This window comes from Bradyrhizobium sp. Ken51, assembly GCF_055807435.1.
The window spans coordinates 1-55514 of record NZ_JBVVPB010000007.1 but is presented as its reverse complement, the minus strand read 5'-3'; the positions used below and the strand labels follow the sequence as shown (position 1 = coordinate 55514).

57 protein-coding genes and 1 tRNA gene (1 of these 58 running past the window's edge) are annotated in these 55514 nt (G+C 64.2%); 31 read left to right on the top strand and 27 right to left on the bottom strand.

Annotated features, from left to right (window positions below; genetic code table 11):
• The 8 genes from dnaK to AC0L27_RS14280 form a co-directional block, all read left to right on the top strand.
• On the top strand, nt 1-1585 hold the 3' portion of the coding sequence (gene dnaK, locus AC0L27_RS14315) for a molecular chaperone DnaK (protein WP_007604023.1). Its footprint begins 317 nt before the window's first position; the window shows 1585 of its 1902 coding nt (coding positions 318-1902); its start codon lies off the left edge, out of view; it ends in the stop codon at nt 1583-1585.
• 260 nt (nt 1586-1845) lie between these two features.
• On the top strand, nt 1846-2979 hold the full coding sequence (dnaJ, locus tag AC0L27_RS14310) for a molecular chaperone DnaJ (RefSeq protein WP_275168930.1): 1134 nt from the start codon (nt 1846-1848) through the stop codon (nt 2977-2979).
• An 88-nt stretch (nt 2980-3067) separates the two neighbouring features.
• Nucleotides 3068-3667, top strand: a complete 600-nt coding sequence (locus AC0L27_RS14305) for a class I SAM-dependent methyltransferase (protein ID WP_007598495.1) — start codon at nt 3068-3070, stop codon at nt 3665-3667.
• 57 nt (nt 3668-3724) lie between these two features.
• The gene (locus AC0L27_RS14300) at nt 3725-4303 is read left to right on the top strand and encodes an NADPH-dependent FMN reductase (protein ID WP_354205585.1); all 579 of its coding nucleotides are present in this window, start codon (nt 3725-3727) and stop codon (nt 4301-4303) included.
• A gap of 6 nt (nt 4304-4309) precedes the next feature.
• Nucleotides 4310-5020 carry an orotidine-5'-phosphate decarboxylase gene (gene pyrF, locus AC0L27_RS14295; RefSeq protein WP_473319485.1) on the top strand — a complete coding sequence of 237 codons (711 nt, stop codon included), beginning with the start codon at nt 4310-4312 and terminating at the stop codon, nt 5018-5020.
• Between the two features lie 21 nt (nt 5021-5041).
• Nucleotides 5042-5353, top strand: a complete 312-nt coding sequence (locus tag AC0L27_RS14290) for a DUF1330 domain-containing protein (RefSeq protein WP_354205589.1) — start codon at nt 5042-5044, stop codon at nt 5351-5353.
• A 294-nt stretch (nt 5354-5647) separates the two neighbouring features.
• Nucleotides 5648-6463: a 4-hydroxy-tetrahydrodipicolinate reductase gene (gene dapB / locus AC0L27_RS14285; protein ID WP_275168924.1), complete on the top strand. Its 816-nt coding sequence runs from the start codon at nt 5648-5650 to the stop codon at nt 6461-6463.
• A gap of 19 nt (nt 6464-6482) precedes the next feature.
• Nucleotides 6483-7106, top strand: a complete 624-nt coding sequence (locus tag AC0L27_RS14280; RefSeq protein ID WP_354205592.1) for a 2,3-bisphosphoglycerate-dependent phosphoglycerate mutase — start codon at nt 6483-6485, stop codon at nt 7104-7106.
• Between the two features lie 184 nt (nt 7107-7290).
• Here the strand turns inward: AC0L27_RS14280 and AC0L27_RS14275 are convergent, their stop codons facing one another.
• Both AC0L27_RS14275 and AC0L27_RS14270 read right to left on the bottom strand, forming a co-directional pair.
• Complete coding sequence (locus AC0L27_RS14275; RefSeq protein ID WP_354064251.1) at nt 7291-8187, bottom strand: bifunctional helix-turn-helix domain-containing protein/methylated-DNA--[protein]-cysteine S-methyltransferase; 897 nt, start codon at nt 8185-8187, stop codon at nt 7291-7293.
• A 56-nt stretch (nt 8188-8243) separates the two neighbouring features.
• A complete protein-coding gene (locus tag AC0L27_RS14270; RefSeq protein WP_354205594.1) occupies nt 8244-8777 on the bottom strand; it encodes a DUF2244 domain-containing protein in 534 nt (177 codons plus the stop codon).
• Nucleotides 8778-8799: 22 nt separating this feature from the next.
• On the opposite strand from AC0L27_RS14270, the gene nth reads away from it, so the two are divergent.
• Genes nth through AC0L27_RS14255 form a run of 3 tightly spaced genes read left to right on the top strand, consistent with a single transcriptional unit; the run spans nt 8800 to nt 12338 of the window.
• Nucleotides 8800-9552, top strand: coding sequence for an endonuclease III (gene nth, locus AC0L27_RS14265; RefSeq protein WP_354205596.1), 753 nt, complete (start codon nt 8800-8802; stop codon nt 9550-9552).
• A gap of 34 nt (nt 9553-9586) precedes the next feature.
• Nucleotides 9587-10723 carry an HlyD family secretion protein gene (locus AC0L27_RS14260; protein WP_354205598.1) on the top strand — a complete coding sequence of 379 codons (1137 nt, stop codon included), beginning with the start codon at nt 9587-9589 and terminating at the stop codon, nt 10721-10723.
• The gene (locus AC0L27_RS14255; protein ID WP_473319482.1) at nt 10710-12338 is read left to right on the top strand and encodes an MFS transporter; all 1629 of its coding nucleotides are present in this window, start codon (nt 10710-10712) and stop codon (nt 12336-12338) included. The genes AC0L27_RS14260 and AC0L27_RS14255 overlap by 14 nt, the downstream gene beginning before the upstream one ends.
• 74 nt (nt 12339-12412) lie before the next feature.
• Here AC0L27_RS14255 and AC0L27_RS14250 read toward each other — a convergent pair whose 3' ends face one another.
• A complete protein-coding gene (locus AC0L27_RS14250) occupies nt 12413-13153 on the bottom strand; it encodes a sulfate transporter family protein (RefSeq protein WP_354205602.1) in 741 nt (246 codons plus the stop codon).
• 194 nt (nt 13154-13347) lie between these two features.
• On the opposite strand from AC0L27_RS14250, the gene AC0L27_RS14245 reads away from it, so the two are divergent.
• Complete coding sequence (locus AC0L27_RS14245) at nt 13348-14541, top strand: CaiB/BaiF CoA transferase family protein (RefSeq protein ID WP_354064263.1); 1194 nt, start codon at nt 13348-13350, stop codon at nt 14539-14541.
• Nucleotides 14538-15482, top strand: a complete 945-nt coding sequence (locus AC0L27_RS14240) for a hydroxymethylglutaryl-CoA lyase (RefSeq protein WP_473319480.1) — start codon at nt 14538-14540, stop codon at nt 15480-15482. Before AC0L27_RS14245 ends, AC0L27_RS14240 begins: the two co-directional genes overlap by 4 nt.
• Nucleotides 15483-15527: 45 nt before the next feature.
• Here AC0L27_RS14240 and nikR read toward each other — a convergent pair whose 3' ends face one another.
• Together nikR and AC0L27_RS14230 are read right to left on the bottom strand one after the other, a co-directional pair.
• The gene (gene nikR / locus AC0L27_RS14235; RefSeq protein WP_354064267.1) at nt 15528-15974 is read right to left on the bottom strand and encodes a nickel-responsive transcriptional regulator NikR; all 447 of its coding nucleotides are present in this window, start codon (nt 15972-15974) and stop codon (nt 15528-15530) included.
• 51 nt (nt 15975-16025) lie between these two features.
• Complete coding sequence (locus tag AC0L27_RS14230) at nt 16026-18461, bottom strand: heavy metal translocating P-type ATPase (protein WP_473319478.1); 2436 nt, start codon at nt 18459-18461, stop codon at nt 16026-16028.
• Between the two features lie 50 nt (nt 18462-18511).
• On the opposite strand from AC0L27_RS14230, the gene AC0L27_RS14225 reads away from it, so the two are divergent.
• A complete protein-coding gene (locus tag AC0L27_RS14225; protein ID WP_354064271.1) occupies nt 18512-18787 on the top strand; it encodes a metal-sensitive transcriptional regulator in 276 nt (91 codons plus the stop codon).
• A 100-nt stretch (nt 18788-18887) separates the two neighbouring features.
• On the opposite strand, the gene AC0L27_RS14220 is transcribed toward AC0L27_RS14225, so the two are convergent.
• Complete coding sequence (locus AC0L27_RS14220; RefSeq protein WP_354064273.1) at nt 18888-19856, bottom strand: C40 family peptidase; 969 nt, start codon at nt 19854-19856, stop codon at nt 18888-18890.
• Between the two features lie 192 nt (nt 19857-20048).
• On the opposite strand from AC0L27_RS14220, the gene AC0L27_RS14215 reads away from it, so the two are divergent.
• Entirely contained in the window at nt 20049-21437 is a 1389-nt protein-coding gene (locus AC0L27_RS14215) for a flavin monoamine oxidase family protein (protein ID WP_354205611.1), read from the top strand.
• 139 nt (nt 21438-21576) lie between these two features.
• On the opposite strand, the gene AC0L27_RS14210 is transcribed toward AC0L27_RS14215, so the two are convergent.
• The 4 genes from AC0L27_RS14210 to pheS all read right to left on the bottom strand — a co-directional run bounded on the left by AC0L27_RS14210 (nt 21577) and on the right by pheS (nt 26408).
• On the bottom strand, nt 21577-22347 hold the full coding sequence (locus AC0L27_RS14210) for a sulfite exporter TauE/SafE family protein (RefSeq protein ID WP_354205613.1): 771 nt from the start codon (nt 22345-22347) through the stop codon (nt 21577-21579).
• 23 nt (nt 22348-22370) lie between these two features.
• Nucleotides 22371-24779, bottom strand: a complete 2409-nt coding sequence (pheT, locus tag AC0L27_RS14205) for a phenylalanine--tRNA ligase subunit beta (protein ID WP_354205615.1) — start codon at nt 24777-24779, stop codon at nt 22371-22373.
• A gap of 82 nt (nt 24780-24861) precedes the next feature.
• Nucleotides 24862-25245 carry an endonuclease domain-containing protein gene (locus tag AC0L27_RS14200; protein WP_354205617.1) on the bottom strand — a complete coding sequence of 128 codons (384 nt, stop codon included), beginning with the start codon at nt 25243-25245 and terminating at the stop codon, nt 24862-24864.
• 80 nt (nt 25246-25325) lie between these two features.
• Nucleotides 25326-26408, bottom strand: a complete 1083-nt coding sequence (gene pheS / locus AC0L27_RS14195; protein ID WP_354064281.1) for a phenylalanine--tRNA ligase subunit alpha — start codon at nt 26406-26408, stop codon at nt 25326-25328.
• Nucleotides 26409-26559: 151 nt separating this feature from the next.
• Between pheS and AC0L27_RS14190 the strand changes: the two genes are divergently transcribed.
• Nucleotides 26560-26970, top strand: coding sequence for a hypothetical protein (locus AC0L27_RS14190; protein WP_275168894.1), 411 nt, complete (start codon nt 26560-26562; stop codon nt 26968-26970).
• 3 nt (nt 26971-26973) lie between these two features.
• Here AC0L27_RS14190 and rplT read toward each other — a convergent pair whose 3' ends face one another.
• Both rplT and rpmI read right to left on the bottom strand, forming a co-directional pair.
• Nucleotides 26974-27333: a 50S ribosomal protein L20 gene (gene rplT, locus AC0L27_RS14185; RefSeq protein WP_007598538.1), complete on the bottom strand. Its 360-nt coding sequence runs from the start codon at nt 27331-27333 to the stop codon at nt 26974-26976.
• A gap of 81 nt (nt 27334-27414) precedes the next feature.
• Nucleotides 27415-27615 (bottom strand): 50S ribosomal protein L35, encoded by a 201-nt coding sequence (gene rpmI, locus AC0L27_RS14180; protein ID WP_007598540.1) that lies wholly within the window; start codon nt 27613-27615, stop codon nt 27415-27417.
• 269 nt (nt 27616-27884) lie between these two features.
• Between rpmI and AC0L27_RS14175 the strand changes: the two genes are divergently transcribed.
• Nucleotides 27885-28289 carry a hypothetical protein gene (locus tag AC0L27_RS14175; RefSeq protein ID WP_275168893.1) on the top strand — a complete coding sequence of 135 codons (405 nt, stop codon included), beginning with the start codon at nt 27885-27887 and terminating at the stop codon, nt 28287-28289.
• Nucleotides 28290-28381: 92 nt separating this feature from the next.
• Here AC0L27_RS14175 and infC read toward each other — a convergent pair whose 3' ends face one another.
• The gene (gene infC / locus AC0L27_RS14170; RefSeq protein ID WP_085349942.1) at nt 28382-28921 is read right to left on the bottom strand and encodes a translation initiation factor IF-3; all 540 of its coding nucleotides are present in this window, start codon (nt 28919-28921) and stop codon (nt 28382-28384) included.
• 247 nt (nt 28922-29168) lie between these two features.
• On the opposite strand from infC, the gene AC0L27_RS14165 reads away from it, so the two are divergent.
• Both AC0L27_RS14165 and AC0L27_RS14160 read left to right on the top strand, forming a co-directional pair.
• A complete protein-coding gene (locus tag AC0L27_RS14165) occupies nt 29169-29981 on the top strand; it encodes an alpha/beta hydrolase (RefSeq protein WP_354205621.1) in 813 nt (270 codons plus the stop codon).
• A 149-nt stretch (nt 29982-30130) separates the two neighbouring features.
• Nucleotides 30131-30598, top strand: a complete 468-nt coding sequence (locus tag AC0L27_RS14160; protein WP_354205623.1) for a nuclear transport factor 2 family protein — start codon at nt 30131-30133, stop codon at nt 30596-30598.
• A gap of 18 nt (nt 30599-30616) precedes the next feature.
• Here AC0L27_RS14160 and AC0L27_RS14155 read toward each other — a convergent pair whose 3' ends face one another.
• From AC0L27_RS14155 to AC0L27_RS14145, 3 genes are all read right to left on the bottom strand, one after another.
• Nucleotides 30617-31414 carry an acyl-CoA thioesterase domain-containing protein gene (locus AC0L27_RS14155; protein WP_354205625.1) on the bottom strand — a complete coding sequence of 266 codons (798 nt, stop codon included), beginning with the start codon at nt 31412-31414 and terminating at the stop codon, nt 30617-30619.
• A 261-nt stretch (nt 31415-31675) separates the two neighbouring features.
• Complete coding sequence (gene queG / locus AC0L27_RS14150; RefSeq protein ID WP_354205627.1) at nt 31676-32812, bottom strand: tRNA epoxyqueuosine(34) reductase QueG; 1137 nt, start codon at nt 32810-32812, stop codon at nt 31676-31678.
• A gap of 111 nt (nt 32813-32923) precedes the next feature.
• Nucleotides 32924-33616 (bottom strand): glutathione S-transferase family protein, encoded by a 693-nt coding sequence (locus AC0L27_RS14145; protein ID WP_007598553.1) that lies wholly within the window; start codon nt 33614-33616, stop codon nt 32924-32926.
• Between the two features lie 169 nt (nt 33617-33785).
• On the opposite strand from AC0L27_RS14145, the gene AC0L27_RS14140 reads away from it, so the two are divergent.
• On the top strand, nt 33786-34592 hold the full coding sequence (locus tag AC0L27_RS14140) for an undecaprenyl-diphosphate phosphatase (RefSeq protein WP_027566187.1): 807 nt from the start codon (nt 33786-33788) through the stop codon (nt 34590-34592).
• Between the two features lie 69 nt (nt 34593-34661).
• Here the strand turns inward: AC0L27_RS14140 and AC0L27_RS14135 are convergent, their stop codons facing one another.
• Nucleotides 34662-35627 (bottom strand): complex I NDUFA9 subunit family protein, encoded by a 966-nt coding sequence (locus AC0L27_RS14135; protein ID WP_354205629.1) that lies wholly within the window; start codon nt 35625-35627, stop codon nt 34662-34664.
• A 163-nt stretch (nt 35628-35790) separates the two neighbouring features.
• Between AC0L27_RS14135 and AC0L27_RS14130 the strand changes: the two genes are divergently transcribed.
• Nucleotides 35791-35877 (top strand) — tRNA-Leu (locus AC0L27_RS14130).
• 221 nt (nt 35878-36098) lie between these two features.
• Here AC0L27_RS14130 and AC0L27_RS14125 read toward each other — a convergent pair.
• Nucleotides 36099-36560: a lysozyme inhibitor LprI family protein gene (locus AC0L27_RS14125; protein WP_354205651.1), complete on the bottom strand. Its 462-nt coding sequence runs from the start codon at nt 36558-36560 to the stop codon at nt 36099-36101.
• A 636-nt stretch (nt 36561-37196) separates the two neighbouring features.
• Between AC0L27_RS14125 and AC0L27_RS14120 the strand changes: the two genes are divergently transcribed.
• The 9 genes from AC0L27_RS14120 (at nt 37197) to ptsN (ending at nt 46916) form a co-directional block, all read left to right on the top strand.
• Complete coding sequence (locus AC0L27_RS14120; RefSeq protein WP_354205653.1) at nt 37197-38720, top strand: hypothetical protein; 1524 nt, start codon at nt 37197-37199, stop codon at nt 38718-38720.
• Nucleotides 38717-40237, top strand: coding sequence for a glycosyltransferase family protein (locus AC0L27_RS14115; RefSeq protein ID WP_473319469.1), 1521 nt, complete (start codon nt 38717-38719; stop codon nt 40235-40237). The genes AC0L27_RS14120 and AC0L27_RS14115 overlap by 4 nt, the downstream gene beginning before the upstream one ends.
• A 119-nt stretch (nt 40238-40356) precedes the next feature.
• The gene (locus AC0L27_RS14110; RefSeq protein WP_275168874.1) at nt 40357-40971 is read left to right on the top strand and encodes a ribonuclease D; all 615 of its coding nucleotides are present in this window, start codon (nt 40357-40359) and stop codon (nt 40969-40971) included.
• Nucleotides 40972-41115: 144 nt separating this feature from the next.
• Nucleotides 41116-41844 carry an LPS export ABC transporter periplasmic protein LptC gene (gene lptC, locus AC0L27_RS14105; protein WP_354205657.1) on the top strand — a complete coding sequence of 243 codons (729 nt, stop codon included), beginning with the start codon at nt 41116-41118 and terminating at the stop codon, nt 41842-41844.
• A gap of 5 nt (nt 41845-41849) precedes the next feature.
• Complete coding sequence (locus AC0L27_RS14100; protein WP_354064307.1) at nt 41850-42560, top strand: LptA/OstA family protein; 711 nt, start codon at nt 41850-41852, stop codon at nt 42558-42560.
• A gap of 256 nt (nt 42561-42816) precedes the next feature.
• On the top strand, nt 42817-43815 hold the full coding sequence (gene lptB / locus AC0L27_RS14095; protein ID WP_354064309.1) for an LPS export ABC transporter ATP-binding protein: 999 nt from the start codon (nt 42817-42819) through the stop codon (nt 43813-43815).
• 91 nt (nt 43816-43906) lie between these two features.
• Entirely contained in the window at nt 43907-45520 is a 1614-nt protein-coding gene (gene rpoN, locus AC0L27_RS14090; RefSeq protein ID WP_354064311.1) for an RNA polymerase factor sigma-54, read from the top strand.
• An 81-nt stretch (nt 45521-45601) separates the two neighbouring features.
• Nucleotides 45602-46216, top strand: a complete 615-nt coding sequence (gene hpf, locus AC0L27_RS14085) for a ribosome hibernation-promoting factor, HPF/YfiA family (RefSeq protein WP_275168865.1) — start codon at nt 45602-45604, stop codon at nt 46214-46216.
• 238 nt (nt 46217-46454) lie between these two features.
• Nucleotides 46455-46916, top strand: a complete 462-nt coding sequence (ptsN, locus tag AC0L27_RS14080) for a PTS IIA-like nitrogen regulatory protein PtsN (RefSeq protein WP_027514736.1) — start codon at nt 46455-46457, stop codon at nt 46914-46916.
• 232 nt (nt 46917-47148) lie between these two features.
• On the opposite strand, the gene AC0L27_RS14075 is transcribed toward ptsN, so the two are convergent.
• The 8 genes from AC0L27_RS14075 to AC0L27_RS14040 all read right to left on the bottom strand — a co-directional run bounded on the left by AC0L27_RS14075 (nt 47149) and on the right by AC0L27_RS14040 (nt 54479).
• Nucleotides 47149-47421, bottom strand: coding sequence for a BQ00720 family protein (locus tag AC0L27_RS14075; protein ID WP_007598581.1), 273 nt, complete (start codon nt 47419-47421; stop codon nt 47149-47151).
• A gap of 51 nt (nt 47422-47472) precedes the next feature.
• Nucleotides 47473-47898: an Hsp20 family protein gene (locus tag AC0L27_RS14070; protein WP_007598583.1), complete on the bottom strand. Its 426-nt coding sequence runs from the start codon at nt 47896-47898 to the stop codon at nt 47473-47475.
• Between the two features lie 341 nt (nt 47899-48239).
• A complete protein-coding gene (locus AC0L27_RS14065; RefSeq protein WP_354205660.1) occupies nt 48240-49328 on the bottom strand; it encodes a sn-glycerol-3-phosphate import ATP-binding protein UgpC in 1089 nt (362 codons plus the stop codon).
• A gap of 5 nt (nt 49329-49333) precedes the next feature.
• Nucleotides 49334-50182, bottom strand: coding sequence for a sn-glycerol-3-phosphate ABC transporter permease UgpE (ugpE, locus tag AC0L27_RS14060; RefSeq protein ID WP_354205662.1), 849 nt, complete (start codon nt 50180-50182; stop codon nt 49334-49336).
• Complete coding sequence (ugpA, locus tag AC0L27_RS14055) at nt 50182-51063, bottom strand: sn-glycerol-3-phosphate ABC transporter permease UgpA (protein ID WP_354200327.1); 882 nt, start codon at nt 51061-51063, stop codon at nt 50182-50184. The genes ugpE and ugpA overlap by 1 nt, the downstream gene beginning before the upstream one ends.
• Before the next feature lie 47 nt (nt 51064-51110).
• Nucleotides 51111-52427 (bottom strand): sn-glycerol-3-phosphate ABC transporter substrate-binding protein UgpB, encoded by a 1317-nt coding sequence (ugpB, locus tag AC0L27_RS14050; RefSeq protein ID WP_354205664.1) that lies wholly within the window; start codon nt 52425-52427, stop codon nt 51111-51113.
• A gap of 232 nt (nt 52428-52659) precedes the next feature.
• Complete coding sequence (locus AC0L27_RS14045) at nt 52660-53877, bottom strand: CaiB/BaiF CoA transferase family protein (protein ID WP_354205666.1); 1218 nt, start codon at nt 53875-53877, stop codon at nt 52660-52662.
• Between the two features lie 176 nt (nt 53878-54053).
• Complete coding sequence (locus AC0L27_RS14040) at nt 54054-54479, bottom strand: organic hydroperoxide resistance protein (RefSeq protein ID WP_007598424.1); 426 nt, start codon at nt 54477-54479, stop codon at nt 54054-54056.
• A 153-nt stretch (nt 54480-54632) separates the two neighbouring features.
• On the opposite strand from AC0L27_RS14040, the gene AC0L27_RS14035 reads away from it, so the two are divergent.
• On the top strand, nt 54633-55094 hold the full coding sequence (locus AC0L27_RS14035; RefSeq protein ID WP_275168854.1) for a MarR family winged helix-turn-helix transcriptional regulator: 462 nt from the start codon (nt 54633-54635) through the stop codon (nt 55092-55094).
• A 2-nt stretch (nt 55095-55096) separates the two neighbouring features.
• On the opposite strand, the gene AC0L27_RS14030 is transcribed toward AC0L27_RS14035, so the two are convergent.
• Complete coding sequence (locus AC0L27_RS14030) at nt 55097-55318, bottom strand: GIY-YIG nuclease family protein (RefSeq protein ID WP_354206423.1); 222 nt, start codon at nt 55316-55318, stop codon at nt 55097-55099.
• Nucleotides 55319-55514: the final 196 nt, after the last annotated feature.

Below are 55514 nucleotides of genomic sequence, written 5' to 3'. Positions count from 1 at the left end.
CGGCCAGACCTACTCGCCCTCGCAGGTCTCGGCGTTCATCTTGCAGAAGATGAAGGAGACCGCGGAAGCCCATCTCGGCCAGAAGGTCGACCAGGCCGTCATCACCGTGCCCGCCTACTTCAACGACGCCCAGCGCCAGGCGACCAAGGACGCCGGCAAGATCGCGGGCCTTGAAGTGCTGCGCATCATCAACGAGCCGACCGCGGCCGCGCTCGCCTATGGCCTCGACAAGACCAAGGCCGGCACGATCGCCGTGTACGATCTCGGCGGCGGCACGTTCGATATCTCGATTCTCGAAATCGGCGACGGCGTGTTCGAGGTGAAGTCGACCAACGGCGACACCTTCCTCGGCGGCGAAGACTTCGACATGCGCCTAGTCGGCTATCTCGCCGACGAATTCCAGAAGGAGCAGGGCATCAACCTGCGCAACGACAAGCTCGCGTTGCAGCGCCTGAAGGAAGCCGCCGAAAAGGCCAAGATCGAGCTGTCGTCGACGACGCAGACCGAGATCAACCTGCCCTTCATCACCGCGGACCAGACCGGCCCGAAGCATCTGACGATGAAGCTCACCCGCGCCAAGTTCGAGGCGCTGGTCGATGACCTCGTTCAGAAGACCGTCGAGCCCTGCCGCAAGGCGCTGAAGGATGCCGGCCTCACCGCCGCCGAGATCGGCGAAGTGGTGCTGGTTGGTGGCATGTCGCGCATGCCGAAGGTCCAGGAAGTCGTGAAGCAGCTGTTCGGCAAGGAGCCGCACAAGGGCGTCAACCCCGACGAAGTCGTGGCGATCGGCGCCGCGATCCAGGCCGGCGTGCTTCAGGGCGACGTCAAGGACGTGCTGCTGCTCGACGTGACCCCGCTGTCGCTGGGCATCGAGACGCTAGGTGGCGTGTTCACCCGCATCATCGACCGCAACACCACGATCCCGACCAAGAAGAGCCAGGTGTTCTCGACCGCCGAGGACAGCCAGAACGCGGTCACCATCCGCGTCTTCCAGGGCGAGCGTGAAATGGCGGCCGACAACAAGATGCTCGGCCAGTTCGACCTGATGGGCATTCCGCCGGCTCCGCGCGGCATGCCGCAGATCGAGGTGACCTTCGACATCGACGCCAACGGCATCGTCAACGTCTCGGCCAAGGACAAGGCCACGTCCAAGGAGCAGCAGATCCGCATCCAGGCCTCCGGCGGTCTCTCGGAAGCCGACATCGAGAAGATGGTCAAGGACGCCGAGGCCAATGCCGAGGCGGACAAGAAGCGCCGCGAGGCCGTGACTGCCAAGAACGACGCGGACGGACTGGTGCATTCGACCGAGAAGGCACTGGCCGAGCACGGTTCGAAGGTCGCCGAGACCGAGCGCCGCGCCATCGAGGATGCCGTCAGCGACCTCAAGGAAGCGCTGAAGGGCGACGATGCCGAAGCGATCAAGGCCAAGACCCAAACGCTGGCCCAGGCCTCGATGAAGCTCGGCGAGGCCATGTACAAGCAGCAGGCCGAGGCCGACGCCAAGAAGGATGCGGCCAAGGACGACGTCGTCGACGCGGAATTTACCGAAGTCGACGACGACAAGAACAACAAGAAGTCCGCCTGAACCCTGCGAGGGTGATGATGCGGACGGCTTGGACCCCACACGCGCCAACGGCCTCCTCCCTCGCGGGGGAGGCCATCGTGTCGGGCTCGACGAGCCAAGGCACTGATAAAATCGGCGCCGTTACGATCGATCAATTCCCAGCCGTTATTCTGAACACTGCCGTGCAATCCTCTGCCGCGAGGCGGAAGGGTGCTTATATCGCTGCATGGCGACGTTGCTTCGCTCCGACTTGAATCGCGATCGGATAGACCGAGCTCATCATGTCCACGTCCACCAAGCGCTGCTACTACGAAACCCTCGAAGTCGAACGCGATGCCGACGATTCCGTCCTGAAATCGTCGTTCCGCAAGCTGGCGATGAAGTTTCACCCCGACCGCAATCCCGGGGACGACACTAGCGAAGTCAAGTTCAAGGAAATCAACGAGGCCTACGAGGTCCTGAAAGACAGGGACAAGCGCGCGGCCTATGACCGTTACGGCCATGCCGCCTTCGAGCAGGGCGGTGGTGGCGGCGCTGGTTTCGGCGCGGGCTTCGCCTCCTCCTTTTCCGACATTTTCGAAGATTTGTTCGGCATGGCTGGACAGCGCGGCGGCCGTGGCGGCCGAGAGCGCGGCGCCGACCTGCGCTACAACATGGAAATCACGCTCGAGGAAGCTTTTGGCGGCAAGACCGCGCAGATCGAGATCCCGGTCTCGGTCACGTGCGAAGCCTGTTCGGGCATCGGGGCCAAGGCCGGCACCAAGCCGAAGACCTGCTCGACCTGCGGCGGCGCCGGACGCGTACGGCAGTCGCAGGGCTTCTTCACGCTGGAGCGCACATGCCCGGGCTGCCAAGGGCGCGGCCAGATGATCGAGGACGCTTGCCCGTCCTGCTCGGGTCAGGGGCGCGTCACCCGGGAACGGACGCTGTCGGTCAACATTCCCCCGGGCGTCGAGGACGGCACCAGGATCAGGCTCGCTGGCGAGGGCGAGGCCGGGGTCCGCGGCGGCCCGCCCGGCGACCTCTACATCTTCCTGTCGCTGGCCCAGCACCAGTTCTTCCAGCGCGACGGCGCCGATCTGCATTGTCGTGTGCCGATCTCGATGGTGACGGCGGCGCTTGGCGGCGAATTCGAGGTGCCGACCATCGAGAAGGGCAAGACCAAGGTGAAGGTCCCAGCAGGGACCCAGTCCAGCCGCCGATTCCGCATCGCATCAAAAGGCATGCCGGTGCTGCGCTCGCGCCAGATGGGCGACATGTACGTTCAGGTCGTGGTCGAGACCCCGCAGAACCTCACCAAGAAGCAGCAGGAATTGCTGGCCGAGTTCGACAAGCTCTCCTCCGGCAACACCCAGCCGGAATCCGAGGGTTTCTTCACCAAGGTCAAGGATTTCTTCGGTAATCGCGCGAGTTGACGCGTCTTGACCGTGCCGCCTTCGGCCTATACGTCTTTATGACCATTTTCTGACACGCCGCGGTCACGCGGTCCCGGCCGGTCCCGACATGCCATTGCCATCGTCCGCGCGTGCGTTGAAGAAGCCCCGTCTCGATGACGAGGTGCGTTTTCTCCGGTCATGGATCGAAAAGCCCCTCCACATGGGCGCGGTGATGCCGTCGGGCAAACTGCTGGCCCGGACCATGGCCCATTACGTCGACGTCAATTCGGACGCACCAGTGGTCGAGCTCGGGCCCGGCACCGGCGCCATCACCTCCGCTCTGGTCGAGCGCGGCGTCGACCAGAAGCGTCTCGTCCTCGTCGAATACAATCCAGGCTTCTGCGCCCTGCTGCGCGACCGCTATCCGCAGGCCAAGGTGGTGCAGGGCGATGCCTATCGCCTGCGCGACACGCTGTGGAACGTGCTGAGCGCGCCGGCCTCCGCGGTCGTCTCGGGCCTGCCGCTGGTCACAAAACCGATGCTGACGCGGCTGCGGCTCATCCGCGACGCCTTCACGGCCCTGGCGCCCGGTGCGCCCTTCGTCCAGTTCACCTATGCGGTGGTGCCGCCGATTCCGAAATCGCTGCCCGGCGTGTCCACAGAGGCCTCGGAACGGATCTGGATGAACCTTCCGCCGGCCCGCGTCTGGGTGTATCGCAAGGACTAATTCCGCCGGCATTCCTGTTTGCGTGGCGGGCTCGTTTCGCCGAACGCATGGAAGCGGATGTCCGCACCGAAGATCCTGATCATTCCCGGCTCTCTGCGCACCGGCTCGCACAATGCGAAGCTGGCAGCGGTCGCCGCCTATGCATTCGACCAGGCCGGTGTCGACGTCACACGCATCTCGCTCGCCGATTTTCCGCTGCCGATCTATGACGGCGACCTGCAGGCCAAGTCCGGTGTGCCCAAACACGCGATCAATCTCAAGCGCATGATCGGCGCGCATCATGGCGTGCTGATCGTCTCGCCCGAATACAATGCCTCGGTGCCGCCGCTGCTGAAGAACGCGATCGACTGGGTCAGTCGCGTGCATGAGCTGCACGAGCCGCGCGGCGAGGTGTTCCGCAACCGCGTCTTCGCGCTCGCCGGCGCCTCGCAGAGCCGGCTCGGCGCGGCTCGCGCGCTGCAGGCGCTGCGGCTGATCCTGACCTCCTGCCACGCCAATGTGATTGCCAGCCAGCTGACGCTCGCCTTTGCCGACCAGGCCTATGACGATATGGACAGGCTGAGGCACGAGGGCGATATCGCCGCGTTGCAGGAACTGGTGCGGCAGTTGATCGACGTTTCCCAACGCATGATGTGAGGTGACATGACGCCAGCCGAGATTGCCCCGAAAGACCGCCTGATCGTCGCGCTCGATCTGCCCGGCGTTGATGCCGCGGAAGCGATGGTCAACCGGCTCGGCGACAGCGTCACCTTCTACAAGATCGGCTATCGGCTCGCTTATGCCGGCGGCTTGCCGCTGGTCGGCAAGCTCGCCGACAAGGGCAAGAAGGTCTTTCTCGATCTCAAGCTGCACGACATCGGCAACACCGTGGCGCAGGGCGTCGACAGCATCACCAGGCTCGGCGCAACCTTCCTCACCGTGCACGCTTATCCGCAGACCATGAAGGGTGCCGTCGAAGGTCGCGGCAGCTCGAAGCTGAAGATTCTCGCCGTCACTGTTCTGACGTCCTACAACGAGGACGATCTGCACGCGGCGGGCTTCCGGCTCGGCGTCTCCGAGCTCGTCGAAGCGCGCGCGCACCAGGCGCAGGTGCTCGGCATCGACGGGCTGGTATCGTCGCCCGAGGAAGTCGGAGCCTTGCGCAAGATCGTCGGCCACCAGATGAGCCTCGTCACTCCCGGCATCCGGCCGGCGGGCGCGGCGAGCGGCGACCAGAAACGCATCATGACGCCGGGCCGCGCGATTGCGGCCGGCGCGGACCATCTCGTCGTCGGGCGGCCGGTGGTGGAAGCCACGGACCCCAAGGCGATTGCGGAGGCTATTCAGGCTGAGATTGCGCAAGCGCTCGGCTAATCAACAACAGGGAGAAGAACAATGGCAAAAGGCTACTGGATCGGACGCGTCGACGTGAGCAGTGACGAGGGCTACAAGCCCTATGCCGTCGCCAATGGTCCGATCTTCAAGAAATGGGCTGGCCGCTTCGTCGTCCGCGCCGGCAAGTTCACCACTGTCGAAGGCAGTAGCCGCACCCGTAACGTCGTGATCGAATTCCCGGACTACGAGACCGCGATCGCCTGCTACAACTCGCCGGAATACCAGGCCAACATCAAGGTGCGCCAGCCGCACTCCATCGCCGACCTCATCATTATCGAGGGCTATGACGGCCCGCAGCCGTCAGACGGCTGAGGCCCCATCGAAGCTGGGCCGCCGTCTTGCTCTCCGCTTCCGAGCGGCGGCAAACATATGAGCAACAGGTCGTCATGCCCGGGCTTGTCCCGGGCATCCACGTTCTTCGTGCCGTGTGGTGAGGCGTGGATGGCCGGGACAAGCCCGGGCATGACGCCGTGGAGCCCTTCGCACCTGAACTCTCGCGTGCGATAGCCCCCCTCCGGGGGCCGTAAGAGCTTGCCCGTCAGCCTAATCCCCCTCGGTTGCCGGAACTGCGTCCCCCCGCTACAACGACCGTGAGAGGATCGCACCATGTCCGACATGCGCTTGATTGTTGCTGGAGCCGGCGGCCGGATGGGCCGGGCGCTGACACGGGCGATTGCCGAGAGCAAAGGCGCGGTGCTGGCCGGCGCGCTGGAGGCGCCGGGCTCGGAGCTGCTCGGCAAGGATGCCGGCGTGCTCGCAGGCCTGCCGGCCAACGGCATCAAACTTTCCGGCGATCTCTGGGCGTTATCAAAGGACGCCGACGGCATTCTGGATTTCACCGTGCCCGCGGCGACCCTCGCCAATGTCGCGATCGCCGCCGAGCGCGGCCTCGTGCACGTGGTCGGAACGACGGGGCTGTCAGGCTCCGACAACGCGGTGATCAAGAGCGTCACCAACCGCGCGGTGGTGGTGCAGTCCGGCAATATGAGCCTCGGTGTCAATCTGCTCGCCGCCGTGGTCAAGCGCGTCGCCAAGGCGCTCGACGAGAGCTTCGACATCGAGATCGTCGAAACCCATCATCGCATGAAGATCGACGCGCCCTCGGGCACGGCGCTGATGCTGGGTCAGGCGGCGGCCAGCGGCCGCGGCATCGCGCTCGACGAGCATGCAGATCGCGGCCGCGACGGCATCACCGGCGCGCGCAAGCCCGGCGACATCGGCTTTGCGTCGTTGCGCGGCGGCACCGCGGCCGGCGATCACAGCGTGAGCTTCCTCGGCCCGTTCGAGCGCCTGACGCTGTCGCATCACGCGGAGGATCGCATGCTGTTCGCCCACGGCGCGCTGAAGGCCGCGCTCTGGGCGCATGGCAAGAAGCCGGGGCACTACTCCATGGCCGACGTGCTCGGCCTGTCTGACATCTGAACGAAACGGAAAGCAGTCAATGAGCGAACGTCTTCTCGTGCTGGTGCGGCACGGCCAGAGCGAATGGAATCTGAAGAACCTGTTCACGGGCTGGAAGGATCCTGACCTTACCGAGCTCGGCGTCAAGGAAGCCTCGGAAGCTGGCCGCAAGCTGAAGGCGCAGGGTCTCGTGTTCGACGTCGCCTACACCTCGGTGCTGACGCGCGCACAGCACACGCTCGATCTCATTCTCGGCGAGCTCGACCAGAAGGCCCTGCCGACGACGAAGAACCTCGCGCTGAACGAGCGCGACTATGGCGATCTCTCCGGCCTCAACAAGGACGACGCCCGCAAGAAATGGGGCGAGGACCAGGTGCTGATCTGGCGACGCTCCTACGACGTGCCGCCGCCCGGTGGCGAAAGTCTGAAAGACACGCTGGCGCGCGCACTGCCGTATTACGTTCAGGAGATCCTGCCCGGCGTGCTCAACGGCAAGCGCACCTTGGTTGCCGCTCACGGCAATTCGCTGCGCGCGCTGATCATGGTGCTGGAAAAGCTCTCGCCCGAAGGCATCTTGAAGCGCGAGCTCGCGACGGGTGTGCCGATCATCTATCGCCTCAATGCGGATTCGACGGTGGCCTCGAAGCTGGACCTGGCGGGTTAAAGACGTTCGCGCGCGACGGAGCCGGCTAAATACTCAGCCGTCATCCTGGCGAAAGCCAGGACCCATAACAACTGTCGTTGGTTTTGCGATGACTGGTGGTTGGCAGTCGGCGCCAAAACATCTCCCTGGGGTAATGGGTCCTGGCTTTCGCCAGGACGACCACGTTGAGGCAATTGCAAATGATCTACTGCATCCCCAGCTGCCCGGCCTCCCAGCCCAGCATCGCTTGCTTGCGGGTGATGCCCCAGTGGTAGCCGGTGAGCGTGCCGCTCTTGCCGAGCGCGCGGTGGCAGGGCACGACAAAGGAGACCGGGTTCTTGCCGACGGCAGCGCCGACGGCGCGTGAGGCTTTCGGGCTGTTGATGTTGCAGGCGATGTCAGAATAGGACACCGCACGGCCCATCGGGATCTTCAGCAGCGTCTCCCACACCCGGACCTCGAAATCGGTGCCGATCATCACCACGCGCAGCGGCTGATCCGGCCGCCACAGTTTTGTGTCGAAGATGCGCTGCGCCAATGGCGCGGTACCTTCGTGATCCTCGACGTAGGTTGCGTTCCGCCATCGCCGCGTCATGTCGGCAAATGCCACCTGTTCCTCACCGGGATCGGCGAAAGCGAGGCCCGACAGTCCGCGATCGGTCGCGATCACGATCGCGGTGCCGAACGGCGAGTGATGGAAGCCGTAGCGCAAGATGAGCCCCGCGCCGCCGTTCTTCCATTCGCCCGGCGACATCGCCTCATGGGTGACGAAGAGATCGTGCAGCCGGCCCGGACCCGACAGACCGGAGTCGAGCGCCGCGTCGAGGATGCTCGCGGAGTCCCGCAGCAGGCCCTTGGCGTGATCGAGGGTGAGCGCCTGCATGAAAGCCTTCGGTGTGATCGAGGCCCAGCGGCGGAACAGATGGTGGAGCTCATCCGGCGTGACGCCGGCCGCATCCGCCATCGCCTCGATGGTCGGCTGTGCGCGCCAGTTTTCCGAAATGAAGGCGATCGCCCGGCGCACGGAATCATAGTCGCGCAACGCGGCGTTCTGGGAGCCCGGCCCGGCCAGGCGCTGGTCATGTATCGCGAGTGTCATCATGACCACAAATGTAGGAGAGGGCAGGGTACGAAACCACCCGATTTCCGATCCGCAAATCAGGTGACCGGATTGTAGGTCGGCCCGCGCCTGGCGGCATTTAATGCCTCAACCAAGCCTTTGTAGAAACTTGCCTTTTCGTCCGGTCCCAGGAAGCGGGCGATCTGGATCTGGTGACCTCGCGAAATCAGATAGAGATGCTCGATGCCAAAATCCTCGTCGATTTCCGTGTCGAGCCGGACCCAGAGCGGATTGAAGGTCCATTCGACGACCTGGCCGTGCTGGCTGACGCGCCGCACGCGCAATTCAGACGGCGTGACCACGATCTCCTCGCTGGCCCGCGCCGCGCGGAAATTGGCCTTGAAGGCCCACCAGATCACCAGCACATCGAGGCCGAAGAAGCCGAACACCGGCCACGCGCCCATCATCAGGAAGACGAGGCCGGTGACGAAGCTGACGATGCTGAGGAACAGCATCACGGCGAGGAAGCCGGTGCGGTTCAGCGAGCGGTGCGGCGTCAGCCGCGCGGAAAAGATCTGAGGCTCGGCCTCGCTCCCAGATTGTTCGCGCGCAATTTCGTTGCCTGTGCTCATCGTCCCTCAGTATATCCCGATCATGGCGAAAATCACCCGCAAGCCGGCCCCGCGCAAAACGTCCGTGCCGAAGAAAAAGGCAAAGCCGGTCGCGGCAAAACCGAAGGCGGCCGCGAAGAAATCGCTCAAAGCTATGAAGCCCTGGACGCCGCCCGAGGTCCACGAGGCCTTCAGCCGTTTCCGCAAGGCCAACCCCGAGCCGAAAGGGGAGCTCGAGCACGTCAATCCGTTCACGCTGCTGGTTGCCGTGGTGCTGTCGGCACAGGCGACTGACGCCGGCGTCAACAAGGCGACGCGCGCGCTGTTTGCGATCGCCGACACACCGCAGAAGATGCTGGACCTCGGCGAGGAACGCCTGCGCGAGTACATCAAGACCATCGGCCTCTACCGCACCAAGGCGAAAAACGTGATCGCACTGTCGGCGAAGCTGCTCAGCGAGTTCGGCGGCGAGGTGCCGCGCACGCGCGCCGGGATCGAGTCGTTGCCCGGCGCCGGGCGCAAGACCGCCAATGTCGTGCTCAACATGGCCTTCGGCGAGCACACCATGGCTGTCGACACGCATGTCTTCCGCGTCGGCAACCGGACCGGACTTGCGCCCGGCAAGACGCCGCTGGAGGTCGAGCTCGGTCTCGAAAAGGTGATCCCGGCCGAGTTCATGCTGCATGCCCATCATTGGCTGATCCTGCATGGCCGCTATACTTGCATCGCGCGCAAGCCGCGTTGCGAGGTATGCCTGATCAACGATCTCTGCCGGTGGCCGGAGAAGACGGTCTGAGACTGGTGTTCGGAAAGTGTTTTTGGAGTCTATCGTGAGTCAGCAGGAACAAATCCCGTCGTCGCCACCTGCTGCCACACCGGCGCCGCCACCGAAGCCTACGCAGCCACCGGCGAGCTCGCTATGGAGCCGGCTTGCGATTCCGCTGTTCGCGGTGATCGTCGCACTCGGCTTCGTCGCGCTGGCAACCCAGCGCTTCGACGAATGGGTCGGCAATTCGGTGGTCCAGACCACCAACGACGCCTATGTGCGCGCCGAGCTGACGCGGCTTGCCAGTCGCGTCTCCGGCGAAGTACTGACCGTCGGAGTCACCGACTTCCAGCGCGTCAAGGCCGGCGATCTCCTGATCCAGATCGATCCTGCCGACTATGAAGCGCAAGTCGCGCAATCCGAGGCCGCGGTTGCCGCCGCGCAAGCCGTGCTCGACAATCTGGCCAACCAGATCGAGCTGCAATATGCGACGATCGCGCAGGCGCAAGCCGCACGGCTCTCGGCCGAAGCCATGGAGGTCGAGGCGCGGCAGGAGCAGGAGCGTCAGCAATCGCTGACGCAGACCGAATCCGGCACTCGGCAGCGCTTCGAGCAGGCGGTCGCAGGCTACGCCAAGGCGCAGGCCGATGTGCGCGCAAGCCGTGCCGTGATCGCGGCCCAGCAGCACCAGCTCGAAGTCCTGCAAGGCAACAGGAAGCAGCGCGCCGCCGATCTCGAAGCGACCAAGGCGACGCTGGCGAGTGCGAAGCTCAAGCTCGGCTACACCAGGATATCGGCGCCGTTCGACGGCGTCGTCGGCGAGCGGCAGGTCCAGCCCGGCGACTACGTCAACATCGGCACCAACCTCATCAACGTCGTGCCGTTGCCGAAGGTCTATGTGATCGCGAACTACAAGGAGACCCAGCTTACCCACGTCGCACCGGGCCAGCCGGTCGAGATCACCGTCGACAGTTTCCCGCGCGAGAAGCTGCGCGGCCGGGTCGAGCGCATTGCGCCCGCGACCGGCGCGCAGGTCGCGCTGCTGCCGCCGGACAACGCAACCGGTAACTTCACCAAGGTCGTGCAACGCATTCCCGTGCGCATCCAGTTCGACGACAACCAGCCGTTGCTGGCGCGGCTGGTGCCGGGCATGTCGGTCGTCACGAGCATCGACACCAAGGCCGGCAATGGCGGAAAATGACGATTCCAGCCGCGGGCCGCTCTCGCGCGGCGGCGTCGCCCCGCAGCCGCTGTTTGCGGTGGCGGCGGTGCTGCTCGGCTCGTTCCTCGCCAATTTCGACAGCCGCCTGACCACAATAGGCCTGCCGGACCTGCGCGGCGCGTTCTCGCTCTCGTTCGACGAAGGCGCCTGGCTCTCCACGGCAGGCATCGGCTCGCAGATCTTCATAGCGCCTGCGGTGGCCTGGCTTGCCACCGTATTCGGCCTGCGCCGCGTGCTCGGCATCCCCAGCCTCGTCTATGCCGCGGTCTCGCTGATCATCCCGTTCGTGCACGACTATCCGACATTGCTCGCGCTCAGCGTCGTGCATGGCCTCTTGCTCGGCACCTTCGTGCCGGCGACGCTGATGATCGTGTTCCGCAATTTGCCGATCCGCTGGTGGCTCCCGGCGATCTCGATCTATTCGATCCGCGTCGGCTTTGCGCTGGACACGTCAAGCTCGCTGGTCGGCTTCTATGTCGACCATCTCGGCTGGCAATGGCTGTACTGGCAGAGCGTCGTGATCGCGCCCCTGATGGGCCTGATGGTTTATTGGGGTACGCCGAACGAGCCGGTGAATCGCGCTTTGCTGCGCGAGGCCGATTGGGGCGGCATGCTGCTGCTCGGCGCGGGCGTTTCGATGATCTATGCCGGGCTCGACCAGGGCAATCGGCTGGACTGGCTGGGGTCGGGAACGGTGATGGCATTGATCACTGCCGGCGCGGTGCTGGTCGCGGGCTTCCTCATCAACGAGGCCCTGGTGCGACAGCCATGGGCGCATATCAACGTGCTGTTCTCGCGCAATATCGGTCTCGGGCTGGTCCTGATCCTGCTCTATACGCTGACCAGCCTCTCCAACGCGTCGCTGGTGCCGAATTTCCTCGCCACCATCGCCCTGCTCAGGCCGGAGCAGAGTGGCTTGCTGCTGCTTACCTACGGCGCGTTGCCGATGTTCGTGCTGGTGCCGCTCTCGATCTGGCTGCTGCGGCATTTCGATACGCGCACGGTAGTGGTCGTGGGATTTGCCTGCTTCGCCGCCGCCAATCTCTGGGGCACGCAGCTCAGCCATGATTGGGCGCGCGAGGATTTCGCCGGCATCGTGCTGCTCCAGGCGATCGGGCAGTCGCTGACCTTGCTGCCGCTGATCATCACGCTGCTGTCCAATTCCGATCCGAGCCGTGCCACCTCGTTTGCCGCCTATATCCAGATCATGCGGCTCGGCGGCGCCGAGATCGGGGTGGCGTTGATGGGGACGTGGCTGCGGGTCCGCGAGCAGATCCATTCCTTCTATCTCGGCCAGAATCTCGGCGTCGGTGACGTCGATGTGGTCCGCATGCTGAAACAGCTCACCGACCATTTTGCGGCCCATGGTGCTGGCTCGGCACAGGCGCGCGCGGTCGGTACACTCGCGGGCTTGGTGCAGCGTGAGGCCAATGTGCTCGCCTATATCGACGGCTTCTGGCTGTGCTTCTGGGTCGCGATGGCCGCGCTCGGCGTCGTTGCGCTGGTCACCCGTGCCCCGCCCGGCCCGTTCACGCCGGCGCCGTTCGGCTTCGCCAGGATGCTGTTGCGGAAGTGCGGGGTGAACGTCGCCTGAACGATGATGGTTGGTTCGTTCGATCGTGCGTGGGGTTGATCAACTCTCCCGCAAGCGGGAGAGGGAGCGTCCAGTCACCGCATTTGCCGCGCCGGTTCGATCAGCTCGGGCCGCGGGCCTGACAGCCGCTTGTGCATGTGGACCATGAAGGCCATGGCGAAGATCGGCGTCGCCAGATTGAGGATCGGGATCGAGACGAAGGCTGCGATGAACAGGCCCGCCGTGAAGATGGTCGCGGCATTGTCGCGCCGCATCGCCTTGGCTTCCTCCGGCGAGCGAAACCGCATCGCCGCGAGCTCGAAATATTCGCGGCCGAGCAGCCAGGCCGTGGCGAGGAAGAAGACCAGGAAGCCGGCGCCGGCGAAAAGCACCAGCGGCAACGCGACCAGATAGACCAGGATCGTCAGCAGCGCGGTCTTGACGCCCTCGTAGATCGCCTGGCTGAAGGGCAGCGCGACGCCGGGCCGCTCGGCCGGATAGTGCTCGCGCTCGACGACGTCGGCGACGTCGTCGACGAACAGGCTCGCCACCAGCGAGGTGATCGCGGGCATCAGGAACACAGCCCCGAACACGACGCCAAGGCCCGCGGCGATCGAAATGATCCAGGACAATACCTCGAGCGATGAGTGCCAGCCCGGACCGAGCAGGCCCTCCAGCCAGGCCTCGCCATAGGTCGCAAACCAGCTCAGGAGCCGCTGCAAGCCGATCGCCAGCACGATGATCAGCACCAGTGCGACGCCGATCGACCGCCACAGGATCGAGCGCATCGGCGGCGAGATCATTTGCGACAGCGCCTTGACGGCGGCATCCAGCATGGGAGCACCTCTCGGGAAAACCACCCGCGAGAGGTAGACACAGCAGGCCCGTTCGGCAAGAGAGATCGGCGGCACCAGCGCAGTGGCGGATTGACCGCTCGCATCAACGAAGCCACGATGAATTCGGCAAGACTGTTGCTTCATCAACCCGCTTGACAACAAGCGGAACCAGCCGGGCAAAGGAACAGGCTCATATGGCGATGGAAGAACCGGCGGCCGGATTGCCGCTTGCAGGCGTGCGCGTCGTCGAGATGACCCACATGGTCATGGGCCCGACCTGCGGCATGATCCTGGCGCAGCTCGGAGCCGACGTGATCAAGGTCGAACCGCCTGCGGGCGACAAGACCCGGAGCTTGGGCGGCATGGGCACCGCCTTCTTTCCGCTGTTCAACCGCGGCAAGCGCAGCGTGGTGCTGGATTTCGAGAAGCCTGAGGATCGCGACACCATGCACCGGCTGCTGGCGACGGCCGACGTGTTCCTGGAGAATTTTCGCGACGGCCAGCTCGAGAAGCAGGGGCTCGGCGCGGACGAATTGCGTCGCCGGCATCCGGGTCTGATCATCGCCGGCCACAAGGGTTTCCTCTCCGGTCCCTACGAGCACCGCCCCGCGCTCGACGAGGTCGTGCAGATGATGGCGGGCCTTGCCGCCATGACCGGCACCAGCGAAAAGCCCCAGCGTGTCGGCTCGTCCGCCAACGACATCATGGGCGGCATGTTCGGCGTGATCGCGATCCTCGCGGCGCTCTATCAAAAGCGCGGAGGACAACGCGACGGCGCCGATATCCGCATCGGCCTGTTCGAGAACTGCCTGTTCCTGGTCGCCCAGCACATGGTCGAATACGAGATGACCGGCAACAAGCCGCGCTCGATGCCGGAGCGCGAGCATGCCTGGCCGATCTACGACATCTTCGAGACCGCCGGCGGCGAGCGCATCTTCATCGGCGTCGTCACCGAAGGCCATTGGCAGAGCTTTTGCCGCGAATTCGGGCTGACTGACTTGCTCGATGATCCCGCCTTGCGCACCACGACCGATCGCATCCTGGCGCGCGGGCGGATCATTCCGCGCGCCGCTGACATCATCAGGCAGTGGGACGTGAAAAAACTGTCCGAGAGGCTCGATGCGCTCAACATCTGCTTCTCGCCCATCAACCGGCCCGAGGATCTCTTCACCGATCCGCATGTGCTGCGGCCGGGTGGGCTCGTCAACAATGTCACCGCCGACGGCAAGCCGTTCCGGGTCCCGGCGCTGCCGATCGAATGGAACGGCAGCCATATCGGCGAAGGCCTGCAGGTCGCGCCGCTCGGCGCCGACACCGCGGTCGTTCGCGCCGAGATCGACAACGAAAATGAAGACGTCACGTCAAAAACAACAGGGAGGCGCGCATGAGCCGGATCCAGGAGATTTACCCCGCGGAGCGCGTCAGCCTGCGCGAGGTGGGCTTGCGCGACGGGCTCCAGCTTGTGAAGAAAATTCCGTCGACCGACGCCAAGCAACGCTGGGTGCGCGAGGAATATGCCTCCGGCGTGCGGCATTTCGAGGTCGGCTCGTTCCTGCCGGCAAAGACGTTTCCGCAGTTCGTTGATGTCCGGGACGTCGTCGCAACCGTCGCTTCATTGCCCGGCGCGCATGGCATCGCGCTTGCGCTCAACGAGCGCGGCGTCAACGAGGCGCTGGAATCCGGCGTCGGCGAGATCGCCTCGGTGGTCTCGGCGACGGAAGAGCACAGCCAGGCCAATGCGCACCGCTCGCGCGAGTCCGCGATCGCCAATCTGAAACGCTTGTGCGAGCTGCGCGATGCCACCAGCCACAAGCCGCTCGTCAACGCGGCGATCTCGATGGCGCTGGGCTGCTCGATCACGGGGGCGGTTGATCCCGCAGAAGTGCTGCGGCTGGTCGACAAGTGCCTCGAGGCCGGTGTCGATTTCGTCGGCATCGCCGACACCGTCGGCCATGCCGGGCCGAAGCAGGTGGCGGAGCTGACGCGTGCGGCGGTGAAGCTCGCAGGGTCAAAGCCGATCTGCATTCATCTCCACGACACCCGCGGAATGGGTATCGCGAACGCGGCCGCGGCGCTCGACGAAGGCGCGCGGATCCTCGACGGCTCGCTGGGCGGCCTCGGCGGCTGCCCCTTCGCCCCCGGCGCGACCGGAAATGTCGTGTTCGAGGATCTCGTGTTCCTGTGCGAGAGCAAGGGCTTTGCGACGGGTATCGATTTGGAGAAGTTGATCGCGGTCCGCAGGATCCTGCGCGAGGAGATGCCGAACGAAACGCTGTATGGCGGCATCGCGCGGGCGGGGCTGCCGGGTGGGAGTGCGAAGGCAGCCTGAGGCTCTTTCTTCACCTCGCCCCGCTTGCGGGGAGAGGGAGAAGTATCAGTCATGCCGGTGCGCCTGCTTGCGCGCTTTCGCCTGCTTGCCGTCACCCGTCGGGATCATCACGACGCGGCCGTAGCGGACGCCGCGTTCGGCGATGATGTGGTCGGCGAAATGTCTGACCTCGCCGGCGTCGCCGCGCAGTGCCGTCATCTCCATGCAATTGTTGTCGTCGAGATGGACATGCAGCGTCGCCAGCGCGAGGTCGTGGTGGCCATGGAATTCCTGCACCAGGCGTTTTGAGAGATCGCGGGCGGCGTGGTCGTAGACATAGACGAGGCCGGCGACGCAGGGCCCGGTCTGTGCGGTGTCCTCGCTGCTCTGTTGCAAGCCGGCGCGCGCGAGGTCGCGGATGATCTCGGAGCGGTTCTGGTAGCCGCGCGCTTCAGCCGCCGCGTCGATCTCCGCCAGGAGATCGTCCTCGATCGTGATCGTAATTCGCTGCATCAGAATGCTCCATCGCGCGCTCGATGCCGTTTTACACGGATTCCACGGTGCTCACAGCCGCGTTGCCCGCAGCCGCAGTGCATTCCCGACCACGCTGACCGAGGACAGCGCCATCGCGGCCGCGGCGATGATCGGTGAGAGCAGCACGCCAAAGGTCGGATAGAGGATGCCAGCCGCGATCGGAATGCCTGCGGCGTTGTAGATGAAGGCGAAGAACAGGTTTTGCCGGATGTTGCTCATCGTCGCCTGCGACAGTTTTCGCGCACGCACGATGCCGATGAGATCGCCCTTCAGCAGCGTGACGCCGGCGCTCTCCATCGCCACATCCGTGCCGGTGCCCATCGCGATGCCGACTTCGGCCGCGGCCAGCGCCGGCGCGTCGTTGACGCCGTCGCCGGCCATCGCGACGCTGCGGCCGGCCTTCTGCAGCTTTGTCACCACCGCGCTCTTCTGATCCGGCAGCACCTCGGCTTCGACATCGGCGATGCCGAGCCTGCGCGCCACTGCCTCCGCCGTGGTGCGGTTGTCGCCGGTCAGCATGATGACCTTGATGCCCTCGGCCGCGAGTGCCTTCAGCGCCTCCGGGGTCGAGGCCTTGACCGGATCGGCGATCGCGAACAGGCCGGCAAGCCGGCCGTCGACGGCCATATTGATCACGGTCGCGCCATCGCCGCGCAGCCGTTCGGCTTCGCCATCGAGCGCTTTGGTGTCGATGCCGATCGACGTCAAATATCTGGCATTGCCGAGCACGATGGTTTTGCCGTCGACCTTGCCGGTGGCGCCCTTGCCCGTCGGTGAATCGAATTGCTCGACCTGGCCCAGCGCGAGCTGCTTCTCCTTTGCGGCGCGCATGATCGCGTCGGCAAGAGGATGCTCGCTGGCGCGCTCGACGCTGGCGGCCAAGCGGAGGATGTCATCTTCCGCAAAACCGGCGGCCGGCACGATCGCGACCACCTTCGGCTTGCCCTCGGTCAGGGTGCCGGTCTTGTCGACCACCAGCGTGTCGACCTTCTCCATCCGCTCCAGCGCCTCGGCGTTCTTGATCAGCACGCCCGCTTGCGCACCGCGGCCGACGCCGACCATGATCGACATCGGAGTCGCCAGGCCAAGCGCGCAGGGGCAGGCGATGATCAGCACGCTGACGGCGGCAACGAGGCCGAAGGCCAGCCGCGGCTCCGGCCCGAACCAGGCCCAGGCCGCGAAAGCAGCGACCGCGACCGCAATCACGGCCGGCACGAACCAGCCCGCGACCTGGTCGGCGAGGCGCTGGATCGGCGCCCGCGAGCGCTGCGCGTCCGCGACCATCTGCACGATCTGCGACAGCAGCGTCTCACGCCCGACCTTTTCGGCGCGCATGATGAAGCTGCCGGACTGGTTGAGCGTGCCGGCGATCACCTTCGCGTCCGTCTCCTTGGTCACCGGCATGGATTCGCCTGTTACGAGCGACTCGTCGAGCGAGGAACGGCCTTCCAGAATGACGCCGTCGACCGGCACTTTTTCGCCCGGCCGCACGCGCAAGCGGTCACCGGCATGAAGTGCGTCAATCTCGACCTCGTGCTCGCCGCCGTCAGCATCGACGCGGCGCGCTGTCTTGGGGGCGAGCTGCAGCAGCGCCTTGATCGCACCCGACGTCGCGTCGCGGGCGCGCAGTTCCAACACCTGCCCGAGCAGCACCAGCACGGTGATGACGGCCGCGGCCTCGAAATACACCGCGATCGCGCCTTCGTGGCCGCGGAACGTTGCGGGGAAGATCTGCGGCGCGATGGTGCCGATCAGGCTGTAGACATAGGCAACGCCCGTGCCCATCGCGATCAGCGTGAACATGTTGAGGTTGCGCGTCAGCAGCGACTGCCAGCCGCGGACGAAGAACGGCCAACCGGCCCACAGCACCACAGGCGTGGCGAAGACGAGCTGGATCCAATTCGACAGCGTCGCATCGATCCAGTTGTGCGGGCCTGCGAGATGGCCGCCCATCTCCAGCACGACGGCCGGTAAAGCCAGCGCGCCGCCGACCCAGAACCGCCGCGTCATGTCGGCAAGCTCGGGATTGGGGCCGGTCTCCAGGCTCGCCAGTTCCGGCTCCAGCGCCATGCCGCAGATCGGGCAGGTGCCGGGTCCGGCCTGGCGGATCTGCGGATGCATCGGGCAGGTGTAGATCGTGCCTGCGGGCATCTCGGGCTCGGGCGTCTTGTCCTTTGCGAGGTACTTTGCGGGATCGGCGGCGAATTTGGTGCGGCAGCCGGCCGAGCAGAAATGGAAGGTCTCGCCGTGATGGTCGAACCGGTGCTTTGAGGTCGCGGGATCGACGGTCATGCCGCAGACGGGATCGCGGACTTTTGCCGCGGCGCCGTGGTCATGCGCGTGATCGCCGTGCGCGCCGCAGCAGGAGGCAGCGGCGGGCTTGTCGACCGGAGCAGCATTACTGGAACAGCCGCATCCGGAATGTGTTTCCGGCTTGTGATGGTGTTCGTGTTCGGCGTCATTCATTGCCACGCTCCGGCCTTGCAAGTTATACCCTGGGGGGGTATATAGGCCGCATGCGCAAGGACATCAAGGCATCGCTCGGAAAACGTCTCGGCCGGATCGAGGGGCAGGTTCGCGGCCTCTCGAAAATGGTCGAGGAAGACCGCTATTGCATCGACATCGTCACCCAGATCTCGGCGGTCCGCGCCGCACTGCGCCGGGTCGAGGAAGAGGTTTTGAAAGACCACGTCGCCCATTGCGTCGAGCATGCGATCGCGAGCGGCGACAAGGCCGACCAGCGCGAGAAGATCGCGGAGCTGATGGCGGTGATCGGGCGGGCGGAGCGGTAGGTCGCCGTCGTTGCGAGGAGCGTAGCGACGAAGCAATCCAGACTGTTCGGGCAGAGGCAGTCTGGATTGCTTCGCTGCAATGACGATGCTGGAGGAACGGCTACGCCGCCATCTCCAGCGCGTGTCCCCGTGCGCGGTACTTTGCGAGATCGTTCAGCAGCACAAAATGTTCGGAGAAGGCAACGCTCATCTCCGCAGCCGCCTCGCGCATCACTTCTTCAGCCGAAACCGACGCCTCTTCGTCAATCGCTTCAGGAACGAGCGGCGGCGCACAGAACGTTTCTGGAAACACACTGAATGTGCCGGCTACCTCCTCGAGCGGCTTCTGCTTGTCGGCCCAGTGCAAGGCGGTGTAGTCGAAGCCGTGCACGATGGTGGGTTTGACGACTTCGAAATAGGGCGAGATGTCGAAGTCGCGGGGCATGTAGAGCGAGGAATCGCGGATGTGAAGGATCTCGCGGCGGGCGGCGCGGCTGCCGGCCTTGGTGATCTTGGGCAGGATCGGGTAACGCACGGCATCGAAAGCCTGCGCGATCAGGGCCGAGCAGATGATCTTGGTGGGATCGCCGGAGCCGATCGAGATCATGCGGCGGCGCCAGCGCTGCGGGATCGGCAGCGGAAACAGAAAGCGCATCAGGTCGACGATGTTCTTGGTGTCGTAGCCGAAGCCGATGCGGTTGATCGCATAGCGGCAGACCGTGGTGCGGTCCTCATAGGACAACCCGACCGGGCGGCAGAGGCGGGTGTGATAGGGGAAATATTTCGACAGCGGCGCGGACGTGACGCCTTCGCCGATATTGGCCTCGATCAGGACGTGTGGCTCGCCGTCGGGCTCTTCCGCGCCCTCGATCGGGCCGACATAGAGTGCGCCGTGGGACCAGGTCGACTGCGTCAGATATTTGATGATGCCCGAGATGCGGTTGTTGCCCTCGACCAGCAGCACGTCGCCGGGCTCGATGACGCCGCGCAGATGCTCGGGGTCGCTCGGCGTGAACGGCTCATAGCCCGGCACCTCCTTCGAGAGGTACGCGGCAATCAGCTTGCCGACTGAATCCAGGACCGTCCCCATTTCAAAACTCCCCCACGGCCTTTTGCGGCCGTCTTTTTCTCTTCTCTACCATGGTCGGAACGTGTTGCAATTCGGTTCATCGATCTGTGACATCAAGCACGATTGATTCACCATGATGGTTGCCGCGCAACATCAGATACGGCAAGGTTCGCTGGCTGTTCCCGTTTGCTGCAAGTCTCCGGAAACTATGCCATGACAATCACGCGCCGCAGCTTCCTATCGGCGTCGGCGGGCCTTGCCGCGATGCCGGTCCTGCGCGCAACCGCCGCGACCCTGCCGCGCGAGGCTGACATTGTCGTGATCGGCGCGGGCGCGGCCGGAATTGCCGCGGCGCGGCGCATCATGGCGGCCAATCGCAAGGTCGTGGTGGTGGAAGCGGCATCGCAGATCGGCGGCCGCTGCATCACGGATACGACGACCTTCGACACGCCGTTCGATCGCGGGGCGCGCTGGATGCACAATCCCGACACCAATCCGATGATCCGGTTGGCGCGCAGCGCCGGGCTCGACGTTCTGCCGGCGCCATCAGGCCAGAAGATGCGCATCGGCCGCCGCAACGCACGCGCCGGCGAGACCGAGGAATTCCTGGCGGCGCTGGTGCGCGCCAACCGCACCATCGACGAGGCCGCGCGCGGCAAGCTCGATACCGCCTGCGCCTCGGTGCTGCCGAAGGATCTCGGCGACTGGGCCGGTGCGGTCGAGTTCATGCTCGGCGCGAGCTTCGCCGGCAAGGACCTGAAGGAGTTGTCTGCGATCGACAAGGCGCGGGCACAGGATCGCAACGCCGCGATCGCCTGCCGCCAGGGCTTGGGGACCCTGATCACCAAACTCGGTGAGCAGGCGCCGGTCGCGCTGTCGACGCCGGCGAGCCGGATCGTCTGGAGCAATCGCGACGTCAGCGTGGAGACACAGGCCGGCAGGATCGCCGCCCGCGCCGCCATCATCACGGTCTCGACCAACGTGCTGATTTCGGGCGCGATCAAGTTTGGGCCTGACATTCCGAAGCGCACGCTCGATGCCGCGTCGAAGCTCACGCTCGGAAGCTACGATCACATCGTGCTGCAACTGCCGGGCAATCCGCTCGGCCTGTCGCGCGACGACATCCTGATCGAGCAAAGCAACTCGACGCGCACGGCGCTGATGTTCGCCAATATCGGGGGATCCTCGCTGTGTTCGATCGATATCGGCGGTTCGTTCGGCCGCGATCTCACCCAGCAGGGCGAGAAGGCGATGACGGCCTTCGCCAGAGAATGGATCACGAAACTGTTCGGCAGCGAAGTCGCCGCCGCCGTGCAGAAAGCCAGCGCGACGCGCTGGAACGCCTCGCCGTTCGTGATGGGTGCCATGTCGGCGGCCTCCCCGGGCGGTCAGCTCTCGCGAAGAATCCTGACTGAGCCGATCGGCAACATGTTCCTCGCCGGCGAAGCCACGCACGAGACGCTGTGGGGCACAGTCGACGGCGCCTGGGAAAGCGGCGAGCGCGCCGCGGACGCAGCCTTGCGCAAGATCGGCGCGCTGAAGGATGAGCCGGCCGACGTGCCGACGCAGTCGACGAAGAAGCGCAGGGCGAGGCCGCAATAAGCTTAACTCGTCGTCTCGGCGAAGGCCGGGACCCATAACCACAGGATGTGGTTTGGCGAGGACTCGGAGTTACCAGTTCGCGTAACAAAAGCCGATCGGGACTATGGGTCCCGGCCTTCGCCGGGACGACGTGGATGATTCAGCGCAAAATCCCATCCAGCACCGGCAGCCCCGCGATCACGGCCAGCGCGATCAGCCCGTAGCAAATCGCGCGAAACACTTTCTCGCTGGCGCGGCCGAACAGCGACGCGCCGAATGCAACGCCGATCGCATAGACCGGACCAACAATGAGCGAGAGCACCAGCGATTCGCGCGAGATCAGGCCTGTGGTTGCATAGCTGACCATCGAGAAGAAATCCGACGCGCCAAAAAACAGCAAGATGTTGGCGCGCGCGACGATCGGGGCGATGGGGCGGCCGAGCCAATAGCCGACGATCGGCGGGCCGCCGGTCTGCGCGAGGCCGCTACAGAAGCCGGAGAGGCTACCGATGCCGACCGAGAGCCAGGCGTGGTCCTTGCCGCGATAGCGCCAGCCCGACAGCAGCAGAAGCAACAGCGCAGCGACGAAGCAGGAGATGATCCATCGTGTCGTGACGGGTTCGAGCACGCTGAGGAAATAGGTGCCGACGGGGACGCCGACCAGCGCGCCCAGCACGAGCACCGCGGTGGCCTTGCGATCCGCCTTGCGCCAGGCGTCAGGCAGCAGCGGCGCGGCCGCGACGAAATCGATCACGAGGAGCAGCGCGGCAACGAGACGCGGCGCCGCGATGCTGCTCGCCAGCGGCATGAAGATCAGCGCCGAGCCGAAGCCGGAGAAGCCGCGCGCGGTGCCTGAAACGAAAGCGACGGCGCAGAGCGCCGTCGCAACAGTGAAGCTGACGTCCTTCGGAAGAAAGTCAGTGAGATTCATGCTCTATGATTTCTCGAGCATGATCATGCTCGCAAAGTGCCGCCGGTCTTCTTCGTCACCTCCGCCACGATTTTCGCGGCCACGGCCTCGATCTCCTGGTCGGTCAGGGTCTTTTCGCGCGGCTGGATCGTCACCGCGATTGCAATCGACTTCTTGCCGTCGTCGATGCCCTTGCCTTCGTAGACGTCGAACACGTTCACCGCGGTGATCAGCTTTTTGTCGACGCTCTGAGCCGCGCGCACGATGTCGCCGCCCTTCACGGTGCGGTCGACAATGAAGGCGAAATCGCGTGAGACCGGCTGGAATGCCGACAGCTCGATCACGGGCTTGGCGCGGGTCGGCTTCTTCTTCGCCTCGGGGATGCGGTCGAGGATCACCTCGAACACCATCAGCGGGCCACCGGCGCCGAGCGCCTCGAGCGCGCGCGGATGCATCTCGCCGAAATAACCGAGCACGTTCTGCGGTCCGATCTGGATCGTGCCGGAGCGCCCGGGATGCAGCCAGGACGGGCCGCCCGCGACGATCTGAAGGGCCTGCATCGGAGCGCCGGCAGCCGCGAGCACCGCGAGCGCATCGGCCTTGGCGTCGAACAAGTCAGCCTGCGCCGAACCCGACCAGTGCCGTCCGAGACCCTGCGATGATGCAAAACCGCGGCGGACGCCGCTCGCCGCCATGAACTGATCCTGCGGGCGGTCGCCTTTGAACACCTGCCCGACCTCGAACAGGGCGACATCGCCAAAGCCGCGATCGGCATTGGCCTGCGCCGCCGCGATCAGGCCGGCCAACAGGGTCGGGCGCATGTCGGACAAATCCGACGCGATCGGGTTGGCGACTTCGAGTTCGCGCTGGCCGCCGCCGAACAGCTGTGCGGCAGATTTGGTGATGAAGGACCAGGTCACCGCTTCGATGATGCCGCGGCTCGCGAGCGCCCGCCTGGCGCGGCGGGTGCGGAGCTGGAGCGGGGTCAGCACGGATTTTCGTGCGTCCTCGCCCCGCTCGAACGGCGTCATCGGCACCTTGTCGACGCCGTGGATACGGACGACTTCCTCGACGATGTCGGCCTTGCCGTGCACATCGGTCCGCCATGACGGCACCGCGACCTTCACGACGGGGCCCGGGCCCGCCATCATGAAGCCGAGATGGGTCAGGATGCGCTTCATCTCCGGCATCGGTACTTCGATGCCCGAGAGTCGCTTGACCTCGGTGACCGGAAAATCGATCACGCGGTCGTCGCCGAAGGTCTTGCCGACCACGACGTTCTCCGACGGCGTGCCGCCACACATCTCCATCACGAGTTTCGTCGCGAGCTCCAGCCCCGGCACCATGAAGGCCGGATCGACACCGCGCTCGAAACGGTAGCGCGCGTCCGAATTGATGCCGAGCTTGCGGCCGGTCTGGGCGATGTTGATCTCGTTCCACAGCGCCGATTCGATCAGCACGTCGGTGGTGCCTTCGTCGCAGCCCGAGGCCTCGCCGCCCATGATGCCGGCGAGCGATTCGACGCCATGCTCGTCCGCGATCACGCAAATCGTGGGATCGAGGTTGTAGCTGCGGCCGTCGAGCGCGAGCAGCGTCTCGCCGTCACGGGCGCGGCGCACCACGAGATTGCCGTTCACTTTCTTCGCGTCGAACACGTGCAGCGGCCGCGCGCGGTCGTAAGTCATGAAGTTGGTGATGTCGACCAGCGCGTTGATCGGACGCAGGCCGATCGCGGTCAGCCGCTTCTGCAGCCATTCCGGCGAGGGCCCGTTCTTCACGCCGCGCACGAGGCGTAGCGCGAAGCCCGGGCAGAGCGCGGCGTCCTCGACCGTAACATTCACCGGACACGGGAATTCGCCCTTGATCGGCTTGATGGTCGGGTCCTTGAACTTGCCCATGTCGGCAGCGGCGAGATCGCGCGCGATGCCGTGCACGCCGGTGCAGTCCTGCCGGTTCGGCGTCAGATTGATCTCGACCACGGGATCGCCGAGGCCGGCCCATGCGGCGTAAGCAGCGCCGATCGGCGCATCCGCGGGCAATTCCATGATGCCGTCATGGTCGTTGGAAATCTGCAATTCGGCCGCCGAGCACAGCATGCCGCGGCTCTCGACGCCGCGGATGGTGCCGACACCGAGCGTGATGTCCTTGCCGGGAATGTAGGTGCCGGGCGGCGAGAACACGCTGACGAGACCCGTCCGCGCATTCGGCGCCCCGCACACCACCTGCACGGGCGCGCCACCGTCGCCGGTGTCGACCATGCAGACGCGCAGCCGATCCGCGTTCGGATGCTGCTCGGCGGATATCACCTTCGCGATGGTGAAGGGCTTCAGCGCCTTCGCCTTGTCCTCGATGTTCTCGACCTCGAGCCCGATCATGGTGAGCTTCTCGGCGAGCTTTTCCAGCGGCTCGTCGCTGTCGAGATGTTCCTTCAGCCAGGAGAGAGTGAATTTCATGGCTGCGTGCCTCGGCTTTTGTCGGTGTTCACTGAGTTGCTTTGGTCGGTGTCAATGTTCCCTCCCCCCTTGTGGGGGAGGGTCAGGGAGGGGGTAAGCCGCGGGCTCCGGCGGATGCCGCCTGGCGGATTGCCTCAACAACTCCCTCCAGATTTGTCATCACCTGCTCGTTGGTGAAGCGCAGAACCTGAAACCCTTCGGCAGCGAAGAATGCGTCGCGCCGTCGATCCGCCTTTTGGCGCTCTTCGAAATCGTGGGATTCCCCATCGACCTCAATGATGATCTTTGATGAGAAGCACACGAAATCGGCGATGTAGTTTCCGATCGGCGTCTGACGACGGATGCCGACACCATCCATCCGGTTAGCTTTTAGATAGCGCCACAGCAGTGTTTCGGCGCGCGTCATCGCTTGGCGAAGTTGCTTCGCCCGGCCGCGCTGACGCTGGCTTACAACTGCGTGCGGCATCCGCGGCTACCCCCCTCCCTGACCCTCCCCCACAAGGGGGGAGGGAACGGAGAGAGTCTTCGTGCGTCCGAGCAAGCCCATCATGAGCTCAGCCCTCCCGCGAGGGTCGGTACTTCGAGCGGCTTGAAGCCGTAATGGGAGAGCCAGCGGACGTCGTTGTCGAACAGCTGGCGCAGGTCGGCAATGCCGTATTTCAGCATGGCGATGCGGTCGATGCCCATGCCCCACGCGAAGCCCTGGTACTCGTCGGGATCGATGCCGCAGGCGCGCAGCACGTTCGGATGCACCATGCCGCAGCCGAGAATCTCGAGCCAGTCCTCGCCCTCGCCGAAGCGGATCTCGCCCTTGTCGCGGCGGCACTGGATATCGACTTCCAGCGACGGCTCGGTGAACGGGAAGAACGAGGGGCGGAAGCGCATGTTGATGTGATCGACCTCGAAGAACGCCTTGCAGAACTCGTGCAGGATCCATTTGAGGTGGCCGAGATGGGAGTGCTTGTCGATGACGAGGCCTTCGACCTGGTGGAATTGCGGTGTGTGGGTCGCGTCCGAATCGATGCGATAGGTGCGGCCCGGGCAGATCACGCGGATCGGCGGCTTCTGGCTCAACATGGTGCGCACCTGCACCGGCGAGGTGTGGGTGCGCAACAGCATGCGGGAGCCGTCCTCCTTCGGATGGAAGAAGAAGGTGTCGTGCATCTCGCGCGCGGGATGTCCTTCCGGAAAATTCAGCTTGGTGAAGTTGTAGTCGTCGGTCTCGATATCGGGCCCTTCGGCGACCGAGAATCCCATATCGGCGAAGATCGTGGTCAGCTCGTCCCAGACCTGGCTCAGCGGATGGATGCGGCCGGCCTCGGCCGGCGCATCGCGCAGCGGCAGGGTGACGTCGATGGTTTCCGACGCAAGCCGCGCGTCGAGCGCCGCCGATTTCAAGACGTCGCGCCGCGCGGCGAGCGCCTCGGTGACCTTGTCCTTGGCCTGGTTGATCGCAGCGCCTTGCGTCTTGCGTTCGTCCGGCGACATTTTTCCGAGCGTGGCAAGCAGCGCCGAGATCGAACCCTTCTTGCCGAGGGCAGCGACGCGCACCGCTTCGAGGGCGGCCTCGTCGCCGGCGGCGGCGATCTGGTCGAGGATGGATGTTTCGAGCATTGCGAGGTCGGACACGGTCAAATCCCTGCTGCCAAATTCGGCTGGGTTGTCGCCGCCCGAAGGCCGTAACGTCAAGCGAAAAGCCGGTCATTTCGGGCTGACGAGCGGCTGGGTTGAACCTCGCGCGGGGGGCTGGCACCAAGGGGAAAGCGAGGAGGCTTTCGCGATGCTCTCAAGATCCTGTCTGGCTGCTCTCGCCGTCGTTCTCTCCGTCGCGAGCACCCCGGCGCGCGCCATGGTCTGCATGGAGAAGTCGATGACGCTGGACGAGGTCGTCGACGCCATCGCTGCCCAGAAGGGCTGCGAAAGCGCGATGAAAATGTTTCAGGATTGCCAATTGACCGCGAGCGGCGATGTCCAGCTCGGCGCCGCCGTCGAGAAGAAATGCGAGGCGGACTTCATGCCCGGCCTCAACACTGCGCGGAAACAGGCTTACCAACGCGAGATGCGCGTGTGCGACCGGAAGTACCGGAATAAATCCGGCACCATGTATCTGTCATTCACGGCATTCTGCCGGGCGGAGATCGCCCAGCGCTATTCGCAACGCGCGCTGAAGGCCGGCGGGGCCGGCCGTTAGGCCTCAGGCCGCCAGAGCGGCTTTGGCCTTCTCGGCGATCGCCTGGAACGACGCGGGCTCGTTGATCGCGAGATCCGACAGCACCTTGCGGTCCACGGTGATCCCGGACTTGGCCATGCCGTCGATAAAGCGGCTGTAGGTCAGGCCGAACGGACGCACGGCAGCGTTGATGCGCTGGATCCAGAGTGCGCGGAACGTCCGCTTCTTGCGCTTGCGATCACGGAAGGCATACACGAGAGCCTTCTCGACCGCCGGCTTGGCGGTGCGGATCGTGTTCTTGCGGCGGCCGCGGAAACCCTTGGCGGCCTTGTAGACTTTCTTGTGCTTGGCGTGGGCGGTCACACCGCGTTTGACGCGAGCCATGACAAAAATCCTTCGAAAGATGACTTGATGTTCGGATCGCCGCGAAAGCTGCGGCGCGGGTGGCAATGATCGTGGACGCGATCAGGCGTTGGGCAAGAAGTACTTCTTGACGTTGTCGCCGTCGGTCTTGAACAGCACGGCGGTGCCGCGCAGCTGCCGGATCTGCTTCTTCGTCCGCTTGATCATGCCGTGACGCTTGCTACGATGCGCGAACATCACTTTGCCGGTGGCAGTCACCTTGAAGCGCTTTTTAGCGCCCGATTTGGTCTTCAGCTTGGGCATTTGGCTCTCCTAATGGCCATAGCAATCCGCCCGCAAGGCGGCTGGCCGTCAAAATGCTCGTTAGAGCGTTGATTGTGCTCAGGTTTTACGAACAAGCGCGAAACCCGCACGGACACCGCCACGGCAGCCCTTAATCAGCCGGGCAATGAAGGCTGGGCTTATGACAGAGGACGGGCGAATTGGCAACGATGAACCGGTGGAACCTAGCCGCCGACTATCCGGGATTGCTATCTTCATGTCCGAGCCGTGTCGCCCGGAGCAGGATTAACATGCCCTATTTTTCCCAATCGCTTCCGTCTTTGACGGATGTCGCTCGTCCGCGCTGCCTGGCGCTGTTGGCCGTGCTCGCCATGGCTGCGTTTCCCTCGACTGCCGATGCGCGCATCCGCGGCTATGACGGCGTCTGGAACGTCACCTTCGCCACCACCCGCGGCAATTGCAGCTCCGGCTACAGCGTTCCCTTCACCGTCGCCGGCAGCCGGGTGTCGTCCGCAGGCGGTGGCCGGGTCTCCGGCAAGGTCAATCGCAGCGGTGCCGTCGCGGTCCAGGTTTCGGTCGGGGCGTCCCATGCCAGCGGCGGCGGCCGGCTCGCCGGCGTGAAGGGCGCCGGTTCGTGGAGGGGTATCATCTCCGGCGATCAGTGCAGCGGCACCTGGCAGGCGACGAGGACGTAACTATCGCCAACAGGACGGGTGCCCAGGGAAAACAAAACGGCCCGCCGGACATCCGGACGGGCCGTTGAACTCTCAATCCTGAACAACTCGCGTCAGCGCGGCGCCAGCACCATGACGACCTGACGGCCCTCGAACCGCGCGTCCTGCTCCACCTTGGCGAGCTCGGCCACGTCGGTCTTGATCTTGTCGAGCAGCTTGGTACCGATCTCCTGGTGCGCCATTTCGCGGCCGCGATAGCGCAGGGTGATCTTGACCTTGTCGCCCTCTTCGAAGAACCGCTGCATGGCGCGCATCTTCACTTCGTAGTCGTGGTCGTCGATCATCGGGCGGAGCTTGATCTCCTTGATCTCGACGATCTTCTGCCGCTTGCGGGCTTCGGCGGCTTTTTTCTGCGCGGAATATTTATACTTCCCGTAGTCCATGATCTTGCAGACGGGAGGGCTGACGTTCGGCGAGATCTCGACCAGATCCATGCCGGCTTCCTGGGCCAGGCGGATAGCCGCGACGGTCTCGATGGTGCCCTTGTTGTCACCGGTCTGATCGATCAGCTGGATCTGCGCATTGCGAATGTCGTCATTGATGCGCGGCCCGTCTTTGGCGGCAGTGGGCGGGGCTTTATTGGGACGGCGAATGGGTGGTTCTCCAAAGTTATGAAAAGAGGCGGCTATTTTGCAGGAAGATACGCTTGCCGGCAAGCAATCGCTCGTGCGGCGGTCGAAAAAGCCTCAAATGCGAGGCATTTTGGCCACGGCGGGGCACGCAGACCGACATAGACACCTTGCTTCTGTTCCGCAAGCGTCCCAAAGGGCAAATGCCGACGTCCGGCTGCTGCGGAGCACGTCCGGACAGCTCAAACTGCACAGCCAGAGTAAACGTTCCATGACCCCTGCAATTCCCGATGCCGTGCTCGACTTCATCGATGTGGGCGAGGGCCCGTCCGCACGCCGGATCGCGGTGCGCCGCCGCGCCAGCCAAAAATCTGGTCAAGGACCGGGACTGGTCTGGCTCGGCGGGTTCAAATCGGACATGCGGGGCAGCAAGGCCGTGGCGCTGGACGATTGGGCTCGTGATCACGGCCGTGCCGTGGTCCGGTTCGATTATTCCGGCCACGGCGAATCCGGTGGCGATTTCGCCGACGGAACCATCGGGCGCTGGCTCGAGGAAAGCGTCGCGGTCTTCGAGCGGTTCTGCGACGGCCCGCAAGTCCTGATCGGCTCGTCCATGGGCGGCTGGATGGCGCTGCTACTCGCGCGCGAGATCAAAAAGCGGCAAGAGAAACAGCAAGCCAAAGCCTCGCTGGCGGGCCTGGTGCTGATCGCGCCGGCGCCCGACTTCACCGAGGAGCTGATGTGGAAGAATTTTCCGGCCGCAGTGAAGAAAGAGATCGAGACCAAGGGCGTCTGGCTGAGACCGTCGGATTATGGCGACGGCTCGCCCTATCCGATCACGCGGAATCTGATCGAGGAGGGGCGCAACCACCTCGTGCTCGGCAGCGCCATCGATCTCGGCTGTCCCGTCCGCATCTTGCAAGGTGCTCAGGATCCTGACGTGCCCTGGCAGCATGCGTTCGCACTGACCCATCGCCTGCCGGCCGACGACGTCGTGCTGACCATGATCCAGGACGGCGATCACCGCCTCTCGCGCCCGCAGGACATCGCCCGCATTCTTGCCGCGGTGGCCGAGATCGGGTGAAATCGCGACCTAGCACTCGGTGTCATCGCCCGACTTGTTTGGGCGATCCAGTATTCCAGAGGCGCTCGTGCTCAAGCCGAGAAGCCGCGGCTTACTGGATGCCCCGGTCAAGCCGGGGCATGACTGAGAAAGGGAGGGGAGAATCGTCAATGACAAACACCGCCATGCTGCGCGCCTTCTGCGACGCCGTCGAACAGCGCAACGGAAAAGCCTTCGCGGATCTCTTCACCGAGGACGGCGTCTATCACGACGTGTTCTACGGCACCTTCGCGGGCCGCGAGAAGATCGCAGCGATGATCGACGACTGGTTCTATCGCACGGCGACCGACTTCCGCTGGGACATGCACGACCCGGTGTCGAACGGCACCACGCTTTATGCGCGCTACATGTTCAGCTATCGCTCGACCTTGCCGGAAGCGAACGGCGCGCGGGCGATGTTCGAGGGCGTGGCGATCATGACGCTTCGCGACGGCAGGATCGTCAGCTATCACGAGGTCGCCAACACCGCGCCGGCGTTCGTCGATCTGAAGTTTGCGCCGGAACGGATTGCGAAGATCGTCGCCAGGCAGGGCGCGGAGCTCAAGGCGCGGCCGGAAATGAAGCGGCACTTGGGTTAGCCGTTGTTCTTGCGCCCCTTACCGCTTCGTCGGATTTACCATCGGCTTGCGTTGCGCCAGCGCGGCGACCGTGGCAGTGCCGATCGGGCCCTGCTCGTCATAGAGCCAGCATTCGCCGATCGCCACACCGTCGGTGGCCTGGTGGTTCACCACCTCGAAGCCGATCCAGTTCGTCACCGGCAGGCGGTGCAGATAGATCGTGACGTCGCTGTTGATGTAGCCGAGCCCCTTGTCGCCGGCGTTCGCGAACGGACTGGCGAAGTCCGCGCCGGTGGCGACATGGACGAACGGCGTCATCGGCACGCCCGCGATCAGCTCGCGCACCTCGCTCATCCAGAGTTTTCGTGGCCCGAGCGAGCCCATCTGGCCGACGATCGGTCGCGTGGTCCATTTGCCGTTCATGCCAAGCCTGGGATCGGTCGGCTTGGGAATGTCGGCCGGCTTCGGCACGTCCCAGTTCGGCGGCGACCAGACATTGCCGTCCGGATTCTGGGTCCGCCGCAACAGCTGGCATGAGGCGCGCGCCATGCCGACGCCGCCGGAGAAGAACTCCGCCTCCACGACGCGGATGCGCATCCCGTCGCGCACCAGCCGTGTGGTTACTTCGATTGGATTGTCGATGGTCGGCAGCCGAAACATATCCACGGTCAGCCGCGCCGGCACGAATTCAGGGCCGGAATGCCGCTCCTCGATGGCGAAGCCGAGCAGGCCGACGATGACGCGCCCGTGCAGCGATTTCGGATCCCACGGGCCGTTGGCGACTTCCGTCGGATGGAATGTGTCGCCGTCGCGGGTGAAGAAAGGCATGTTTGTCATGACGCGCGAGCTTGAAGGAACGTGTGGGGAAATCAAGATGCTCAATCCTCCCGGTGAGGAGGCGCGAAGCGCTCTCACAACAACGGTGTCATCGCCGGCTTGACCGGGCGATCCAGTACTCCGAGACGGCTGTGGTTCAATCGAGAGGCCGCGGCGTACTGGATGCCCCGCTTGCCGCCTACGCTAAAGCTTCGGCGCCCCTGGATCTCAACCCCGGCGAAGCCTTGGCGTAGCCGGGTCGCGGAGCATGACAGCGGAGGATTAGGAGGCGGTGCGCCACTCCTCACGCACGCTTTCGTCGCGCTCGCCAGCAATCGCATCCGTCTTGATCGCCTCGAACTCATCCCGCGACACCAACTTCCCCAGCGCCCACACCGCAGCCCCGCGCACCAGCGCGCTCTCATCCTCCAGTAATCGCCGCGCCTCGTCCGCCAACGCCGCATCGCCGGAGTTACCGATCGCGATCAGCACGTTGCGCAAAAAGCGGTCGCGGCCGATCCGTTTCACCGGTGACTTCGTGAACAGCGCACGGAACGACGCGTCGTCGAGCCGTGCAAGCTCGGCAAGACCTGGCGCGCGCAAAGCGTCACGGGCGGCAAGCTTTGCCTCACGGCCCTCCTGCGCGAACTTGTTCCAAGGACAGGCGGCGAGGCAATCGTCGCAGCCATAGATGCGGTTGCCGATGCTTTTACGAAACTCTTGCGGGATGGGTCCCTTGTTCTCGATGGTGAGGTACGAGATGCAGCGCCGCGCATCGAGCTTGTAGGGCGCGGGGAAGGCCGCGGTCGGGCAGATGTCGAGACACGCCCGGCACGAGCCGCAATGATCGATCTCGGAATCGTCGCGCGGCAGCTCCAGCGTGGTGTAGATCGCGCCGAGAAACAGCCAGGAGCCGAACTCGCGCGAGACCAGATTGGTGTGCTTCCCCTGCCAGCCCAGATGCGCGGCTTGCGCCAGCGGTTTCTCCATCACGGCCGCGGTGTCGACGAACACTTTCACTTGGGACGGTGCAGTCGCGACCAGCCATCGCGCCAATGCCTTCAGGCGCTTCTTGATGAGGTCGTGATAATCGTCGCCCTGCGCATAGACCGAGATGGCCGCGCGCGTGCGCTGTTGCAGGATCGCGAGCGGATCCTGGTCGGGGCCGTAATTGACGCCGAGCATGATGACGCTGCGCACGTCCTGCCACAGCCCGCGTGGATCGACCCGGCGCTCCGGCTGCGCGGCGAGCCAGTCCATGTCGCCATGGCCGCCGGATGCGATGAATTCGAGAAAATGCTGTCCGGCGCTTTCGATCGTGCCGGGCTCCGTGATGCCGATGCAGTCGAAGCCGAGCGCGCGTGCCTCGTTTGCAAGCGCCGTACGAAGCTCATCAATGTCGATGCTGGATTTGATCATCGATGCATCCACGCGCGTCATGGCCGGGCTCGTCCCGGCCATCCACGTCCTTGCGTCGCATAACAGAAAGAACGTGGATGCCCGGGACAAGCCCGGGCATGACGTTCACCATCAGAAGTCCAGGTCCACGTAGGTCCGCGACGCCGGCACGCCGGCCAGCCATTCGCTCAACAGCGGACGGAACGACGGGCGGGATTTCACCCGTGCGTACCACGCCTTTGCCGCGTCGTCCTCGCTCCATGGCACGTCGCCCAGATAGTCGATCGCCGAGAGGTGCGCCGCGGCGGCGAGATCCGCGTAGCTGAGCCGGTCGCCGGCGAGGAAATTACGCGTCTGCGCCAGCCAGCCGATATAGGCCAGATGATAGCGCACATTTGCCTTGGCCGCGCGCATCACGTCGGCCGAGGGCGGGCCGCCGCCGTTGTCCTCGCTCATGAAGCGCTTGTAGATGCGCTCGGTGACGAGCGGGTGGGAGACTTCCTCGAAGAATTTTTCGTTGAACCAGGCCATCAGCCGGCGGACCTCGACGCGCTCGCCGATGGTGTCCGGCATCAGGCGCTTCAGTCCCATCTCGGAGCCATAGGCTTCGTCGACATATTCGGCGACGATCGCCGCGCCCGGGATCGGAGGCTGCTCGTCGTCCACCAGGACGGGCGTCGTGCCCGCCGCATTGAGCAGCAGAAATGCTTCGCGCCGCTCCCAGCTGCGCTCTTCGATCAGCTTCAGCTCAAGCCCGTATTCTCCCGCGATCAGGCGGATGAACCGCGAATGCGGGCAGAACGGATGATGAAACAGCGTAAACATGAAGCCTTTGACTATGTGATGGTGCTTAAGAATCCATCAATGTTTGTGCGGCGCCACACTAGTCATTCAAAACCGCGAAGCAAGGGCGCGACGCCGCATTTTGCGATTGCAGCAAGGGAGCGGATGGGCGAGAAGAACCCCGCTTTTCCAGCCGAAATGGACCGTAAATATGTCAGATGCAATACGGGCAGTGATCCTCGGCATCATCGAGGGTGTGACCGAGTTCCTTCCCGTGTCCTCGACTGGCCATTTGCTGCTTGCGGAGCGCTTCTTCCATCTCGGCGAGGGCGCGTTCTGGGATTCGTTTACGGTCCTGATCCAGCTCGGCGCCATCCTCGCGATCGTCGTATTGTACTTCAAGAAATTGTGGGACGTCGCGATCGGCATGTTCACGGGCGACGCCTATGCACGCCGCTTCGTGATCGGCGTGCTGGTGGCGTTCCTGCCCGCTGTCGTCGTCGGTCTCGTCGCCGGCAAGTACATCAAGAGCATGCTGTTCAATCCGTGGGTGGTGTGCTTCTCGCTGATCGTCGGCGGCGCCATCCTGCTTTGGGTCGACAAGCTCGATCTCAAGGCGCGCGAGCACGACGCCACCCGGTTTCCGCTGCTGATGTATCTCTATATCGGCATCGCGCAGTGCATCGCGATGATCCCGGGCGTGTCGCGCTCCGGTGCCAGCATCGTCGCGGCGATGTTCCTGGGGGCCGACAAGCGCGCGGCGGCGGAGTTCTCGTTCTTCCTCGCCATTCCCACCATGATCGGCGCGTTCGCCTACGATTTCTACAAGAACCGCTCCGAGATGACGATGGACCACATGGGCATCGTCGCGATCGGCTTCGTGGTGTCGTTCGTCACCGCGATCATCGTGGTGAAGACATTCCTGGAATACGTCACCCGCCACGGCTTCGTGGTATTCGCCTGGTGGCGCGTGATCGTCGGCACGCTCGGCCTGATCGCGCTGGCGCTGGGGCGGTAAACCCGAACGTTAAACAACTGCAGTCCAGAAATTGAAGTTCGTCATGCCCGGCCATGACGGCGGGGATGGTTACGCGCTCTTGCGCTGGAATTGCCCGGCGGCGCGGAAACGCCAGAGATATTGCGGGGCGATCGCTTCCAGCGAGTCGGGCGTGATGCCGAGGCCTTCCAGCGTCAGGCCGGTGGCCTTGGCCGCATCCGACACCACATTGTCGCGCGCGAGCAGCGTGACCTGGTCCGGCGTCAGCTTCAGCGCGCCGGGCGCGAATTGCAGGACGTTGGCCTTGAAGCGGGCGAGGCCAAACGGCAGCGGCATCAGCATCGGCTTGCGATCGGCGATCTCGAGAATGGCCTCGATGATCTCGCGCATGGTCAGCACTTCCGGGCCGCCGAGTTCGTAGGTGGCGCCCGCCTTGGTCTTGCCGTCGACGGCATCCGCGACCGCGGTGGCGACGTCGCCGACATAGACCGGCTGCATCCTGGTTTCGCCGCCGATCAGCGGCAGCACCGGCGACATCCGCGCCAGTGCCGCGAAGCGGTTGGTGAACTGATCCTCGGGGCCGAACATCACGGAGGGGCGGAAGATCGTCGCCGACGGCACCGCGGCCAGGACCGCGGCTTCGCCGGCCGCCTTGGCCCTGGCATAGCGCGAGGGCGATTCCGCGTCGGCGCCGATCGCCGAGACATGGATCAGCTGTGCCCCGGCGGCCGCGGCCGCCTTGGCGATGGTCTCGGCGCCCCTGGCCTGGACGGCATCGAAGCTCTGCGCGCCGCCTTCGGTCAGGACGCCGACCAGATTGATCACGACCTGCGAATCACGCAGCGCCGCCTCGATCGAGGCCGGATAGCGGACGTTGGCCTGGACGGTGTGGACCTGACCGACCTTGCCGGACGGCTGGAGGTACCCGGCCAGCTCCGGCCGCCGCACCGCGACCCGGACCCGGTAGTCGCGCCGGCACAGCGCGCGGACCACATTCCGGCCCAAAAACCCCGATCCGCCGAAAACCGTGACGAGCGTGTCCAGATTCGATGCCATGGGATCCATTCCTGGGGTCCATATCCTGCGGGAAGAGTGCGTCTCGTCAGGCTTGTATCGGGCCGGTTTGCGATGCGCAATCCGCATCCCGAAGCGGGGTTCAAGCATGAATTGACAACCGCGTCACCGAACCGTAGTAACCGCCTCCGTGCCTAACCGGCATGCCCAGGTGGTGGAATTGGTAGACGCGCTGGCTTCAGGTGCCAGTGGCTTAACGGCCGTGAAGGTTCGAGTCCTTTCCTGGGCACCACCTCCTACTCAAGCGATTGAACTCGCTTTTGCAGGGAATTTGAGCTGCTGACCGGTACACAAAACCGAGGCACGGCGCTCATTGCGTACCGAATGGCCTACATCGCTTGTCGGGTCGGCTCGGATCGCAGGCGATCTGGAGGCGGCTGGCTTCAGTCGCTCAGGCAAGCGCTACGCGCCGAAAGGTCGGCAAAGCTGATGACCCCGAGCGCCTAAGAGGGCTTAGTGCTCGTTGACCGCAGCGCCGAGCTTGATCAGGCTCAGCGAGCGGTTCGCGGTCTCGCGCAGGCGGCAGTAGCTCGCGTCGCCCGGGTACATGCCGGGCTCGACCTTGTCGAAGACCGCGCAGAAGCGATCACGCGACGCGGCGAAAGTTTTCTGCGAGTCATTGACCGCCTTGATCACGTCGGCGAACCCGCCGGCCTGAACCTTCTTTAGCGCCTCATTGGTTTTCTGCGTCCAAATGGCGAGTTCGCGCGCCGCGCAGGCTTTCCATTTGGCGACATCGTCATTCGCGCCCTCTGCCGCTTTGATGCAGGGGTCGGCGACGAGCCCGACGCACGCGCCGCCGAAACCGCCGGTTTTCTCCGCGGTCTTCAGGCAGCCATCGATCACCGCAAGTTCGGCTGGCGCGATGCCTTGGGCGAAAGCCATCGATGCGAGCGGGAGGCTTGCGGCGAGCATCGCGGCGGCAAGTTTGAGCTTCATTGGAGATCTCCGTTCGGCGCATCGAAAATATGAAACACAATACCACTGCGAGCGCATGAAGCTCAGCGAGACGGTAGACCGGCGGGTGTGGCGGAAGGGCCGGACGGCGAGTGCGAAGGGAACACGAGGGGGTATGCGGCTTCGGCTACGCCCTCTCCAATCAATGCCTTTGATGCGCCTTGACCTGACTTACGAGATTTTCGACCAATAGGTGATACATGCAAATTTGGTCATCGAAGGCCCAGCGTTGGTTCACCTGAATGTGGAACAGGAGCTACGCTGACGAACAATGACGGCGGCACCGGCCGGACGCCACGAGTTCGTTCATCACGCTCTCGAGCGTCTCTCCCAAATCGGCGCTCACGGCCATGCCGGACCCTCCGTTCAATGTCTAATAACTTTTATTGGGCGCTGAAACTTTCAAGTCTAAACAGCTGCTTAGCGGCCTCGGAAGCCCGCCGTCGCGCCAAATTTCATTCCGCCAAACCCCATCGATTGCACCGTCCGAATTTACCCTACTTTAGACAAACTGGCCCTAAGTCAGCGGGCAGGCTCGCATCCGGCCGTCGGCGAGCGCGGAGCCATCGGGCTCGCTTTGTCGTGAGGGAAGCGGTGGATCAGCACCAGGTCTGGCACGAGCCGGCATTCGACAAGATTGCGAACGCGATCAGCCCGTTCTTCCTGAGATCGGGGACTTATCTGTTCCTGATCTCGTTCATTTGCCTGTTCTACGTCCTGAACGCACCGCTTCTGCTCGGTCACTACGATCTGGGCTGGCATCTCGCGGCCGGAGATCTCATCCAGGAACGCAACGCCATCCCGCTCCAGGATCCGTGGTCGTTCACCCATGGCGACAAGCCATGGCTCAATCTGTCCTGGCTCTGGGACGCGCTCGCCAGTGCGACGTTTCAATACACAGGCTTCGGCGGCCTCGTGCTGTCGACGGTCGCCTGTGGCGCAGCGATCGCCGGCATCCTGACTGCGATCTCTCTTGGCTACGGCGCGTCGGCGATCGCAGTCTGCGTCTCGGTCTTCTTGGCCTGCCTGCTCTATCCCGCTTACGAAGCTTCGCCGAACATGTATCTCGCGGTCTCGCCGAATACATGCACGATGCTGTTCTGCGTCGTCTTCTATCGCGAATGCCTGAGACGAACGCGATGGTTCGTGCTTCCCGTGTTGATGGTGCTCTGGGCCAATCTGCACGGTGGTTTTCTGCTCGGCTTTCTGGTGATTGGCGTGTTCTGCGGCGCCGCCTTGCTCAGAGGGGCCTGGGCCGACCTCAGGATCCTTGCTCTCGCGGCGATCGCGTGCCTTGCCGCGACATTCGTCAATCCGCTCGGCTGGACTATCTATGCCGGTGCCGGCGCGACGATGGGGCACTTCGTCCAGGGCAATATCGGCGAATGGCTGTCCTACTATCACAACATGGAAATGCCGGGCAGCATTCCCGGCATCCTGTACATGCTGGCCTTCGTCGCGCTCGAGCTCCGCTACAGAAACTCCAGACCCATCCCGCTCGAGCCGAGATTGATGTCCTGGCTGTTCCTGATTCTGGGACTGTATCAATTCAGGTACATCGCCTTCTTCTTCATCTTCTCGACCGCGCCGATGGCGCTTCACCTCAGCCGCTTGCTGCCTGAGCGTCTCACTGGTCGCGACGTGCGGGGAGCGTTGCTGGCCGCGGGCATCGTCGGTCTCGGCACCCTGCCGATGGCTTACTTGCGCGTTGCGCCGGCGCTCGCACTTCCGACGATGCTGTCGCGCGAAGATGCCGGCTATCTGCAAAGGCATCTCACAGGTGCGCGGGTCCTGAACAATTGGAATGTTGGCGGCTATCTGATTTTCGCGACGCACGGCACCGTCCCCCTGTTCGTCGATGGCCGCGCCGCGACCGCCTATCCGGACGATTTGCTGCGCGATTATTTCAAGCTGGTAAGCTGGGCGATTGACGAACCCGCGTGGGACATGGTGCTCGACAAATACCGGATCGACGCCGTGCTGTGGGTCAAGGCGCATCAACAGCTGCGGCAGTTCCTGGTGGAGCGGCGAGGCTGGCGCGAGCAATACACCGGCGCCTACGAGACCGTTTACGTCAGGCCGCAATCCGGTTTGGCCGGCGAAGCCAAAACACAATGACGACGAGCACCGCAGCTCTGCCCGCCATCGCACCCGCCGTCAAGGCCGAGAGCTTCGCGACGCGGTACGGCGCCTTGTGCGCATTGCTGCTGCTGGCCGCAGTAGTCCGGCTGCCGCTCGCCTTCTGGCCCAACATCGTTCACGTCGACGAGCTGTATCAATATCTGGAGCCGGCCTGGCGCCTGCTCGGCCACCAGGGGGTCGTCACCTGGGAATGGCGCGACGGCATCCGGAGCTGGTTTCTGCCGACCTTGTTCGCGGGGCCGGTCGCTCTGGGCGACTGGCTTGCGCCGGGCGGGTGGGGCGCCTTCGTCGTGCCTCGCCTGGTGGTCGGGCTTGCCTCGCTGTCGATCGTCGCGACCGCCTGGCATTTCGGCGAACGCATCTCCAGGTCGCATGCCGTCGTCGCGGCGTTTGCCGCCGCGGTCTGGTTCGAGCTGGTCTACTACGCGCCCCACACGCTGAGCGAACCGCTGGCGACGGCCGTGATCCTGCCGGCGGCTTATCTGCTGACGGGCGAGCTGGCGCGAAACCGGCTCTTCACCGCAGGTGCACTGCTTGCTCTCGCCTGTGTCTGGCGCTTTCAATATGTGCCGGCTTGCGCGGTGTTTGCGTTGGCGGCGTGCTGGCGCGACCTGCGAAACGCGATCGCGCTGGTCACGGGCGCATGCGTCGTCCTGGTGCTGTCCGGCGCCCTCGACCTGATTCACGGCTCAGCGCCGTTTGCGTGGCTCGTCCAGAATATTCAGCAAAACCTCCTGCATGACCGCGCATCGGAATTCGGTGACGCGCCGGCGGCCGCGTACGTTCTGCAGGCTTCAATTCTGTGGTCGGGCACGACGCTGCTGATGCTGCTGGCGCTCTGGCGCGGCTGGCGACATGCACCCCTGCTGATCGTCGCGGCCGTCGTGAACGTCGGGTTTCACAGCGTGATCGTGCACAAGGAATACCGTTTCATTTTCCTGTCGATCGTGCTGCTGATCATCGCTGCGGCGCTTGGCTCCGCCGATTGGGTCCAGATGATGCGCCGGCAAAGCGCGTGGCGCTCCCGGGCACTTGCCGTCGTATGTGGCGGCTGGCTGCTGCTCTCCCTCGGTCTGTCGGGCGCTACGCTCATCATGCGCGACAACTGGATGCGCGGCATCGGCGTGGCCCAGTTGATGGCGGAGCTCGAGGTCGATCCGGAGTTCTGCGGTCTGGCCCTCTACGCCATCAACTATCCCTTTGTGCCCGGACGTGGGCAGCTCGCGGCCCGCAAGCCGATCTATTCCTTTTATCGGGACGACCCCCTGGCAAAGGGACGACTTCCGGCTGTGGTGCAGACGCACCAGGCCGGGTTCAACCGCATCATCGGCCCGGCGAGCCTGGCCAGCGAATTGCCGGCGGATTTCTCGCCACGAAGTTGCGCGACAATGAACGATGACAAGCCGGCCTGCGTCTTCGCGCGCCGCGGCGCTTGCGATGCGCCCGCCAGCCCCTTCGACGTCAACGACGTACTCGTACGCCTGAATTACTAGCCGCGCCTGACGCTTGCGCCGGCAGCTGCCAGCGGATACATCGCGGCCGGCCCTCGCCAGCATCTGTCCCGGGGATTAGCCTGCCTAGGCGCATCGATTCGATTGAGGTTTGAAACGCCATGACCGTACGCCTGCACCGCGGCGACCTGCCCGATCTGTCCCGCTACACCGGAGCGGTGGCGATCGACACCGAGACCATGGGCCTGAACCCGCACCGCGACCGGCTCTGCGTGGTGCAGCTCTCGCCCGGCGACGGCAGCGCAGACGTGGTGCAGATCCCCAAAGGGCATACCGACGCGCCGAATCTGAAGGCCCTGCTGGCCAATTCCGCCAACACGAAAATCTTCCACTTTGCGCGGTTCGACGTCGCGGTGCTGTACCAGACGTTTGGTGTCATGACCGGGCCGATCTACTGCACCAAGATCGCCTCCCGCCTGATCCGCACCTATACCGACCGCCATGGCCTCAAGGACCTCGTGCGCGAGGTGCTCAATGTCGACCTCTCCAAGCAGCAGCAATCGAGCGATTGGGGTTCCGACAGCCTGACCGAGCCGCAGCTCGCCTACGCCGCTTCCGACGTGCTGCATCTGCACGGCTTGCGCGAGCGGCTCGATGCCATGCTGGTGCGCGAAGGTCGCACCGCGCTGGCCAAAGCCTGTTTCGACTTCCTGCCGACCCGCGCCCTGCTCGATCTCCAGGGCTGGGCTGAAGAGGACATTTTCGCGCATTCCTAGGCTTTCGCGTGGCGGCCGGATTGGGCGGTCGCCCCGTTTCAGACACTTTCGTAACGGCCTGTCGCAGGCTGCATATTTTGGCGTTGCCGGCTACAATGGGGCGCCCGCCAACCGGACAAGGCGAGCGACACCTCAGGAGCCCAGGTGAATTCGGCCCATAATGTCACCTATGATGCCGCGCTTGCGGCGAAGTTCGCCAGCGCGGCGCGCCACAGCCGCCTGGTGCGGATTCTACGCATCGCGGTGCCGGCGACAGTGGCTGCGGCAATGGGTCTGCTCGTCCTCATCTCGACCATCTTCAACCCGTTCCAGATTCCCGTGAAGCTCGACTCCGGAAATCTCGTGGTGACAGGCACCAAGATCACGATGGAATCACCGCACATGTCCGGCTTCACGCCGGACCAACGGCCCTACGAGCTCTGGGCCAAGACCGCGACCCAGGACATCACCGATCCCGATCATGTCGATCTCCATGATTTGCGCGCGAAGGTGCTGATGGAAGACCAATCGACCCTGTTCCTCGATGCCCGCACCGGAAGGTTCGACAACAAGCAGCAGCAGCTCGACCTGCACAAAGACATCTTCCTGCGCACTTCGACAGGTTACGAGGCGCGGCTGAACTCGGCTTTCGTCGACATGGGCAAGGGCACGGTCTCCTCGGATGAGCATGTCGACGTCAAGCTGACCAACGGAACGCTGACCGCGGATCGGCTGCGGATCACGGAAGGCGGCGACGTCATCCGCTTCGAAGGCAATGTGGTGATGCACCTCGACAAGCTGGACGACCCCGCCGCCGCTCAGCCTGCGCCGGCCGAGCCCGCGTCGCCAGCGAAGACACGTACGCCCCAGAACAAGTCCGCCAATTCAAAGTGATTTTCATGATCAGGTTTTTTCCGCGCAACGACGACAAGCGGCGCGTCATCCCTGGTGCGGCCGCGCTCGCCGTCGGCATCGCACTGGTCGCAACAGGTGCGGCAAGCGCGCAGAGCACGATGCAAGGCGTGCCCAACGCGATGCAGGGCTTCTCGCAGAACCGCGATCAGCCGATCCAGATCGAAGCCGCCTCGCTCGAGATGCGCGACAAGAAGAAGGAGGCGACCTTCTCCGGCAATGTGAAGGTCATTCAGGGCGACACCACCATGACCTCGAAGACGCTGGTGGTGTTTTACGATTCGGGCGGCGACAAGCCGGCCGCGCCGCAGCCTGCGGCGAAGTCGGCAAAGGGGGCGCCGATGCAGTCGGCGACGCCGGGGCCGGGGGGGAACTCCTCGATCAAGCGGCTGGAGGCGCGCGGCAATGTCGTCGTCACCCAGAAGGACCAGGTGGTGACGGGCGAGACTGCCGTGTTCGACACCAGGACCAACCTCATCACCATGCTTGGCGGCGTCGTCTTGACGCAGTGCAAGAACGTACTGCGTGGCGACCGGCTGGCGGTCGACATGACCACCGGCGTGTCGCGTGTGGAATCCGACAGCGGCCGGGTGCAGGCGCTGCTGCCGCAGGGCGGCGGCAATGATTGCGGATCCGGAGGCGCGGCCAAGCCCAATGCGGGACCTCTGCAATTGCCTGGCGCAACCAAGCCCAAATGAGCTGAAGTCAGTCAAAGTAAATTAGAGGAATGATTTCAGACGCTTGGGTCGATCACTCCCGATCCGAGGTTGAAGCTTGCCCGCCGAGACTGTATCTAGCGCGAAGGGCTTTCGAAGCGGGGTCCGCCGCTCTTCGGGCGTGTTTCACTGGGCATGAGACATCCCTTCATTCATGCTGCGTCGGCGAATCCTGAGGCCGGCGCGGCAGATCGCGCGAAGACCGCGCAGGATCGTCGCGAAAGGCTAGAAGGCGGGGATGGTCGATCTCTTCAGCATGTTCCGTCGGCGCCCCGCCAAACGCGGCCGGCCAGGATTTGCGCGCCAGGACATCACCGCACTCGGTGACAGCGTCGGTGGTCTCGTGGCCAGTCCCGTACGGGACGCGCCGCCGATCGCCCGTAACCAGCCGATGCATGCACCCGATCAGTTCCAAGGCGACTATCAGGCCGAGCAGCCCCGGGCCCAGGCGGTTCACCCCGTGAGGGCCGCCGGCAGGCCCAACGGCGCGGGCGGGCCTCAGCTCTTGAAGCGGCCGGGCTTCCTGGCTGTGCATAGCGTGGAAAAGAGTTTTGGCAGCCGCCAGGTCGTGCGCGGCGTCAGCATCTATGTGCGCCGCGGCGAAGCGGTCGGCCTGCTCGGCCCCAACGGCGCCGGCAAGACCACCGTGTTCTACATGATCACCGGCCTGATCAAGGCCGATCGCGGTGCGATCGAGCTCGACGGCCACGACGTCACCAAGCTGCCGATGTATCAGCGTGCGCGGCTCGGCATCGGCTATCTGCCGCAGGAAGCCTCGATCTTCCGTGGCCTTACCGTCGAGCAGAACATCCGCGCCGTGCTCGAAGTGGTCGAGCCCTCGCGCAAGAAGCGCGAGCAGCAGCTCGACTCGCTGCTCGACGAATTCAACATCACGCGCCTGCGGAAATCGCCGTCGATCGCGCTGTCCGGCGGCGAGCGGCGCCGCGTCGAGATCGCGCGCGCGCTGGCGACGCGCCCGAACTACATGCTGCTCGACGAGCCCTTTGCCGGCATCGATCCGATCGCGGTCGGCGATATCCAGGACCTCGTCCGCCACCTCACCAACCGCGGCATCGGCGTGCTGATCACCGACCACAATGTGCGCGAGACGCTTGGCCTTACCGATCGCGCCTACATCGTCTATGCCGGTGAAATCCTCACCGAGGGGAGCCCGGATGAGATCGTCGCCGATCCGGACGTGCGCCGCCTTTACCTTGGCGAGGAATTCCGCCTCTAGCCCGTTTTTCCATTTCGTCAAGACGTGTACATCGGGCTTGGACTAGGATAAGCAAAAATCGGACCAACTTTTTGGGATCGGTTCTTGCTTCATGGCGCTTTCGCAGAGATTAGAGTTCCGGCAATCGCAGTCGCTGGTCATGACGCCGCAGTTGATGCAGGCGATCAAGCTGCTGCAATTGTCCAATCTCGATCTCACGACGTTCGTCGAAGAGGAACTCGAGCGTAACCCGCTGCTGGAACGGGCCAATGACGAGCCGCCCGCCGGCGAGGGCCCGGCCGAGACCGGGCAGTTCAACGATAGCGACGGCGGCCACAACGACGAGCCCGGCGGCGGCCCGGGCGAAGCCTTCGAGCCCGGCCAGGAAGAGTGGATGAGCAAGGATCTCGGCACCCGCGCCGAGATCGAGCAGACCATGGACACCGGTCTGGACAACGTCTTCTCCGAGGAACCCGCCGAGGCGGCTGCCCGCAACGCCCAGGATGCGGCGCCGACCACCTATACCGAATGGGGCGGCGGCGCCTCCGGTGACGAGGACTACAATCTCGAAGCCTTCGTCGCTGCCGAGATCACGCTCGGCGACCATCTCGCCGAGCAGCTCTCGGTCGCCTTCACCGGGGCCGCGCAGCGCATGATCGGCCAGTATTTGATCGACCTCGTCGACGAGGCCGGCTATCTGCCCCCGGATCTCGGCCAGGCCGCCGAACGGCTGGGCGCGTCGCAACAGGACGTCGAGAGCGTTCTTGCCGTGCTGCAGAAATTCGATCCTCCCGGCGTCTGCGCGCGCAATTTGAGCGAATGCCTGGCGATCCAGCTCCGCGAGCTCGACCGCTACGATCCCGCGATGCAGGCCCTGGTCGAGCATCTCGACCTCCTCGCCAAGCGCGACATCGGAGCCTTGCGCAAGGTCTGCGGCGTCGACGACGAGGACATTGCCGACATGATCGGCGAGATCCGCCGGCTCAATCCCAAGCCCGGCATGAAGTTCGGCTCGGCCCGGCTGCAGACCATGGTGCCCGATGTCTATGTCCGGCCGGGTCCCGACGGCGGCTGGCATGTCGAGCTCAACAGCGACACCTTGCCGCGCGTGCTGGTCAACCAGACCTACTATTCGCAGCTCTCGAAGAAGATCGGCAAGGACGGCGACAAATCCTATTTCACCGACGCGCTTCAGAACGCGACCTGGCTGGTGCGCGCGCTCGACCAGCGTGCCCGCACCATCCTGAAAGTCGCAACCGAGATCGTGCGCCAGCAGGACGGCTTCTTCACCCATGGCGTGGCGCATCTGCGACCGCTGAATCTGAAGGCCGTCGCCGACGCCATCCAGATGCATGAATCCACGGTGTCGCGCGTCACCGCCAACAAATACATGGCGACCAATCGCGGCACGTTCGAGCTGAAATATTTCTTCACGGCCTCGATCGCTTCGGCCGATGGCGGCGAGGCGCATTCGGCCGAAGCCGTGCGCCATCACATCAAGCAGCTGATCGATGCGGAGGCGCCGTCCGCGATCCTGTCCGACGACACCATCGTGGAACGCTTGCGCGGCTCGGGCATTGATATCGCCCGCCGCACGGTCGCGAAGTACCGCGAAGCCATGCGCATTCCTTCCTCGGTGCAACGCCGTCGCGACAAGCAGAGCGCTCTTGGTAACGTCCTCTCCACCGCCATGGCCGATCGCTCCCGCAATCCCGAACCGGCCTGATTGCGCCGGCGCCAAATCGCGCTACTCTCGATCTGCTATCGGGCCCAAATCCAGGCCAGGCACGAACCAAGCGAGGTTCACATGACTCTCCGCATCTCGGGAAAGAGCGTCAATGTCGGCGAGGCCCTGCGCGGCCGCGTCACCGACCGGACTGAAGAGGTTCTGCGCAAATATTTCGACGGCAACTACTCCGGTCACATCACGCTGAGCAAGGACGGCTTCGGCTTCCGCACCGACTGTGCGCTGCATCTTGATTCGGGAATTACGCTCGAGGCCGATTCGAACGCACCGGACGCCTATGCCAGTGCCGACCAGGCGCTGCTGATGATCGAGAAGCGGCTCAAGCGCTACAAGAGCCGGCTCAAGGACCGCTCCGCCCGCAAGGCCCATGTCGCCTCCGCGGCGCTGGCCGCCATGGATGCCACGAGCTACGTGCTGGAGGCACCGGGCGAGGGAGAGGACGAGGACGAGATCACCGGCTACAGCCCCGTCATCATCGCCGAGGCCACCACCTCGCTGAAGCCGCTGTCCGTCAGCGAAGCGGTCATGGAACTCGACCTCAGCGGGGCGCCTTGCCTGGTCTTTCAGCACGGTTCCTCGGGTCGGGTGAACATCATCTACCGCCGGGCCGACGGCAATGTCGGCTGGATCGACCCCCCGGGCACCAAGGCGGACGGCAAGGACGGCAAGGCGTGAGGCCGTCGGGCGACGGCCCTGGGGCTCCGCGCCGGGGCCCCTTTCGGCCTTAACAATGACCGGGGCAAAGCTGCACGCGGGAGTTGGCACCGGGATTGCGTTGGAGTAGAAGCCCCCCACATCAGGGGCGAGCTAAGTCCGCCTCCTGCTTCAACTTCTCGACGTCGGCCCGCCCAGGTTCTTTGTCCAGGCTGGCCAATTCGGAACCTGACGTTTTCATTCACCTCGGAAGACTTCCATGCCGATTACCGATCTGGTCGCGCCCGAGGCGATTCTCCCGGCATTGAAGGTCAACAGCAAGAAGCAGGCGCTTCAGGAACTCGCGGCCAAGGCCGCCGAGCTGACCGGGCAGAACGAGCGTTCCGTGTTCGAGGTGCTCCTGCAACGCGAGAAGCTCGGCACCACCGCGGTCGGCTACGGCGTCGCCATCCCCCACGGCAAGCTGCCCAAGCTGGAAAAGATTTTCGGCCTGTTCGCGCGCCTCGATCGTCCGATCGATTTCGAATCGATGGACGGCCAGCCGGTCGATCTCGTCTTCCTGCTGCTCGCCCCCGAAGGCGCCGGCGCCGATCACCTCAAGGCGCTCGCCCGCATCGCCCGCCTGCTGCGCGACCAGGACATCGCCAAAAAGCTCCGCGCCTCGCGCGACGCCCAGGCGATCTATTCGGTGCTCGCGCTGCCGCCGGCGACCGCAGCGTAAGCGTCTCCGCGTCCGGAACACGAGAGCAGGGCACGCCTTAGCCTCACACTCCGTCATTGCGAGGATCACAGCGACGAAGCAACCCAGAATGTCTCCACGGAGAGATTCTGGATTGCTTCGCTTCGCTCGCAATGACGGGGAGATTGCAGCGATCCGTCGTCGAATAAAAACGGGCACGCCTTCCTTCGAAGGCATGCCCGCTTGAAACTCTATTGATGCGACGCGCGCGTGCTCAGTGCACGCTCACCGCTTGCAGCTCATTGCTCCAGGCGTTGGCGATCGCGGCTTCGCGGCTGTCGGTCAGCATGATCGGCGTGCCGTCGGCGGCGTGGAGCGCGAAGAGCTTGAGGCCCGGCGCGATCTTCGGCGCTTCGGGAAACAGGCCCGGCACATCCTCGGAGCGGATCTGCTTCACATAGGCGATATGGCCTTCGCCGAGGGTTGCCAGCGTCTCTGGCGAGACGTTCTTGGCTTCGTATTCGAACGCAACGTGACCTTCACTCATGGTCTCGACTCCTTCACAGAAACTAAGCGGTCGAGTCCGCTACTCGTTCCATTATTCGTGCTCATTGATAGCGATTGTCTTAACGATCCTCTCCGGTTCCGGCCGGGCAAGATCGATCGCCAGCAATCCGTTCTTCAGATCCGCACCCAGCACCAGCATCCCCTCCGCCAGCACGAAAGTGCGCTGGAAGTGGCGCGCGGCGATGCCGCGATGGATGTATTGCCGGGTCTTGTCGTCCTGCTGCCGTCCGCGAATGACGAGCTGGTTTTCTTCAATGGTTACATCGAGTTGGTCGCGGGTGAATCCGGCGACCGCCAGCGTGATCCGCAAACGCTCGGGCTGGCCCTCCGATCGGTCGCACCTCTCGATATTGTAGGGAGGGTAACCGTCGGCGCCTTTGACGACCCGATCGAGCACGCGCTCGATCTCGTCGAAGCCCAGAAGGAACGGACTGGAAAGCGTGGGAACACGAGACATAGTTTACAAAGTCCTCTCGAAGCGACTTTGGTGCATCAGGGCCCGTACAGGCACCCCTTGATCAGCAATATGGGCATATCCGCGTGTAGGTTCAAGGACGTAGCCGGGGGCTGTGGATGGGCCATTTCCGCTTACGTGCACCGTTGCTTCCGCATCGTCATGGCCGGGCTTGTCCCGGCCATCCACGACCTTTACTCGCGCGTGAAGAACGTGGATGCCCGGGACAAGCCCGGGCATGACGACGAGTTAGCCGGCCGAATTCTCTCAACGAAAACAAACCCCCTTCTACTGTGCATGGGGTTGTTTTCGCAGTTTTTTAATCGACGGCCCCCTGGAACCGGTCAGGCCTCGATCCGCGTCCGGCCGTCGCCGCTGAACAGATGCAGCTTTTGGCGCATTGCTGCGACGCGGATCTTCTCGCCGATCGGCGGCGCCTCTGAGCCGGGAATGCGCACGATGACCTCGCCGGGCGGCAGCTCGCCGGGGTTGGCGGCGATGCGCTGCTCGTCCTGAGCCCGCGTGCCGTAGACGAAGGTTTCGGCGCCGACGCGCTCGATCGCTTCCACGGTGAGCGGCAACACGACGCCGTCGGCGGGCGTCTGGTCGGTGATGACGAAATCCTCCGGGCGGATGCCGAGGATTCCGGCGTCAGCCGCGCCGCTGCCGGCGAGCTGCGACCGGATCTCCTCGGGCCGCGTCGACATCAGATTCATCGGCGGCGCGCCGATGAAGGAGGCGACGAAGGTCGTCGCCGGCTTTTCGTAGATCGCCAGGGGATTGCCGACCTGCTCGACCTGGCCGCCATTCATCACGACGAGAATGTCGGCAAGCGTCATCGCCTCGAGCTGGTCGTGGGTGACGTAGATCGACGTGGTGTTGAGCCGGCGCTGCAATTTGCGGATCTCGACCCGCATCGCGATGCGGAGTTTGGCGTCGAGATTGGACAGCGGCTCGTCGAACAGAAATACTTTCGGCTGGCGCACGATGGCGCGGCCCATGGCGACGCGCTGGCGCTGGCCGCCGGAGAGCTGGCGCGGCTTGCGCTCCAGCATCGACGTGAGCTCGAGCACGCGCGCGGCTTCGTCGACGCGGCTCTTGACCTCGGCCTCCTTCATGCCGCGGTTGCGCAGGCCGTAGGCCATGTTGTTGAAGACGCTCATATGCGGATAGAGCGCGTAGTTCTGGAACACCATGGCGATGTCGCGGTCGGCGGGCTCGATCTGGTTGACGATGCGGCCGCCGATGTCGATCTCGCCGCCGGTGACGGTTTCGAGGCCTGCGACCATGCGCAGCAATGTCGACTTGCCGCAGCCGGATGGGCCGACCAGCACGCAGAATTGTCCGTCGCCGACATCGACGTTGACGCCCTTGATGGCCTCGAAGCCGCCGGGATAGGTCTTGCGGACGTTGCGCAGGGTGACGTTAGCCATGAGATTTACTTTTCCGTCTCCACGAGTCCGCGCACGAATAATTTCTGCATCGCTACGACGACGAACACCGGCGGCAGCATCGCCAGCACGGCGGTCGCCATCACGATCGGCCATTCGGTCAGCGCGTCGGTGGTGGTGATCATCTTGCGGATGCCGACCTGGATGGTCTGCATGTCGTCGCGGGTGGTGATCAGCAGCGGCCAGAGATATTGATTCCAGCCGAGGATGAAGAGGATCACGAACAGCGCCGCCATGTTGGTGCGCGACAGCGGCAGCAGCGTATCCCAAAAGAAGCGCAGGGGACCGGCGCCGTCGATGCGGGAGGCCTCCAGCAGCTCGTCCGGCACGGTCATGAAGAACTGGCGGAACAGCAGCGTCGCGGTGGCCGAGGCGATCAGCGGCAGCGACAGGCCGGCGTAGCTGTCGAGCATGTGGAGATCAGCGACGATCTTGTAGGTCGGATAGATGCGCACCTCGACCGGCAGCATCAGCGTGATGAAGATGATCCAGAAGATCGGCATCCGGAACGGAAAGCGGAAATAGACGATCGCATAAGCCGAGATGATAGAGATCGAGATCTTGCCGACTGCGATCAGCAGCGCCATCACCAGGGAGTTCAGCATCATGTTGCCGACGGGCTCGCGGGTCGAGCCGCTCGTGCCGACGAAAATGGTCTGGTAGTAGACCTCGAAGAAATGACCGCCCGGCAGCAGCGACATCTGCCCGTTGGCGATCAGCGCGTTGTCCTGCGTCGAGGCGACGAACGCGATGTAGACCGGGAAGGCGACGATCGCGATCCCGATCCAGAGGATGATATGGGCGATGTAGCGCCGGAAGCCCTCTTCCTCGACCATCAGTAGGTCACCTTGCGTTCGACGAAGCGGAACTGGATTCCGGTGAGCACGATGACCATGACCATCAGGATCACCGACTGCGCCGCCGAGCTGCCGAGATTGCCGCCGAGCAGTCCGTCGGAATAGACCTTGTAGACCAGCGTGACCGTCGACGTTCCCGGACCGCCGCGGGTCATGGTGTCGATGATGCCGAACGTGTCGAAGAAGGCGTAGACGATGTTGACCACCAGCAGGAAGAAGATGGTCGGCGACAGCAGCGGGAAGGTCACGGTCCAGAACCGCCGCATCGGACGGGCGCCGTCGATCGCGGCGGCCTCGAACACGCTCTTCGGGATCGCCTGCAGGCCGGCGAGGAAGAACAGGAAATTATAGGAGATCTGTTTCCAGGCGGCGGCGAGGATGATCAACGCCGCGGCCTGGTCGCCATCGAGCAGCGGATTCCAGTCGATGCCCATATTGCGTAGATAGCGCGAGAGCACGCCGAGCGAGGGATGCAGCATGAAGATCCAGAGCACGCCGACGACCGGCGGCGCCACCGCATAGGGCCAGATTAGCAGCGTGCGGTAGAGCATCGAGCCACGCAGCGGCTTGTCCGCCATCACGGCGAGCAGCAGCGCGAAGGACAGCGACGAGACGGCGATCGCGAACGAGAAGAAGAACGTTCGGACGATCGCCTCGAAATAAGCCGCGTCCTTGAACAGCTCGATGTAATTTTCGAACCAGACAAAGGTGGTCGACAGCCCAAACGCATCCTGGAGCAGGAAGGACTGGATCACCGCTTGCAGGGCCGGCCAATAGAAGAAAATCAGGACGATCGCGAGCTGCGGCGCAACCAGCGCGTACGGCAACAGCCTTGACTGGAAAATGGCTTGCTTTTGCATGATGCCAGCAGAGCGGCAGGCCGGGTCGCGGCCTGCCGCTCATTGCCTCACTTGACGGCGGTCTTTTCGAACTGCCGCAGCATCGTGTTGCCGCGCTCGACGGCGGCATCCAGCGCCTGCTTGGCGGTCTTCTTGCCGGCCAGCGCCTGCTCGATCTCTTCCGACCAGACGTCACGCAGCTGAACCATGTTGCCGAGGCGCAGACCGCGCGAATTCTCGGTCGGCTCCTTGTTGGTCAGCTCCAGCAGCGGGGTCTCGAGGTAGGGCTGATCCTTGTAGAAGCCCTCGGCCTTGGCCTTCTCATAAGCAGCCTTGGTGATCGGCAGGTAGCCTGAGGCCTTGTGGATATAGACCTGGCGATCGGTGTCCGAGAGGAAGGTCAGGAACTTCGCGACGCCCTTGTATTCGTCGGCCGACTTGCCGCCCATCACCCACAGCGAAGCGCCGCCGATGATCGAGTTCTGCGGCGCGCCCTTGACGTCCGGATAATACGGCATCGGCACGGCGGTGAAGGCGAACTTGGCCTGCGCCTTGACGTTGCCGAAGAACGCCGACGAGGTCAGATAGATCGGGCATTCGCCGGAGGTGAAGCGGCCCTCGCCGGTGTTGGTGCGGCCGGCGTAGTCATAGGTCTTGGTCTTCTGCAGCTCGACCAGGGTTTCGAGATGCTTGACCTGAAGCGGACCGTTGAACTCGAGCACGGTGTCGAAGCCGTCGAGGCCGTTGGCCTTGCTGGCGAGCGGCACGTTGTGCCAGGCGGAGAGCTGCTCGAGATTGACCCAGGTGATCCAGGAGCCCGAGAAGCCGCAGGTGTCATGACCGGCAGCCTTCAGCTTCTTGGCGGCCTCGAACGTTTCGGGCCAGGTCTTCGGGATCTCGACGTTCGCCTTCTTCAGCTCGTCGAGGTTCACCCACATCACGGTCGAGGACGAGTTGAAGGGGAATGAGAGCATCTCGCCCTTCGACGTCGAATAATAGCCGGTGATGGCGGGCAGGTAGATCTTGGGATCGAACTTCTCGCCGGCGTCGGCCATCAGCTTGTAGACGGGCTTCACGGCGCCGGTCGCGGCCATCATGGTCGCGGTGCCGACCTCGAACACCTGCATGATGTGCGGGGCATTACCGGCGCGGAACGCCGCGATGCCGGCGTTCATCGTATCGGGATAGTTGCCCTTGTAGGTCGGGATCACCTTGTAGTCGCTCTGCGACGCGTTGAAGTCGGTGGCGAGCTTGACGATGACGTCATTGTTGGCGCCGGTCATCGCGTGCCACCACTGGATTTCGGTCGCGGCCAAGGCCGGCGGGGCCGAGAGTCCAACCGTGAGTGTAATAGCGGCAGCCGCTCCAAAGTGTCGAAGAGCCATCAAGTAAACCTCCCTTGGCCGTTCTCTTAGGCCGTCAAAAATGATCGCTTGCGCTAGCAGCGCCATATGACGTTCACATGACTGTGTAAGCGGCCGAAACGAAAGCGGCAAGCGCTGGAAAAGGGAAGCCGTCAAATAGGCGAATGCCGCGCGCGCATCGTCCTCCGTTCGCGGTGCACAGAGCGCCCGCGCCGCAGTGCGGCATTGCCGTGGGATGTGGAAGGCGAGGGCCCTAGCGCTTGCGCTCGGGTCCGCAGACCGTGCCCTGCTCGACCATCGCGTCGATCTCGGACGTCGAATAGCCGAACTCGCCCAGCACCTCGGCTGCGTGCTGGCTGAATTTCGGCGGCAGGCGACGCAGGCTTGGCTTGCTGCGATCGAGCCGGATCGGGGACGCCACGCCCTTGTACCAGTCCTTCTCGATAATATCGCCGCGCGCGATTGTGTGCGGGTTGGTCAACGCCTGGTCGATCTTCTGCACGGGGCCTGCGGGCAGGCCCGCGGCGAGCAGGCGATTGCACAGCGACTCGGCCTCGTGCTGACTGAACACGGCGGCGAGCTCGGCCCGCAGCGCTTCGCGATTGGCGATGCGGTCCTTGTTGCGCGCAAAGCGCGGATCGGTGCCTAGCTCGGGCTTGCCGATCTCCTTGGCGAGCTTGCGGAAGGTGCCGTCATTGCCGACGCCGATGAAGATATTGTCGGTCTTGGTCGGGAAAATCGCATAGGGCACGAGGTTGGGATGCTCGTTGCCGGTGAGCGAGGGCGGCTTGCCATGCATGAAATAATTCGCGGTGTGCGGATGCATGATGGCGAGACCGGTCTCGTACAGCGTGGTCTCCAGGAACTGGCCCTGGCCCGAGCGCTGCCGTTCCGCCAGCGCCATCAGGATGCCGATCGCCGCATAGAGGCCGGTGCCGATATCGACCAGCGGCACGCCGATCCGCATCGGTCCGCTCTCGGGCGAGCCGGTCGCCGCGATCATGCCGGTCATGGCCTGGATGATGGCGTCATAGCCGGGATTGCCGCCGCGCGGGCCGTCGGCGCCGAAGCCGCAGATCCGGCAATGCACGAGGCGCGGGAATTTTTCGCGCAACATCTCGTTGCCGATGCCCCATTTCTCCAGCGTGCCCGGCTTGAAGTTCTCGATCAGGACGTCGGCGCTCTCCAGCATCTTGAGCAGCACGGTCCGGCCGCCCTCGGAGGCGAGGTCGAGGCCGATCGAGCGCTTGTTGCGGTTGATGCCGATGAAATAGGCCGCGTCTTCCTCGTGGAAGGGAGGGCCCCAGTCGCGCACCTCGTCGCCTGCGGGCGGCTCGACCTTGATCACGTCGGCGCCGTGGTCGGCGAGGATCTGGGTGCAATAGGGACCGCCGAGCACGCGCGTGAGATCGATGACGCGCAGGCCGCTCATTGCGCCCGTGGCAGCTCCAGAACTGACGGCTTCAGTCATGCCTTCGCGTCCCCTGTGTCGATGTGATCACAGGCCTAACGAGGTTCGTCCGAGCCGGCAATGGCTTCCCGCGTAGGGCGTCATGCAGGTCGGTCGCCGCATCCCGCGGCATGGCAAATAATCAAGGGAAGCGGCCGGCCCGAGGGGATCCGGGGTCAGCCGCTTCAGCTAACCGATCAGACGACCGTCAGGCGAACGTCGACATTGCCGCGCGTCGCGTTGGAATACGGGCACACCTGGTGCGCCTTCTCGACCAGCGCCTCGGCTTCCGCGCGGGCGAGGCCCGGCAGCGAGACGGCAAGGTCGATATCGAGACCGAATCCGCCGGCCGCGCGCGGGCCGATACCGACGGTGGAGGTCACGGAGGCGTCGGCCGGAACCTTCGGTCCGCCTTGCGAGGATACGAACTTCATCGCGCCGATGAAGCAGGCGGCATAGCCCGCCGCAAACAGCTGCTCGGGATTGTTGCCGGCGCCGCCGCCGCCGCCGAGCTCCTTCGGCGTGGTGAGCTTGACGTCGAGCGCGCCGTCGAGGGTCGCAGCATGGCCGTCGCGGCCGCCGGTGGCCTTTGCGCTGGTCTTGTAGAGGACGTTCACTGACATTTTCGTCTCCCTGTGTTTTCGGGTGGGGTGGCATCCTTATCGCAAACAATTAGATTGTGCGCAATTGAAATTATGAAGCCTCACATTTAATTGTTCGCAATTGAATGTGGCGCCGGCCGGCCCCAGAATGGAGCTGGTCCTGTGAGATTCTCGATGCCCCGGAAACATTCAGCAGCGGACGCGCCGCTGCGCCTCGACAACCAGATCTGCTTCGCGGTCTATTCGGCCGCGCATGCCTTCAACCGCGTCTACAAGCCGCTGCTGGACCGGCTCGGCCTGACCTATCCGCAATATCTGGTGATGCTGGTGCTGTGGGAGCGTGACGACGTGCCGGTCAAAAGCATCGGCGAAAAGCTGCACCTGGATTCGGGCACGCTGACGCCGCTGCTCAAGCGCCTCGAGGCCGCCCACCTCGTCAAGCGCACGCGCTCGAGCGAAGACGAGCGTCAGGTGCTGATCGCATTGACACCGCAGGGCCACGCCCTGAAGGACAAGGCGCGCGCCGTGCCGCAATCGATCCTGGCGGCGTCGGATTGCTCGGTCTCGGAACTGGTCGCGATGAAGGATGAGATTGTGGCGTTGCGCGATCGGTTGAATGCGGTGATCGGGGAGTAGGGTTAGAGCCGTTTCTTGGCGAAGGCGCGACCGGACGCTGACTTCAGATACTTCTCGAATGCTACGGCTTGCTTCTCGTTGCTGAACGCAACGTAAGTCTTGAGACGCCAAGGCCCGTATTTCGAGGTGTGGGGCACCTCGCCAGCATTGTGCTTTGTCAGTCGGGCGCGCAGATCGTCGGTAATCCCGACATAGAAGTGGAGGGAATCGAGGCTCTCAAGGATGCCCCGGCTGTCGAGGGAGAGCCTAATATATCCGCTTTCGATTGCTGAAGCCCGGCTTCGCCCTGCGGGCTACGCCGCGGCAGCCTTCGCTAGCTTCGCTACGATGGAGCGGAGCTGGCTTGCCGAGCCGAAGCTCGCGAAGCGAGCGAAGGCTGGTGGAGCCAGGCGGGATCGAACCGCCGACCTCTTGCATGCC

Bases quoted from the DNA above. Each gene is read 5' to 3' on its own strand.
- AC0L27_RS14065 (WP_354205660.1), bottom strand. From the start codon at position 49,328: ATGGCTAACGTCACCCTGCGCAACGTCCGCAAGACCTATCCCGGCGGC.
- AC0L27_RS14075 (WP_007598581.1), bottom strand. From the start codon at position 47,421: ATGAGTGAAGGTCACGTTGCGTTCGAATACGAAGCCAAGAACGTCTCG.
- AC0L27_RS14255 (WP_473319482.1), top strand. From the start codon at position 10,710: ATGGCGGAAAATGACGATTCCAGCCGCGGGCCGCTCTCGCGCGGCGGC.
- AC0L27_RS14140 (WP_027566187.1), top strand. From the start codon at position 33,786: ATGTCAGATGCAATACGGGCAGTGATCCTCGGCATCATCGAGGGTGTG.
- AC0L27_RS14135 (WP_354205629.1), bottom strand. From the start codon at position 35,627: ATGGCATCGAATCTGGACACGCTCGTCACGGTTTTCGGCGGATCGGGG.
- ugpA (WP_354200327.1), bottom strand. From the start codon at position 51,063: ATGCAAAAGCAAGCCATTTTCCAGTCAAGGCTGTTGCCGTACGCGCTG.
- ptsN (WP_027514736.1), top strand. From the start codon at position 46,455: ATGCCGATTACCGATCTGGTCGCGCCCGAGGCGATTCTCCCGGCATTG.
- pyrF (WP_473319485.1), top strand. From the start codon at position 4,310: ATGACGCCAGCCGAGATTGCCCCGAAAGACCGCCTGATCGTCGCGCTC.
- AC0L27_RS14240 (WP_473319480.1), top strand. From the start codon at position 14,538: ATGAGCCGGATCCAGGAGATTTACCCCGCGGAGCGCGTCAGCCTGCGC.
- AC0L27_RS14210 (WP_354205613.1), bottom strand. From the start codon at position 22,347: ATGAATCTCACTGACTTTCTTCCGAAGGACGTCAGCTTCACTGTTGCG.
- AC0L27_RS14270 (WP_354205594.1), bottom strand. From the start codon at position 8,777: ATGAGCACAGGCAACGAAATTGCGCGCGAACAATCTGGGAGCGAGGCC.
- AC0L27_RS14145 (WP_007598553.1), bottom strand. From the start codon at position 33,616: ATGTTTACGCTGTTTCATCATCCGTTCTGCCCGCATTCGCGGTTCATC.
- ugpE (WP_354205662.1), bottom strand. From the start codon at position 50,182: ATGGTCGAGGAAGAGGGCTTCCGGCGCTACATCGCCCATATCATCCTC.
- AC0L27_RS14275 (WP_354064251.1), bottom strand. From the start codon at position 8,187: ATGATGACACTCGCGATACATGACCAGCGCCTGGCCGGGCCGGGCTCC.
- AC0L27_RS14100 (WP_354064307.1), top strand. From the start codon at position 41,850: ATGATCAGGTTTTTTCCGCGCAACGACGACAAGCGGCGCGTCATCCCT.
- AC0L27_RS14300 (WP_354205585.1), top strand. From the start codon at position 3,725: ATGTCCGCACCGAAGATCCTGATCATTCCCGGCTCTCTGCGCACCGGC.
- pheT (WP_354205615.1), bottom strand. From the start codon at position 24,779: ATGAAATTCACTCTCTCCTGGCTGAAGGAACATCTCGACAGCGACGAG.
- AC0L27_RS14035 (WP_275168854.1), top strand. From the start codon at position 54,633: ATGCCCCGGAAACATTCAGCAGCGGACGCGCCGCTGCGCCTCGACAAC.
- ugpB (WP_354205664.1), bottom strand. From the start codon at position 52,427: ATGGCTCTTCGACACTTTGGAGCGGCTGCCGCTATTACACTCACGGTT.
- dnaJ (WP_275168930.1), top strand. From the start codon at position 1,846: ATGTCCACGTCCACCAAGCGCTGCTACTACGAAACCCTCGAAGTCGAA.
- AC0L27_RS14160 (WP_354205623.1), top strand. From the start codon at position 30,131: ATGACAAACACCGCCATGCTGCGCGCCTTCTGCGACGCCGTCGAACAG.
- AC0L27_RS14290 (WP_354205589.1), top strand. From the start codon at position 5,042: ATGGCAAAAGGCTACTGGATCGGACGCGTCGACGTGAGCAGTGACGAG.
- nth (WP_354205596.1), top strand. From the start codon at position 8,800: ATGGCGAAAATCACCCGCAAGCCGGCCCCGCGCAAAACGTCCGTGCCG.
- AC0L27_RS14230 (WP_473319478.1), bottom strand. From the start codon at position 18,461: ATGAATGACGCCGAACACGAACACCATCACAAGCCGGAAACACATTCC.
- rpmI (WP_007598540.1), bottom strand. From the start codon at position 27,615: ATGCCCAAGCTGAAGACCAAATCGGGCGCTAAAAAGCGCTTCAAGGTG.
- AC0L27_RS14215 (WP_354205611.1), top strand. From the start codon at position 20,049: ATGACAATCACGCGCCGCAGCTTCCTATCGGCGTCGGCGGGCCTTGCC.
- AC0L27_RS14040 (WP_007598424.1), bottom strand. From the start codon at position 54,479: ATGTCAGTGAACGTCCTCTACAAGACCAGCGCAAAGGCCACCGGCGGC.
- AC0L27_RS14070 (WP_007598583.1), bottom strand. From the start codon at position 47,898: ATGTCTCGTGTTCCCACGCTTTCCAGTCCGTTCCTTCTGGGCTTCGAC.
- AC0L27_RS14045 (WP_354205666.1), bottom strand. From the start codon at position 53,877: ATGACTGAAGCCGTCAGTTCTGGAGCTGCCACGGGCGCAATGAGCGGC.
- nikR (WP_354064267.1), bottom strand. From the start codon at position 15,974: ATGCAGCGAATTACGATCACGATCGAGGACGATCTCCTGGCGGAGATC.
- AC0L27_RS14245 (WP_354064263.1), top strand. From the start codon at position 13,348: ATGGCGATGGAAGAACCGGCGGCCGGATTGCCGCTTGCAGGCGTGCGC.
- AC0L27_RS14110 (WP_275168874.1), top strand. From the start codon at position 40,357: ATGACCGTACGCCTGCACCGCGGCGACCTGCCCGATCTGTCCCGCTAC.
- AC0L27_RS14305 (WP_007598495.1), top strand. From the start codon at position 3,068: ATGCCATTGCCATCGTCCGCGCGTGCGTTGAAGAAGCCCCGTCTCGAT.
- AC0L27_RS14125 (WP_354205651.1), bottom strand. From the start codon at position 36,560: ATGCTCGCCGCAAGCCTCCCGCTCGCATCGATGGCTTTCGCCCAAGGC.
- AC0L27_RS14165 (WP_354205621.1), top strand. From the start codon at position 29,169: ATGACCCCTGCAATTCCCGATGCCGTGCTCGACTTCATCGATGTGGGC.
- queG (WP_354205627.1), bottom strand. From the start codon at position 32,812: ATGATCAAATCCAGCATCGACATTGATGAGCTTCGTACGGCGCTTGCA.
- AC0L27_RS14250 (WP_354205602.1), bottom strand. From the start codon at position 13,153: ATGCTGGATGCCGCCGTCAAGGCGCTGTCGCAAATGATCTCGCCGCCG.
- AC0L27_RS14115 (WP_473319469.1), top strand. From the start codon at position 38,717: ATGACGACGAGCACCGCAGCTCTGCCCGCCATCGCACCCGCCGTCAAG.
- lptB (WP_354064309.1), top strand. From the start codon at position 42,817: ATGGTCGATCTCTTCAGCATGTTCCGTCGGCGCCCCGCCAAACGCGGC.
- AC0L27_RS14190 (WP_275168894.1), top strand. From the start codon at position 26,560: ATGCTCTCAAGATCCTGTCTGGCTGCTCTCGCCGTCGTTCTCTCCGTC.
- AC0L27_RS14220 (WP_354064273.1), bottom strand. From the start codon at position 19,856: ATGGGGACGGTCCTGGATTCAGTCGGCAAGCTGATTGCCGCGTACCTC.
- AC0L27_RS14155 (WP_354205625.1), bottom strand. From the start codon at position 31,414: ATGACAAACATGCCTTTCTTCACCCGCGACGGCGACACATTCCATCCG.
- rplT (WP_007598538.1), bottom strand. From the start codon at position 27,333: ATGGCTCGCGTCAAACGCGGTGTGACCGCCCACGCCAAGCACAAGAAA.
- AC0L27_RS14200 (WP_354205617.1), bottom strand. From the start codon at position 25,245: ATGCCGCACGCAGTTGTAAGCCAGCGTCAGCGCGGCCGGGCGAAGCAA.
- AC0L27_RS14280 (WP_354205592.1), top strand. From the start codon at position 6,483: ATGAGCGAACGTCTTCTCGTGCTGGTGCGGCACGGCCAGAGCGAATGG.
- AC0L27_RS14225 (WP_354064271.1), top strand. From the start codon at position 18,512: ATGCGCAAGGACATCAAGGCATCGCTCGGAAAACGTCTCGGCCGGATC.
- AC0L27_RS14175 (WP_275168893.1), top strand. From the start codon at position 27,885: ATGCCCTATTTTTCCCAATCGCTTCCGTCTTTGACGGATGTCGCTCGT.
- rpoN (WP_354064311.1), top strand. From the start codon at position 43,907: ATGGCGCTTTCGCAGAGATTAGAGTTCCGGCAATCGCAGTCGCTGGTC.
- dapB (WP_275168924.1), top strand. From the start codon at position 5,648: ATGTCCGACATGCGCTTGATTGTTGCTGGAGCCGGCGGCCGGATGGGC.
- hpf (WP_275168865.1), top strand. From the start codon at position 45,602: ATGACTCTCCGCATCTCGGGAAAGAGCGTCAATGTCGGCGAGGCCCTG.